Below are 57671 nucleotides of genomic sequence, written 5' to 3' on the forward strand. Positions count from 1 at the left end.
CTAATGTTGAAAAATTAGCGGATGACTTGTGGCTGGGGGAAAGGCCAATCAAACCGGGAGATAGCTGGTTCTCCCCGAAAGCTATTTAGGTAGCGCCTCGTGAACTCATCTTCGGGGGTAGAGCACTGTTTCGACTAGGGGGTCATCCCGACTTACCAACTCGATGCAAACTACGAATACCGAAGAATGTTATCACGGGAGACACACGGCGGGTGCTAACGTTCGTCGTGAAGAGGGAAACAACCCAGACCGCCAGCTAAGGTCCCAAAGTCATAGTTAAGTGGGAAACGAAGTGGGAAGGCTCAGACAGCCAGGATGTTGGCTTAGAAGCAGCCATCATTTAAAGAAAGCGTAATAGCTCACTGGTCGAGTCGGCCTGCGCGGAAGATGTAACGGGGCTAAACTATGCACCGAAGCTGCGGCAGCGATATGTAAATATTGTTGGGTAGGGGAGCGTTCTGTAAGCCTGTGAAGGTGTACTGTGAGGTATGCTGGAGGTATCAGAAGTGCGAATGCTGACATAAGTAACGATAATGCGGGTGAAAAACCCGCACGCCGGAAGACCAAGGGTTCCTGTCCAACGTTAATCGGGGCAGGGTGAGTCGACCCCTAAGGCGAGGCAGAAATGCGTAGTCGATGGGAAACGGGTTAATATTCCCGTACTGGTGATAATTGCGATGGGGGGACGGAGAAGGCTAGGCTGGCCGGGCGACGGTTGTCCCGGTTTAAGGATGTAGGCAGGTGAATTAGGCAAATCCGGTTCACTACATGCTGAGGTCTGATGACGAGTCACTACGGTGGCGAAGTAGCTCATGCCCCGCTTCCAGGAAAAGCCTCTAAGCTCTAGATTATCATTAATCGTACCCCAAACCGACACAGGTGGTCAGGTAGAGAATACTCAGGCGCTTGAGAGAACTCGGGTGAAGGAACTAGGCAAAATGGTGCCGTAACTTCGGGAGAAGGCACGCTGGCGCTAGGTGAAGTGGTTTACCCATGGAGCTGAAGCCAGTCGCAGATACCAGCTGGCTGCAACTGTTTATTAAAAACACAGCACTGTGCAAACACGAAAGTGGACGTATACGGTGTGACGCCTGCCCGGTGCTGGAAGGTTAATTGATGGGGTTATCCGTAAGGAGAAGCTCTTGATCGAAGCCCCAGTAAACGGCGGCCGTAACTATAACGGTCCTAAGGTAGCGAAATTCCTTGTCGGGTAAGTTCCGACCTGCACGAATGGCGTAATGATGGCCAGGCTGTCTCCACCCGAGACTCAGTGAAATTGAACTCGCTGTGAAGATGCAGTGTACCCGCGGCAAGACGGAAAGACCCCGTGAACCTTTACTATAGCTTGACACTGAACATTGAGCCTTGATGTGTAGGATAGGTGGGAGGCTTTGAAGTGTGGACGCCAGTCTGCATGGAGCCAACCTTGAAATACCACCCTTTAATGTTTGATGTTCTAACGTTGCCCCGTTATCCGGGGTGCGGACAGTGTCTGGTGGGTAGTTTGACTGGGGCGGTCTCCTCCCAAAGAGTAACGGAGGAGCACGAAGGTTGGCTAAGCATGGTCGGACATCATGCGGTTAGTGCAAAGGCATAAGCCAGCTTGACTGCGAGAGTGACGGCTCGAGCAGGTACGAAAGTAGGTCTTAGTGATCCGGTGGTTCTGAATGGAAGGGCCATCGCTCAACGGATAAAAGGTACTCCGGGGATAACAGGCTGATACCGCCCAAGAGTTCATATCGACGGCGGTGTTTGGCACCTCGATGTCGGCTCATCACATCCTGGGGCTGAAGTAGGTCCCAAGGGTACGGCTGTTCGCCGTTTAAAGTGGTACGCGAGCTGGGTTTAGAACGTCGTGAGACAGTTCGGTCCCTATCTGCCGTGGGCGTTGGAAGATTGAAAGGGGCTGCTCCTAGTACGAGAGGACCGGAGTGGACGCACCACTGGTGTTCGGGTTGTCATGCCAATGGCATTGCCCGGTAGCTAAGTGCGGAAGAGATAACCGCTGAAAGCATCTAAGCGGGAAACTTGCCTTGAGATGAGTCTTCCCTGACCCTTTAAGGGTCCTAAAGGAACGTTTAAGACTAAGACGTTGATAGGTTGGGTGTGTAAGCATAGCGATATGTTGAGCTAACCAATACTAATGAACCGTGAGGCTTAACCTGACAACACCGAAGGTGTTTTAGAGATTGAGAGATGACGTTGATTCAATAAGCGTGAGAAGCCGAGAGGCGAGGGACATGGCAGCTTGTTCAAGATTGCAGTTCTGGTTTAGTGACGAAATGCGCTAAACGGGAACGAACCGAATTTGTCTGGCGGCAATAGCGCGGTGGTCCCACCTGACCCCATGCCGAACTCAGCAGTGAAACGCCGTAGCGCCGATGGTAGTGTGGGGTCTCCCCATGTGAGAGTAGGGAACTGCCAGACATTAAATTAGTGAGAAAGCCACCCAATGGGTGGCTTTTTTGCGTTTGGTGGTTAGGTGATGAGGCGTGGCAGTGTGGAGCGAAGAGTGAGGTGTTCAGTCTCAGGGCGACTCTGATTGTGAGGGCTCTGCCTAGGGTAATGAGGCATTGAGACCACTGCATATTTTATTATCCTGTAGGCTAACTTCTAACTTCTAACTGCTAACTGCTAACTACTAACTGCTTATGTCTAGCTTCTAAATTAACAGTCTGATTAGCAGAGGACTAGGTTAACCCCTCATTAGTACAGAGATATTCTTTTCCTGCCCATCTCGTTTTCAGCAATTAAGTCACTTCGGTGAAAGGGATGATGACACGAGTGGAGGTTCTCTTTGTTGACTCGGCTCGTGACTTCTCGTGATTAATCATTAGCTTAGTGAATGTGCTTTGTATTTATGGCACTTATTGTCATCGAGGACCAATAATCCACTCAGTAACTTACGAGTACGTCTACTTCATTTTTTATCATTTTAGCCCTTATCGTAGTTCCTTTTCTCATCTAAAATCACCCTCAGTATTTATGCTACACCTTGTTGTTGCTAGTCAATAATTCACTTAGCAACTAACTTGTGTGATCACCTTGCTTATTGTGCTCGTGCTTTTTATTCGGTTTCTTATCATCGTATTGGTTATGGTCATGCATAAGCCCTTATTACTGGCTTTGGCAAAATGACATCTATATAGAAAATACAGATAAATGGCAGATATGGTTCGAAATGATGGGCTAATTAGTAGTCAGCTCAGTAATTAATTTTTTTGTATCTTAGGCGAAATTGATAGTGGCTAACAGGTGCTCATTTTGTTTACTTAGCCCGTTACTTCTTATGATTGAAAACAGAAAAAATAGAAAGCGGTAAGCTAATCAAAAATTAGCTTAATAATTAATCACTATAATTATGATAATTTTTAAGCTTAGCTAAATAATAACCAACTTAGAAATTAATTTTTATTATTAAATTATTATTGCGCTAGTTTTTATTGTATCCCTTATCATTCAAATATATAGATGCCCATAAATCATATTTTACGATGTATTAAAATATAAAATTGATTGATTGATTTAAAACGAATGGTCTGGCATTACTTATTGTCCTCTATATTTAATAAAATTTGCTATTAAACATAATAAAACTATACCATTATAATTATTATTCTTCCCTAATTAATAATGTTTGATAGTTAAAGTTTAAAAATGATGAGTTTTAGTTTTTACTATAAATAAGTAAAAAGACAGTTGTAAATTGTTTATTTTTTCTTTTTTTAGAGAGGGTATATGGTTTTGCTGAATGGAAAAAACTTAAAACTTCATGATATAGAATTAATTATGAATGGTGAAGATATTGCTGTGGATTATATGGTAGTGGAAAAATTAGAAGAAAGCCATAACCTATTAATATTAGAGGCCGAGAAAGGAGTAAGGATATATGGTCTAACAGTAGGTGTTGGCTTAAATAAAGATACGGAATATATAAAATTAAATGGTAGGTTTACTGAAGAGCTAATTGAAAAATCAACGATATTTAATAAAAAACTAATACGTGCACATTCTGTGGGTATAGGTAAGCCAATAGATAGCTGTTTAATTAGAGGGATCATGGGAATTCACATTAACATGTTACTTAATGGTTATAGTGGAATTCAACCTAGAATAATTAATAGCTATGTCGAATTACTTAACAGAGATATCATTCCTTTTATCCCAAGCATGGGTTCTATTGGTGAGGGGGATATCACTATATTGAGTCATATAGGGCTTACATTATTAGGTGAGGGAGAGGTAATTTACCAAGGTAAAACAATGTCTTCTTCAAAGGCACTTCAACTTGCGGGCATTACCCCCATAGAACCTTGGGCAAAAGATTCACTCTCTTTATTATGTTCAAACGCTTATTCTGTTGCTATAGCAGCTGCTGCGTTATTAAAAACAGCACATTACATAAATATAAGTGAGTTATTGTATTGTTTAAATCTTCAAGCCTTAAATGGTAATCTCTCACCTTTAAATCAGCAGGTTTTGGATGCTTGTGCATACCCTGAAGTTATTGCAATGGGAGAAAAACTTAGAAGCCTATTAGTTGGTTCTTCGTTGGAATGTTACGACGATGAACGTCATTTACAAGACCCTCTAAGCTATCGTTGTGGGGTATATCGGCTAGCAGAGTTGCGTTTAAGCTATGAACAAGCTAAAGAACAGCTCCTCATTCAAGTAAATGGATCAAATGATAATCCATGCGTGCTCACTAAACATGTAAATAATAATTTGGCTGAAAATGATTGTCATCAGGCAGTGCTTCCAAGTGGAAATTTTGAAACACTACCTTGGGTTTTATCTATCGAAAAATTAAGTTTAGCGATTGCTCATAATGCACTAGCAAGTGTACAGCAGATAGTAAAACTTAATGACCCTTATTTTACACAGCTAACTCGGTTTTTAGGTAATAGAACTGCATTTCATGCACTTGGTGCCATTGAAAAGCCCGCAGTTACTTTAGCAATGAGAATTAAATATCTAGCAATGCCAGCTTCATTAGATTACTTCTCTGTCGCAGGTGGTGTTGAGGATACTGCGACGAATGCACAGTTTGTTGCTGAAAAATTAAAAAATCAATTAATGTATGGATATGAATTAATTTCGATTGTGTTTTTATGTGTGGTACAAGCAATTAATTTAAGAAAAGAGAAAGATCCCTCTTATTTATTATCTTCAAAAACAGATAGTATTTATCATATGATAAGTGAATGTATTGATTTAAATGGTGAAGATAAATCACTTTCAAAAGAATTAACATTGATACATGATTATATCTTAAATTATGAAATATAATCATCGGGCAGTTAATTAAGCTAAATTGAAATTTAATGACGGGTATTTAGTCAGTATTTTTTTAAACCAAGGAGTAAAAATCTCCGGTTGTTGATTAACTTCATAAATAAGTTTAGAAATACTAACCCAACGGATGGATGCGACTTCTTCAATATTGGGATAGATCACTTTATTATAGTGGCCAACATATAGGTGGTCATATTCATGTTCTATTAATCCTCCACTCACTTCAGCATGGTAAGTGAATGAACCAACATGAGTTAAAGGCGTGATGAACCCTAATTCTTCATTAAGTCGTCGTTGTGCGGCTTGTAGGGTATCTTCATGTGGTTTTGGATGACTACAGCATGAATTAGCCCATTGGCCAGCAGAGTGATACTTATGAAGCGCTCTTTGCTGGATAAGCAATTCATTTTGGTCATTAAAAATGAAAATAGAGAAGGCGCGATGTAAGCGACCGAGTTGATGTGCGAGTAATTTAGGCATTACACCTATTGGTTCATCATTTTCATTAACTAAAATTAACTGATCTTCCATTTTTATTATTTCCATTAAAAACTATACGTATAGTTTATTATAACTAAAAATAAAAGTTTGCAAATTAGAGCTATTTATCTCTTATTTTAGTTTAATTCTTAGTCTTATTTTTTTAACTCGCAGCTATTTTATTATTTATATAGCTGCGATAGGGCTGTAGTGAGGATTATTTTTGTTGTAATACCCAAACAGCAGCTTCAACCCTAGATTTTAAGTTTAATTTTTTAAGCAAATGTTTAACGTGAACTTTTACTGTACTTTCTGCAATATCTAGTTTGCGAGCTATCATTTTATTGGACAACCCTTGTGAAATGAGTTCTAAGATGTCCGCTTCTCTTGGTGTTAAGGATGCAATATGGTTTTCATCTTGTGTTGTATTGTCCCTTAATGATTCAGCAAGTACTGAAGCTAGTGTTGGGCTGACAACTAATTTTCCACTGGCAGCCTCTTTAAGAGCCACAATAAGCTCTTCTGGTTCCATATCTTTAAGTAGATAACCATCAGCCCCTCTTTTTAACGCGTTGACTAGGTCATCACTATAGTTAGAGACGGTAAAAAGGATAATTCTTCCAGAAAGTTCCCTTTTTCTTAGTTCATCTAGAGTTTCAAAGCCATTCATACCCGGCATATTCAGATCGAGAAGAATTAAATCAGGGTCTTGTTCTGCTGCGATTTGGATACCTGTTTTCCCATCTCCTGCCTCTCCGATGACTTGTAATGAAGGTTCTAAACTAATCAGTTGTTTGACCCCATTTCTTAGCATCGGATGATCATCAATAAGTAGGATGGTTGATTTTTCATTCATTATATTTGTATTCTCCATAGATGATTTTTCCGGTGTTTTAAGCGTCAGGTAAAGGGAAAGTCACTTTAACTTGAGTTCCCCCTTGCTCTCTAGAAATAATAGAACACTCACCCTTAAGACTCAGTGCCCTTTCCCTCATAATAATTAGCCCATAATGGTTAAGTTTATCAGCATTAGATGAGATTCCAGTGCCATCATCAGTAATAGTAATGCTAGCGATACCCGCATGTTGACTTAATGATACTTCAGCCCGCTTAGCATTTGCATGTTTTAGGATATTACTAAGGGCTTCTCGGATTATTTGTATAATATGGATTGATTGGTGTGGCGAAATACTTTTCGCTGGTAGGTTATAATTTAATCCTATTGAATAGCCCATTCGTTCACTGAATTCGCTGATTGTACTCTCTAGAGAGGGTAAGAGCCCAGGCTCAGTTAATTTAAGCCTAAAGGTGGTTAATAACTCTCTTAACTGACTATACGCGGTATTAATCTCACTGCGCATTTCAGTTAACAACTGTTGAGGCCTTTCTGGTAATGGTTCAGGTTGCAATTGCAAATAGCTAATTTGCATTTTTAAGCAGGATAATGATTGAGCTATAGAGTCATGAAGCTCACGAGCAATGGCTGAGCGCTCATCCATTATCAATAGCTGTTGTTGTTGCTCTATTTGATGCTCCATTGCTAACATGCCTGAAATTTGCTTGGCCAATACAGAAACTAGATTGCTTTGTTCATCTGAAAGGACTTCTGTATCTTCAATTTCACCGATGATGACACCATATCGGTGCATGTTGTCAGACAAATCCCACTGCATAGTTATTGCTTTTTTTATTATCGGGGAGGGTTGTTTTGTAAAATGATTATCTAATTCAGATAGCCCTATTGAATCACAACATATTTCATGAAAATAGGCATCATTACTTTCTTCGTATAACCGTAAGCTGAGATTTTTTAATAGGGTAATATTTTTGAGCTCAATCAGCACTTTTTGTAAGCGTGAATACAGAGGCTCCGAAGAATGTAAGATTTGGTTTGATTGATATAAATAAGATAAAACGCGATTTTTTGTCATCAGGTCCGCTGTTTTTTCTGCAACCCTTTCCTCTAATTGATGGTAACTTTGAGCCAACTCATCGGACATTTGGTTAAGTGTTTCACCCAAAGCGTTTAACTCATCTTGTTGGTGATTTTTAGGGTAGCGCTGACTAAAATCTTTTTGGCCAATAGCAGTCACCATTGACAATAATTTTACCCATGGGTAATAAATTTTCCGTCTTAGGTGCCACATTGTTCCCATTAATAACAAAAAAACTAAGCTAATAAAAACGAGCTGGGTCATTGCGACATAAGCAATTTTTCTTTCTGTTTTTTCATCAATATTATGGACTAGTTCATCAAGCTTATTAACGAATGATATTACTTCGTATCTTGCATCATTTGGTGACTCAGCAGCCATTAGCGCTGGTTTCAGTGTATGTAGCCAATAATTATGAAGTTCATTAAATTGGGGGGTTAAATTTTCGACTTTTACTACTTGTGTTAGTTCTGGGCTTACTAAATCATTTTCTAATATGCCTAGATAACGTTGATTTTGAGTATTTAATGGTACTAAGGAAAGTAACCTGTAGCTTTGCATTCTTAAGGAGCCTGATTTATTTATTGCATGGGCATTGCCTTGGACGCTAATAATCATACGATTTGAAATCGTCATTCCAATAATCCCCAAGATCGCAATAAGTAGCATCAGGCCGATTACTTGGTTAATAATTGAAAAGCGACGATACAGAGTCGGCATTTTTCCTTCCTCAAAAATAAAGCTCATAGTAAATTAAAAAGCTTAAACACCTAGTATTGTTCATAAAGAGCATAATATTAAATATACTACTTTGGTGGTATATTTTTTCGGTGGTGTGAGCGCTAAAGCAAAAAATTAAGCTTTAATATATATACTGATGATTTCAACTAATTGATATTTAATGGTTAATCTATTTTTTTGTTATATTCTAAAATACACATCTACGTATTATAACGTAAATTAAAGATGAATTTCTTTTGATTTAGATCAGTTTGCTTATGTTTGTAACTCGATATGCAATTAAATTTATAGCGAAAAAATAAAAATGGTAAACAATGGAGAGAAAGATAGCACTCAACCGTCTGTGCTATCTTATTTTTGAGGTTAACTTTTTTTAAGTTTTTTGAATAAATTGATTATTGCAACTAGAAGTAAACCTACGATTAAACCAAAAAATAAATTAATAATGGTAGGTAAGACAAACTGCATTGTACTGCCAATAATAGGGGTCAAAATTGCGGTAAAAGCAATTTCATCGATCCATTCTGAAATGTAACTAATACCATGTGTCAAAATACCACCACCAACCATGAACATTGCGGCTGTGCCTACAATAGATAAGGTTTTCATTAGATATGGTGTGATATAAATTAAAGCATTGCCACATTTTTTTAATGCTGTAGATGCTTTCTTCTGCAAGTAAAACCCTAAGTCATCTAATTTAACAATACCTGCGACTAGCCCATAAACACCTATTGTCATTACAATCGCAATAATAGAAAGCACAATAACTTGATTCATAAAGGTCGTTGAAGAAACAATCCCTAATGTTATTGCAATGATTTCAGCAGATAGTACAAAGTCAGTACGGATAGCACCTTTGATTTTTTTACTTTCAAACTCGCTAAGCATTTCAGGAGATAATTGTTTTTGCATAGTAGCGGCTGTTTTTGTTTCGGGGTGCAATAACTTATGTGCAATTTTCTCTGCACCTTCAAAACATAGGTAAGCCCCACCAAGCATAAGTAATGGTGTAATAGCCCAAGGTAAAAAGGCACTAATTAGTAGTGCTAAAGGGACAAGTATCAATTTATTAATAAACGAGCCTTTAGCAACTGACCAAACAACAGGAAGTTCTCTATCAGCCCGTACTCCTGTGACTTGCTGAGCATTTAAAGCGAGGTCATCACCCAAAACGCCAGATGTTTTTTTAGCTGCCATTTTAGTCATGACGGAAACATCGTCTAACACTGCGGCAATATCATCAAGTAATGTGAGTAAACTGCTTCCAGCCAAAATAATATCCTCATTATTTTCTTTTTTAAGGTGTAGTTAATGTTTATTAGGTTGGTTTAGCGATAATTAGTTCACTTGGTATTAACCATAATCTATAAAATTTAATAATACCATTACAGTTAAAAATGCCGCGCATTGAATTATTAAATTTTTATGACAATGGAACCAATGCGTTTTTTGTGTTTCTAACTAATTAATTTTAGTGAAGTAACACATTTATAGTTGGTCTTTCGGTCTGACTTAACCACTTTGGGTTATAAATAATTTTAAGTAGATTGGTATAAGGTTAATACATGTCTTCTCAGCCAGTTTTGAGCATTGTTGTTGCCGTTTATAATGGTGAAAAATTTCTACCTCAGTTTTTTGAAAGTTTAATAGCGCAAAAATTAGAGAACTGGGAGCTTATTGTTGTTAATGATGGCTCTAAGGATGATAGTGAAAGCGTTATCAATGCTTATGCAGATAAGTTTGCTTGTTTCAAAGTATTATCTCAGGAAAATCAAGGTGTTTCGGTTGCTCGTAATACTGGAATGGCTGAAGCAACGGGGAAATATATTACATTTCCTGATATAGACGATGAAATTAACCCTAAAATGTATGGACGTCTATTAGAAATCGCATTATCTGGAGACCTAGACGTTGCAACCTGTAATGGGACATATGTTTATACCAATGGTGACGCACCGAAGGCTATTTTCCCACCAAACAAAGTACCCTCTACGGGGGTGATATCTGGTCCTGAATGGCTTGAAAAAGGGTTAAGCTCACGTAAGTTTTTACATGTGACTTGGTTGAACTTATACCGTTTAGAGATGTTACGCCAACATGATTTTTTCTTTGAGCCTAAGTTGCATCATCAAGATATTCCTTGGACGACTGAAGTTTTGTTAGTAGCAAAACGTGTGCAATTTATTAATGAACAGTATTATCGTTATTTGATCCATAACCAATCAGTTTCTCACTCATTGACGGGTGATGAACGCTCAGTTCGTAAGATAAACACTTATTTGAAAATCATTGATATGTTGCTAGATATTTATCGGCGCTATCCTGAGCAAGTCAAACAAGCACCAGCTTGCTTATGGCAGGTTGGTAAGGAAGGCTTAGGGGTGATCCAAGCCTTACTGGCAATTAAGTCACCTGAAACACAAAAAGAGATGGTGCAGCAGTTTTTTGATAAAGGTTACTGGCAAGTAGTATGGGAACATGCGACGACAGTAAAACTTAAGTGGCGTTTAATTAGGCGCTATACCAAATTAAAAGAAATCCTTAAATCATAATCTTTTGAAAAGGTAGCTGACAGAGGCTACCTTTTCATTATTTATTTACCTAATTGCTTAAGGGAATTTATAAACATTTCCCATAGTTTTGGGTTATCGAGCTTTGTGGCAACTTGTGTATGGCATTCGGCTTTGGCCGGCATACGAAAATCAGTGACAGTCATCCCTGTAGTTAAAGTACCTTGTAACTCGATATCAATTGGCGCTTTAACTGTTTCCATTATCGATGGGTTAATAACATAAGCGACGGCACAAAGGTCATGGACAGGTGCATGGTCGCTATAACCATTACGTTGGCGATAACCTGTTGTGTAGTAATTTAGGGATTCCACAACAAATTGGCTAATTGGTGTATTCAAACGAGCAATTTGTTCCATAATTAGATCATTTGGCCTAGCCTGGTGGGTGAGGTCTAATCCAACCATGGTAATCGGCCATTTTTCATTAAATACAATATGGGCGGCTTCAGGGTCTATGATGATATTAAATTCAGCTACAGCAGAGCGATTACCGGTATGGTAGCCTCCCCCCATCAGAACGACTTCTTTTACTAACTCTACAATTTCAGGTGCTTTTCTGACGGCCAAAGCAATATTTGTTAATCCACCAATAGGAACGAGAGTAATTGTTTTAGGGGGATGAGATTTGATTGTATCGATGATCAAATCGACAGCATGGCGTTGGTCAATTGGCTGTGTTGGCTCTGGAAGATGTGTCCCATCAAGCCCTGTGCTTCCATGAACTTCAGGGGCAGTTTGTATTGTCCTTACTAAGGGACGAGGGCAGCCAGCAGCTATAGGGATATTATTTGCACCAACGAATTCCATAATTGCGCGTGCGTTGTGAGTCACTTTGTCTAGAGTTTGGTTTCCAACGACAGTCGTGACAGCGAGTAAATCTATATTTGGGTTACCTAACGCCAAAAAGATAGCCATAGCATCATCATGTCCAGGATCACAATCTAAAATAATTTTGTATTTCTGCATTTTTGCTCCTTTCATTATGTTATTTACTTTTGATTAACATAATATAAGGATTTATTTATTATTTTGTGATTTAAGCTTCATTTTAATGAATACTAATGTAATGAAACTATTCATTAATGTTACTAATATCATAGTGACATAATTAACATATTAATAACAATCATATTGAGTTTATGAAGATTATGTGTTTCTTATATCCTTTAGCTTGGAGTATAAATACACTTTATTAATAAGTTAATAAACTAGGAGGGAGCATGGATAATTATCTCAATAAATTGCCAGATGTAATTGATTCTGTTGCAACTAACCAGTTTTACCCTAATTTATTATCATGGTTATCTTCATTCATCACATTTGATAATGCGATTGTATATTCTTTTGAGAAAGGTGCACCTCCTCGATTTCTATCTAAAGTCGAACGTCGCAATAGTGATAGTGTTAATAGGATCTATCAGCGAGGTGCTTATTTAATGGACCCATTCTATCAAGAAATCCAGAAAGGGGGCGCTTCGACGGTACTCACGCTAAAAGAATTGGCACCTAAAGGTTTTTATCACACTGATTATTATCTTAATTTCTATCGTAAAACGGGTTGGTGTGATGAAGCGGGTTTATTGTTAGAGATCTCAACAGGTAGGCAACTAGGGATCTTTTTTGGTAACGAAGATAGACCTTTCTTCTCAGGAAAGCATACACAAGCCCCACTTAAAGATGCTTGCGATATTATTCGTAGTATGGCTAGGCTTCATAAAGAAGTCTCTCCTCATGCAGTTTCTCATCATTACCGAAATGCGGATATGCAAACGCGGTTTGGGTTAACCCCAAGAGAATGTGAGGTTGTTGAACTGATCCTTGCTGGTAAAGGCTCCCCACAGATTGCACAGTCGCTTTTTATCAGTTTAGGGACAGTCAAAAATCATCGTAAGAATATTTACCAGAAATTAGATATTAATTCGCAAGCTGAATTATTTAACTTATTTATGAATAGGCCAATTCAATAGGTAGGGTGAATTTCCTTACCTCAAAATATGAGAATTATTTAGTTTATTTATCATGGTGTTAGTTTTATCTAATATTTATTAGAATACTTTTAAGTATTTCAACTCATAAATTGTTATATTATTAATATGGCAATAATTATCTAATTAATTGAATTTTAATTAAAAAAATAAACTTTACTAAATTTTATTTTTATATAAATATTCTACTTACGTCACAAATGTTAACTTTATGTTTCGAATGTCCCTAAAGGGCTATGTAATTGTTAATGCAAGGTTAAGATAATCAGGTTATCGAAAGATACTAAACAGGGTATCCGTTATGAATAACCAAGTAGAATCACTAACTTATTATGCTGCAACTAAGAAATATGACTTACGCTTTCCTACATTAAAAGAAGATCTTGATGTGGATGTTGTCATTATTGGTGGTGGCTTTTCAGGGGTCCACACGGCACTCGAGTTGTGTGAAAAAGGTATTACCAATATTGCTATCTTGGAGGGGCGTCACCTAGGCTATGGTGGTTCTGGGCGTAATGGTGGCCAAGTTATGGCAGGTATTGGCCATGATATTGATGCAATTAAAAAATATGTTGGCCCTGAAGGGTTAGAAACGATCTTTAAGCTCAGTAACATGGGGGCTGGGATCATGCGTGAGCGTATCGCTAAATATGATATCGATGCTGATTTCTGCCGCGGTTACGCTTATTTAGGTAGCAACAAGCGCCAAGAAAAAACCTTACGTGGTTGGCTAAAGGATTTTAAATCCGTTGATCCCGATGAGGAAATTGAATTCTATAGTGGTACAGAACTGAAACAGATTATCGGTTCTGATGCTTATACCTGTGGTATCAAACACATGGGGGGTGGGCATGTTCATTCATTGAATTTGCTATTGGGTGAAGCAAAAGCAATAAGTGAAATTTATGGCGCTAAAATTTTTGAAAATAGCCAAGTATTAAATGTTGAGTATGGAAATACCATCACGGTGAGAACGGCGATGGGCACGGTTAAAGCCCAAAAAATGTTATGGGCTTGCGATTCGTTCTTAAACGGTCTTGAACCAACAATTTACCCTAAAACGATTAATACTTACGCATATCAATTAATGACGGAAGAATTGCCGGACGAGCTAATTGAACAGATCAGCCCAATCCGAGGCGCATATAGTGACATTCGCCCTGTAATTGATTACTACCGTGTGACGAATGAAAACCGTTTATTATTTGGCAGTTCGACGCATTTCCTTGAGTACATTCCATCTGATCTTAAAGCATGGAACCGGAATTTAATGTTAAAAGTCTTTCCTTACCTCAAAGATGTCAAAATCGAACTTGCTTGGGGGGGGCCAATGGCCTGTAGTGCAAATTTATTTCCCCAAATTGGTACATTACCACAGCATAAAAATGTGTTTTATGCTCAAGGGTATTCCGGTTTCGGTGTCACGCCTAGCCAAATTGTCTGTAAAGTTCTTGCTGAGGGGATGGTGGAAGGTTCGCATCGTTATGACTTAATGAGCTCTATTCCTCATGCCAACATTATTGGTAAAGATAGCATGCGTAATGTCATTGTTTCACTTGCCAAAATTATGCATCAAACATCGGGTTATTGGCAGGGGCGGCGCTAGTTCGTTATCAGTCCATCTATTTTATTAAAATTGATTAAAGGTAAAAATCATGATTAGTCCATTATTATTGAATAAACCACTGCCGGAATTACTGAATGTAGGTAGTGTTACAAACTTAGGGTCTGTAGTTGTCGAGGGCGATCCTCAAGCGAGTGTTGCGATGATACATGGCGAACCCACTGATAATCTGACATGTGGAATTTTCGCTTGTACAAAAGGTAAGTTCAAAATGGTATACCCATTTGATGAAATGGCGACCGTTCACGAAGGTTCAGTCAAATTAACCGATGTGAAAACGGGTGTAACGGTTGAATATCATAAGGGTGATACATGGTTTGCAGCGAAAGGGACAGAAGTTTTGTGGGAAATTGATGCCCCGCGTTTTGTCAAACATTACCTAGCTTGTGTCAATGCCTAATTAATTCCTATTAAGTGGAGTGATAACGATGAGTGAGTTAACCCTATTACCAGAGGTCAGTGAATTTCTGAAACGTCAACATGGCCATTTTATCAACGGGTTGCCGGTTTCTGGCATGGGCGATACTTTTTTTAATGTCGTTAATCCAGCCACTGAGCAAGTCATTGCGAAAGTGAAAGAAGGCACATTAGCAGACGTTGATGCAGCAATGGAAGCTGCTCACGCTGCATTCAAAGGGGCTTGGGCAAATACAACACCGATGGAGAGAGGGAATTGCTTAAACCGCCTTGCTGATTTGTTTGAGAAACATCTTGAAGAACTGGCTCAGCTAGAAACCCTTTGTTCAGGGAAAACAATTCAGCTTTCTCGTTTTCTTGAAGTGGGTTCGTCCGCACAATTTTTACGTTATTTTGCTGGTTGGGCAACGAAAATCAGTGGTGAGACTCTCAATGTTTCATTGCCTTCATTTAATGGTGAAAAATACACGGCATTTACACAGCGGGAGCCTGTTGGGGTAGTAGCAGGTATTATTCCTTGGAATTTTTCCATAATGATTTCTATTTGGAAATTAGCCGCTGCATTAACTTGCGGTTGTACCATTGTGTTAAAGCCGAGTGAATTTACCCCTTTAACGATGTTAAGGGTAGTTGAGCTAGCAAAAGAAGCAGGTATCCCAGACGGGGTTATTAACATCATTAATGGTGGAGGTCGTGAAGTTGGGCCTGCACTGATCCATCATCCTCTATGTTCCAAAGTGACATTTACGGGTTCTGTACCAACGGGGCTAGCGGTAGGGCGTACCGCAATGGAAGGAAAATTAACCCGTGTTACGCTTGAGTTAGGTGGTAAAAATGGCGCTGCATTCTTAGCGGATTTATCCGTTGAAAAAATAGTCAATGGCATCATTGAGGCTGGATATCTGAATCAGGGGCAAATTTGTGCAGCCGCGGAGCGTTTCTATATTCCATCTAAGTTAATGGAACCCGTATTAACTGAGTTAAAAGCCCGCTTGTCTGTGATGAAAGTGGGGGCGCCGTTAGATGAAACAACAGAAATGGGGCCACTCGCAAATAAAGCGCATTATGAAAAAATTCTCGCTTTATTTGAAAAAGCACGCCAAGAGGGTAATGAAATTATTTATGGCGGCCAGCCTATTGCTGGTACAGGTTATTTTGTACCGCCAACCATTATTCGTGCAAATAGCCCAGATGATGCGTTGATGAAGGAAGAAACATTTGGCCCTGTAGGGACATTCCTCAGTTATGACAATGAAGATGAACTTATTGAGTTAATGAATAGTACTCCATTTGGTTTAGCGGCTAGCTTATGGACTAATGACCTAAGTAAAGCGATGCGCATGATTTCACAAATTGAAGCGGGGACTGTTTGGGTGAATATGCATACCTTCCTTGACCCGGCAGTGCCTTTTGGTGGAATTAAGTCATCAGGGGTTGGGCGTGAGTTTGGTAGTGCCTTTATCGAGTATTACACCGAGTTAAAATCTGTCATGGTGCGTTATTAGTATTTAGCTAACATGAAATTAATCAATATTTCCCGGCGATTAAGCCGGGTTTTTTGTATTTTATTGCGCATAGAGTGCAAGTTATGGTTAAGATAGGTTAATTATCATTACTGGTAGATAACCTAATGCAAAAAGTGTTGATTACAGGGGGGAGCAGGGGGATTGGCCGTGCTACCGCCATCCAGTTAGCAAGCCTAGGTATGCATGTGTTGGTCAATTATAAAAGTGACCAACAGTCCGCAGAAAATCTTGTTAGGGAAATCCAAGCCTCGGGTGGTATGGCTGATGCATTTCAATGTGATATTAGTGATGAAAGTGATGTTGTTAAGCTATTCGACACTATCAGGCAACAGTACGGTGACCTTCATTTTTTAGTCAATAATGCCGGTGTTTTATTTCAACAATCGACTACTGAGGGGTTGTCAGCGGAACGTATTAATAAGGTGCTGGCGACTAACGTAACTGGGCTACTGATTTGTTGCAGAGAATTCATTAAGCATGCCCGTTTCTTTAATCAATTTCAAAATAAAGCCATTGTTAATGTTTCCTCAGCTGCGGCTCGGTTAGGGGCTGCGGGGGAGTATATTGATTATGCGGCTTCTAAAGGTGCTGTGGACTCTATTACGAAAGGGTTGTCATTAGAACTGGCTGAGCTAGGTATTCGTGTGAATGGTGTACGCCCTGGCTATATCTATACACAGATGCATAAGGATGGTGGTGAGGAAGGTCGAGTGGATCGCATTGCGGCACAGTTACCGATGAAAAGAGGTGGAGAGCCTAGGGAAATTGCGGAGATTATCACTTGGTTACTGAGTGATGCTTCATCCTATGTCACAGGGACAATAATTGATGCGGCTGGTGGCCGTTAGGGCTAAAAATGCTTTTCTTGGCGAATAATGAACCCTGATGAAACAAGTTCTGTCCGGTTGGTGACTTGTGCTTTGGTAAAAATATTCCGCAAATGCGTTTTTACCGTAGACAGAGATACACCTAATAATAATGCAATACGTTTGTTGCTTGCACCTTCTCGTACTAAGTGGATAATTTCTTGTTCTTTAGGAGTATAAGAAACTAAGGAATCAGGCAGCACATCAAATGTCATTAGCTCTGCAACAGGTAAAATTGCATTTAACCGCATGATTTCTTGTTGGCTAAAAGGGCTATCTCGCATGATTGAAATTCCAGCAATAATCTTATTTTTCCGCCGAATAAAGATTTCAGCCATATCCGTCATATTATTTGGTTGCATAAAGTCATGGAAGAATGCCTGATTTTGCTGACGTGCCTCCGCCCCCATTCTCACTAAGCGTAAGTCACTGCTACGAAAGTTATTCGGGTGTAAAGGATCTAGCTGATAAAAACAGGCAAGATAATCTTGGTGCATTTTTGCGGGAACCCCATAAAGTATATAGTTATCGGGTTGCCAGTGGTCATTAACCAGATAATACACGGATGCTGATATAGGAATAATATGAGCAATCGTATTTAGGCAGCAATCAATCAATGTTTGTTGGTGAGGGCTAAACAATAAAGAGCTCATCATATTACCTTCCGTAGCCAATCGAATTATTATCATGCGCCTTATTGATATTAACATAAAGTAAACATGTTAATAACGTGAGGTTGCTTGCAGTATTTAAAAATCGTTAAAACCCATCCAATAATGCTCTATTGCTTTTGGGTATCTTTAGTGAACTTATTATTAATATATTAACAAAGCGTTTTTTTGTTATGCATTGATATCTAATTAATTATCTATTTTTTGATTCAGTTGTTGGTACTTTTTGCGCTGTTTTTGGGTTCCCCCCTCTCTCTGGGTATCGTCCTTTAGAACGATAGCGAGTCGTTTGTGCTTATTTTTATAGTGGCAATTCAGTCACTATATTTTTACAAAAAATTCACATTCATGACTGTGTATGGAGCGAGAGGGAAGAAAAATGAATTTATCCTCAAAATTGTCGTCACATCTAGAGAATGGGAAAGTTGGCTTTCCTACAACATTGGCAAGTTCTGCCGGTTTGATTATGGCTAGTCCTGTTATCTTAACGGTTATTAGTGGATTCGGCATTGGCGGTGATACTTTTGCTTTAGCGGTGTTGTTGAGTTTTATTATGATGCAAGCTCAGCTAACAACATTTTCTGAAGCTGCTGCAATCCTACCAACATCAGGTTCGGTATATGATTATATTTCTTGTGGAATGGGGCGCTTCTGGGCAATTACTGGGGCGCTTTCTGCCTATTTAATAGTGCATGTCTTTGCTGGAACGGCCGAAACAATTCTTTCTGGAATTATGGCGTTGGTTAATTTTGAGCATTTAAATACGGTTTTAGAAACCAGTAATTCCTCGTGGATGGTTGGTGTTGGGCTTGTTGTTACTTTTGGTATTTTAAACGCTTTTGGGATCGAAGCTTTTGGTAAGGTGGAAGTTGTGCTGACGTTTGCTATGTGGTCTACATTAGTGATCTTCAGCATAAGCGGCTTGTTATTACCATTTCATGTACAGACGGATGGTTGGTTTGGTCAGCCATTGAATACAGACCCAACATTAGTACTGAGTTTTATTGGAATGGCCATGTTCATGTTTGTAGGGTGTGAGTTAGTGACACCAATGGCGCCTGAGATTAAAAACTCAGCCAAAGTTATTCCGCGGGCAATGACAACAGGGTTGTTCTGTGTCGCTCTGTGTATGGTGCTATTTGGAGCCGCATTAGCGAACCAAGTGGAAAATGTGGTGGTTGACCCACAAACGGGAACCCGTTTATTGGAAACACCAATGGCTATTCCAGCATTTGCGGAATTAGTGATGGGTGAGTTTGGTAAATATTGGATTGGTGTGGCACTTTTACTTGCTGGTGGAGCCACAATCAATACTTTAATGGCCGCAGTACCGCGTATTCTTTACGGGATGGCACTTGATGGTGCATTACCTCGCATCTTTGCTTACTTACACCCACGCTTTAAAACACCAGTATTTGGTATTTTAGTTGCTGTGATGATCCCTTGTTTACACGCCTTTGCTATCCAAGGCGATCTTGACCGCATCATTCCTTTAGTATTAGCCGCTGTGTGCTCTTGGGGAGTTGCTTATTTATTGGTAACTATTTCCGTGGTGCTATTGCGTATCCGTCGCCCTGATTTACACCGCGCTTATCGTTCACCATTCTTCCCTCTGCCACAGATTATTTCGAGTGTGGGCATTATTTTAGCCATTGTTTATATCACTCCACCGGGTATGAGTAAGTCTGATGTATATATTCCTTTTGCAATAATGTTAGGTTTAACTGCTGGTTATGCCTTAATTTGGACGGTTTTTGTGCAAAAAGTTAACCCATTCAAACCGCTAAGTGTAGAGTCAGTCCTATCAAACTCATTCCGAGATGAAGAAATTGAGGGAGGCCAACTTGAGCCATTACGCAACCTCGCCTAAATATTCGCTATGGCAGCGGCTAGGCAGCAGATTAACCAAAAAACGTTTACCAGTGGGCTATCAAACTGGGCTAACACTTAATCGTATTGAGCGAGATATGCTTCCTTATCCGTGTGAATGGCGGGCACCGGGAGCGCTCCTTATTCAATTACAACCTGAATTAACGATTGAAGTCACTGAACGCCCAAGAAAGCTGTTTCTTGCTTTTATTGTATATAGCCGTTTTGCCGTTTCTGGTATTTGTCATCAGGATATTAATGCAAAAATTGAAGTAAAAACGCGAGGAAGTGTAAGGAAAAAACATATCCATTTTGTATCTAAACAAATAGATGGGGCTAAGGTTATTGGCTGGTTGAATGAATATCCCATTATTCGGCAAACATTAGAAGAGTTGGATTTTAACCGATGCCAAATAGAGCTTAATCATGGTCAGTGGCGTTGTGAGATTGAACCTTTTACTGCATCAGAGATGGTCAGTCGTATTCCTGCAACACGACGTTATCTGAGGCTGGAGAGCAAGCAACGTCATCGTTTATTGAGCGCATTACAGTTAATTAGCCAACTGATGGAAAAAAAACGGATTATCCGTTGAATTTGAATAAGTTCTTTGATAGTAATAATTATTATTATCAATTGATTCATTGGAATGAGATGTGAAATCTTTGCCACTTTTAGGGTGTATTTTGTTTTCTTCAGCAGCCATCGCAACCTCTTCAGACTGTATTCGTTTAGCGGAGCTTTCTACTGCCGAAGGGGTGCATAACAGTAAGGGGGATAGCTGTTTATTTTTTGAAGCATCACAGCAAAATTTTATCAAGCAACGTGGAGAGGGGGTTTCCAAGGTCACATTACTAGACGCTAAGCAACAGCCCATACGTACTCTACAAGAATATGGTTCGGCGCAAGAGCCTCATTCTGCGGATTATTTAGTCCCTACAAATGGGGTTTATTATCTTTCTTTGAAAGGTGAGCCGGGGAAGCCTTGGCGTCTGCAATTTGATGTCAAACCTTATCAGCCGTTAGATATCAAAAAAGAGGGAGAGCCTGTAAGCCCTAAGTTGCAAAGCCTATTGGATGAGTATTATAGCGATGGGGACTCAGCCGCTTTCTGGCAAGCTGTTGCGATAGAAGGAACTCCACTGATTGAGGATCTCGCTGGTTCGCAAAAGCGAGCAACTTTTTTATGGCGGGGGGCGAAATCCAATGCGTATATTTTAGGAGCGCCATCGGGGAATCATGAAAGAATGGCGCATTTGGCGGGAACTGATATTTGGTACCGCTCTTTTATTATCCCTGATAAGACATTGTCACAATATAAAATTGCCCCTGATATCCCAATGGTTCCTGAAGGTGGTTTCGCACAGCGTAAGGCAATATTAGTGACAGCACAAGCTGACCCGTATAACCCCAACGTTATTCCATCTTTAGCTGAAGATAAATACAACCGCTTCTCCTTATTGTCACTAGCGCCACAAATACGCCAATGTAATTTCCCATTAATAAAGCACTCGCAAGTTCAAGGAAGTTTGGAAACTTTTACACTTTCTAGCCGTGTTTTGAATAATGAACGAAAAATTACGGTATATCGCGCAAATATGCCGATGAAACACCCTGCGCTGTTAGTGTTGTTAGATGGTCAGATTTACCAACAAAATTATCAAATGGTGAATTTTTTTGATAAATGGATGAATAACGGTGATTTGCCAGCTATGGATATCGTGTTTGTCGATAGCATCAGTTCGGAACGTCGTGGGGAAGAGCTGCCTCCTAATCATGACTTCCCTCAATTGCTGGCGGATGAGTTAATACCGTTACTGGTAAAAAAGGGAATCCAAGCGGACGCTAAACACACTATTATTGCGGGGTCTAGTTATGGAGGGCTTGGTGCAACTTGGAATGCCTTACAGCATCCGGAGGTATTCGGCAATGTGTTAAGCATGTCAGGGTCTTATTGGTGGTCACCAAAGGGGGAAGACCCTGAATGGCTGATCCGGGAAATTGAAACCATGCCGAAGCAACCCATTCGATTTTTCCTTGAGGCGGGTTTATTTGAACAAAGAGGCAGTTGGGGCGGAATTATTCAAAATCATTATCACTTGTTTGACGTATTAAAGCATAAAGGCTACCAAGTTGATGCAATAGAATTACCCAGCGGCCATGATTACATTTCTTGGTGTGAAACACTGTATGAGGGCACAAAGAAACTCTCATCACAGTGGTAAGCAATAACCGGATTAGTGCTTAAAGCAGCTTGTAATGAGCTGCTTTTTCATTTTTATGACAACCGTATTCATTTCGCCATAAAAGCGTCATTCAACTGTCATCTAGCTCCTTTAGCATGCCTATCATTATTTAAAACATACTTATTCATTTTTCATTATTGATCGGCAAGGAAACTGTTATGACTGGTAATTTTATGAAATCTTTTTTAGCTGTCACAGTAAGTACATTGATTTTAGGAAGTACAATCCCTGCTTATGCCGCAGATAAAAATGATGCGGTTTCAGAAAACCGTGCGGCCCAAGGCGATATCACTAAATTTGGCGGAGCACGTCGTTTAGCGACTGAACAAACTGACATCATGAAAGCGGCGCTTCACAATGGTCAAGCCAAAAATGTGATTTTATTTATCGGTGATGGTATGGGGGATTCTGAAATTACCGTCGCACGTAACTATGCAGAAGGTGCAGCTGGCTTTTTTAAAGGCATCGATGCCTTACCTATCACAGGGCAATATACTCACTATGCATTAGATAAAAAAACGCAGAAACCTGATTATGTGACTGACTCGGCGGCTTCCGCAACTGCATGGTCATCGGGTGTGAAAACATATAATGGTGCATTGGGAATCGATGTATTTGGTAATGACCACGAAACGTTAATTGAAATTGCGAAACGTAATGGAAAAGCTACGGGCAACGTGACAACCTCTGAGATTCAGGATGCAACTCCAGCCGCGCAGTTCGCCCATGTCAGTGCACGTAAATGTTATGGACCTGAAGAAACATCAGAAAAATGTGCGGCTAATGCCTTAGAAAATGGCGGGCGTGGCTCGATTTCAGAGCAGTTATTGATCACTCGCGCAGATGTGACCCTTGGCGGTGGTGCGAAGAGCTTCAAACAAGAAGCAAAAGCTGGGGACTATAAAGGTAAAACGTTAGAACAACAGGCTATTGAACGTGGTTACAACATTGTGCGTGATGCAAATGCGTTGAACAACGTCACTGTTGCGAATCAAGATAAACCTGTTTTAGGTTTATTCCATGATGGCAATATGGCAGTCGCGTGGGAAGGGCCTAAAGCCGTTCATTATGGCAACATCAATAATGCACCACTTGAATGTAAACCTAATTCTAAATTAGATCCAAATGCGCCAACGTTAGCGCAAATGACTAAAAAAGCGATTGATTTATTAGAAGTCAACCCGAATGGTTTCTTCTTGCAAGTTGAGAGCGCATCCATAGATAAACAAGATCACAAAGCAAATCCGTGTGGCCAAATTGGTGAGACCGTGGCTCTCGATGAAGCCGTTCAAGTTGGTTTAGATTTTGCTAAACAACATGGTGATACTTTGGTTATCGTGACTGCGGATCACTCACATTCGAGCCAAATCATACCGGAAGGCACTAAATCAACAGGGCTAACTCAAGCGTTGATTACTAAAGATGGCTCTGTGATGGTGGTTAACTACGGGAACTCTGAAGAAGATGACTCACAGGAGCACACTGGCGCTCAGTTACGTGTAGCTGCCTATGGCCCACATGCGGCAAACGTAATGGGTCTGACTGACCAAACCGATTTGTTCTTTACCATGCGTGATGCAATGGGATTGAAGCAATAAACCAACCCTGTAATATAAATTCTCCGCGACAGGATGTTGCGGAGAATTTTTTTAACGGCCTTCTTTCCTCTCCCCTTTATTCAACCATTCCTTAATAGCTTTATGAAATATTTGAACTTATTTATTTATTGGTTATCTTGATTTATTATTTTTTAATAATCAAAACGAGAGCTTATTTATAAGCGCAGCATGATGAGAACCAATTTATGAGAGAAGTACGGAAACTACAGCGAGATGAAATTCCAGCGGTTTGGTCTATTGATCGCACTGAATTAATTGAGCACCTATATTTACATCAAGATGGGAAATTGGTGCTATCAAAGCAGCGCTTTGATATGAAAGGTTGGCCTGAAGGTGAACCTGAAGCTTACACTCCACATTTGTTGGAAAGTTATGACCAAGGGGCCATTTTTATAGGGGTGTTTGAACAAGGGAAACTGATTGCAGCTGCGAGTTTAGACAATACATGGCGTGGTGAGCAAAAAAATTTGCTGCAGTTGTCTTTTTTACATGTTAGTCACCCACATCGTGGTGAAGGTTTGGCTGGGCTGCTATTTCAGCAGTGTGTTGACCTAGCCATTCAAAAAAACGCTAAAGGGCTGTATATATCGGCGACACCATCAGAAAATACAGTACATTTCTACCAATATCTTGGCTGTACTTTGATTGAAAAACCTGACCCAGAATTATTTGCTTTAGAGCCGGAAGATATTCACTTTGTATATTGGTTTGATTAGAGTGTTTTGTTAATGAATATGTTTGTTGGCTATTGATTTTGTCGTCAAATTGAACAATAAATATTGAAATTCACACAAAATCAGATATGATTGATAATCATTATCATTTGAGATTGTTGAGGTCATTATGCCAACTAGCATATCAAAAACAACTGGCTTACGGCGCATAGGGGCTGGTTTATGGGGTGTTTTCGCCGTGATATTGCTGAGCATTACCTATGTACTCAGCAATATGGGGTTAGATAACCTCAAAATCACCATGATCATTATGATGATCGCGACTGCAGGTATGTTGTTTAACCGTGGTTCTCGGCGTTTATTGATTATCCCAGCCGTTGTTTCACTCGTGTGTTTTCTGGCTGCATTTGTATTACAAAGGTAGTATTTGGTTAAATAATGAGTGAATGCATTAGGAAAAATAATAGAGGGAAAGTGAGCGCACGGTAGAAAGTGCTTTCAAGTCAATTTGAAGTGAAAAACACTGACTGCATCAGTGGTGTGAAAGGGGGGATTAGCCCCCCATACGTCTATAGAATACTAACACCTGAAGCTAGCGCGTCTAGCAATTCCGTCACCCTCGCAACTCACTAAGTTTGTCTGGTTACACTAATTCGGTGTAGCTTTTGGTCGCCGTTTTTTGGTAAAAAATAGCCAGTCAATAATGACTGGCCACTTCTAGTTTGGGTGAATTTATCGGCGTGTTAATTTCACTGATACAGTTAGCGCTTAATCGCTTGATAAACTTTAAATTTCCCTGTTTTAGCTAGCACCTCATGGCTACCGAATGCTTTATCCAGTAAATCAGGGTAAGGTAAAAAAGCATTGGCGACTATGCGCAAGCGCCCGCCCTTTTTCAGGAATTTAGGTGCTTGGTAAATCATATTTTCAACTGCACGGTAGCTAGTATTTAGCCCATCATGGAAAGGTGGATTAGAAATAATCCAGTCAAACTTATCATGAATATCTGAATAAGCGTCACTTGCAACCACTTTGCCTGTTAGCTGATTAGCTTCAAGTGTAGAAGCTGCGGAATCTAATGCGGAGGCACTGACATCACTTAATGTAAGTTTTATTTCTGGGTTTTGGGAACCAATAACGGCCGCCAATACGCCATTACCGCAAGCTAAGTCTAATAGGTCACCGCTCATAGGCTCTGTAAGTGTAGATAATAATAAATCACTACCGATATCGAGTTCCATATGGCTAAATACGCCTGGTAATGCATTAATTCTAACATTATCAATTTGATAATGACGCCACCAGCGAGAAATATCAAACTGGGTCGGTTGCTCTAGTTCGCCATAATACAAACCACAGCGGCGTGCAGAGTCAATTTTTTGCAAGCTAGCGATGCCTTCCATTATAGACTCGGCACTTTTTACCCCGCTACGGTTCTCCCCTACGATAAATATTTGGCTACCAGTAGTGAGGTGGGTACAAAGATCATCAAGCTGAAAACAAGCTTCTTGCTTGTTTTTTTGCCAAAAATAGATGAGTGTATTACAGGGCTGAATAAATTCAGCTGGGGTTGTCGCAGAGTATAACGCCATTTCCCCCATTAACGGTTGTAAACGTTGCCAGTGGTGATACTGGTTCGTAATGACACGAACGCTTGCTGCTTCTAAGGTTGCTGCAAGTTCATCCTGAATGTCACCGGCCAAAATGACATGACGATCTGTAAAATGTTCGAGATGGCGCTGTATAACTTCGCTGGCAGGTGTCAGTAATGACATATTCTGTCAATCTCCTAAAATAATAGATAACCGATAACACATTACCAGAAATGGGAGAAATAGCATTGCTCTGTTGGCGCTATTAATCCCCTTTGATAAGATGTGGTTGTACAATTGCGACTGGAAAAATAAATGACACGACGTGACAGGCTTTTAGAACAAATGGGGATCACTCAATGGATGGTGAGAAATCCAGCTGTGTTACGTGGTGAACGTGGTGTAAGGATCCCAGCGTCGACTAAGCTTATTATTATTACTGATGAGAACCTCGATTTAAATAGCCAACTGCTAAAAGATATTTTTCTATCAATGAATATTGTCTCTGATGATGTTGTTTGTGTTAATTCAGAGCAGTTAGGTTTACTCCCAACACCAATAATAACGCCTTGTTGGGTATTAGGTGGCGAAACCCACCCCGAAGGTTCAAAAATCACGTTTATTTCACCTGTTTTGTCTGAGCTGATGTCGAGTCACAGCGCTAAACAGGCACTATGGAAACAAATTTATCAATATGATGAAAATATCAACACTAAAGCAATCTGATCTCGCAACTGCTTTCTTAATTGAGAAGTTAAGTCATGACTTCCCATGGACTGAGCGTGTTTTTTATGGGAATCAAGGGGAAAAGTATCATAACATTAAGATTTCTATTAATAATCAAGTTGTTGGGTATGCAATAACTCAGTGTGTGTTGGATGAAGCCACTTTATTCAATATTGCTGTCCATCCTGACTATCAAGGGCAGGGGTATGGTCGTTTATTACTCGAGCAACTGATCAGCGATTTAGTTAAAAAAGGTATCTTAACCTTGTGGCTAGAGGTTAGGGAATCGAATGCATCAGCATTACATCTGTATGATAAGCTTGGCTTTCATCAAGTAACAGTACGGAAAGATTATTACCCGGCGAAAAAAGGCCGAGAGGATGCACTTGTCCTCGCTCTAACATTATTGAATGACGAATAAATACGGTTATCATTTTAAATGTGGAATTAAAAACCCCAGCACGAGACTCGTGCTGGGGTTTTGTTATTTAGGTTCTTATTTTTCTGTTTCCGAAAGAATGGTTTTATTCATCAGCTTAATATCTTCTTTCTGTTGTATTTTTGCTGCTGCTTGTGCATTCACTTCTTCGTTCAGGCCTTTATAGGTGGAATAACACATGATTAGCATCATGATAGATAATGGAACAGCCATCGCAACAAGGGCTGATTGTAAGCCGGATAACCCCCCAGTCATGATGAGTACTATTGCAATCGCTGCAATGATCACACCCCAAATTGTTTTCGTCACATGAGATGGGTTTGGGTTCCCATTTTCACTTACCATACCGAGTACGAAAACCGCTGAGTTTGCTGAGGTAACAAAGAAAATCAACACCAGAACAATAGCTATCATACTAATAAAGGTTGAGGCTGGAAAATAATCTAAAAATTTAAATAACGCAGAAGTGACATCGGTTTTTACTGCGTCAGCCAGTGCTGTTTGTCCTAGGTTTTGAATAAGATGGATTGCAGACCCACCCATCACGGCGAACCAAGCGAATGCACTTAATACAGGAATGAATACGGCACCAATCATAAATTCTTTAATCGTTCTGCCTTTTGAGATACGCGCTACAAAGCTACCGACTAATGGTGCCCATGCAATCCACCAACCGAAGTAAAAGAGTGTCCAGTTCGCAATCCAAGTTCCATCGTTGTACGGCTCGGTGCGAAAAGACATACTGACAAAGTTTTGTACGTAATCACCAATGCCTTGGAATAACACTTTTAAAATCGTTTGTGTTGGACCAGAGATAAAGATAAATGCCATCAACCCTATAGCAAGTACGATATTTAGGTTGGATAGATGCTTAATTGCCCCCTGCAGCCCTGAAATAGTGGAAGCGATATATACGACGGTGATAATGGCAATTAAACCAATTTGTACATAAATACTAATTGGTAACCCCCACAAATAGTTCATTCCACTGTTAACTTGTAGTGTACCAAAACCGAGTGATGTTGCGATACCGATAACGATGGAAAGCATCACTAACACGTTGATCCATTTACCAATCGAGCCGTAAATACGATCACCAAGTAATGGGTAAAATACTGAGCTCATTGATGCAGGGAGTTTCTTTCTAAATTGAAAGTAACCTAATGCAACGCCGACGAGTGCATAACAAGCCCAAGCTGATACCCCCCAGTGTAGGTAGACATATTGCATCGCCGCTTTGGCTGATTGCTCTGTAGAGCCTTGGCCAATTGGTGGACTAATATAATAGGAGACGGGTTCCGCTACCCCCCAAAACATTAAGCTAATGCCAATTGATGCGCTAAATAGCATCGCAATCCAAGTGACGGTGCTGTATTCCGGCTTGTCATCATCATCGCCTAGACGAATGTGCCCAAATTTAGAAAAACCAAGGAACATACAAAAGGCAAAAAAGATAAAAACGGAACCTAAGATAAACCAACCTAGGTTGTTGTAGATAAAACTTAAAGCTGAGTGTGAAAATGCTTCCAGTTTGTCAGGGATAAAGGCGCCAAAACTAATTAGCGCCAAACTAAAGACTAACGACACGTAAAATATAGACTTCTTATGATTCATCATACCTCTTCTCCGGTTGCTCACTTATTTTTTTTGTATGAGAGTTGGCTTGCAGGGAATTCCTATTGTGTTTGTAAGGTTGTTTTTCGTTAATAGCTACTGTTGGTTTACAGAGAATAGCCATGCAAAGATTGCGTAGTCAACAAATAATTAACTTGTCATTAACAGAATCGGTAAATATATATTGCCTATTGTATTGTTTTTATTGATGAAATAATGCATGAATAAATTTTAGTCAATATTTTGTTTGATCATTATTGAGATCTGGATTAACATCCATAAAAAATATGTTAACTATAAGTTTACAAAGTGAGGGCAATTATGAGCAATGCAACCAAAGTCATTTCGATCAATGATCACCTTGATATTGATAACGCATGGACGATCCCTGCACGTTATTACACTTCTGATGATATTTTTGAGTATGAAAAAGAAAAAATATTTGCTAATTCATGGGTTTGTGTTGCCCATATCAGTGAAGTAAAAGAAAAAAACTCGTATATCACTCGTGAACTTATTGGTGAAAGCCTCGTGATCGTTCGTGGTCGTGATGATGTTTTACGTGGTTTTTATAACGTATGTCCACATCGTGGTCACCAATTAATCAGTGGTGAAAGTGGCAAAGTTAAGAATGTGATTACTTGCCCTTATCATGCATGGGCATTCAAGCTGGATGGTCAATTAGCACATGCGACCAATTGTGAGAATGTGAATAATTTTGAATCAGATGCCATGTCATTAAGCTCTTTCCATGTGACTGAACATGCAGGGTTTATTTATGTCAATATGACAACTGAAGAACCTCAACCAATTGAACAGCAATTACCTGGTTTAGCAGAAAAAATGCAAGAAGCCTGTGCTGTGATTGGTGATTTAAAATTGGCAGCACGTTTTGTCAGCCGTACCCCAGCTAATTGGAAAACTATCGTTGATAATTATATTGAATGTTATCACTGCCCGACTAACCATGTTAGTTTCGCGAGTTCAGTGGATGTTAGCGTATATGAACATCAATTATTGGATAACTGGACCGTACAAATCGGTAAAGCTAAACCTTCAGAGTCTTCATATCAGTTTGATGAATCTGTATTAGATCCTCGTTTCTTTGGTTTTTGGATTTGGCCAAGCACAATGTTCAATATGCCGCCAGGAGGGGATTTTATGACGGTTATCTATGAGTTCCCTGTCAATGCCGGAGAAACATTGCAGCATTATGATATTTACTTCCTTAATGAAGAGTTGACGGAGTACCAGAAAAATTTAGTCGAATGGTATCGTACCGTTTTTCGTCCTGAAGATTTACGTCTCGTTGAAAGTGTTCAAAAAGGCTTGAGATCTCGCGGTTACCGTGGGCAAGGCAGAATTATGGTAGATAGGCAACGCAGTGGTATTAGTGAACACGGTGTGGCTCATTTCCATAAGATTTTAGCTGGTGCGCATAGCGAGTAATTACGTTATTGAATATAAATGAACGAGGAGAAGTCACAAATGCATAAGTTAACTAACCCAGCGCTATTTCGTCAGACATGTTATATCAATGGGCAATGGGTTGATTCAGGTCAGAAAATCCCTGTGACTAATCCTGTTGACCAATCTGTGCTGGGAGAAATTCCCAGCTTGTCGGCAAGACAAGTGGATGAGGCTATTGAGCAAGCTCACATGGCGATGGAAGGTTGGCAGCAGCTTACCGCCAAGGCTCGTTCTATCATTTTACGACGTTGGTTTGAGCTTATCGAAGCCAATGTTGATGATCTCGGTCGCTTAATGACCTTAGAACAGGGTAAGCCATTACATGAAGCTAAAGGTGAAATTCGCTACGCCGCTTCATTTATAGAATGGTTTGCAGAGGAAGGTAAACGTGTTTATGGGGAGACTATCCCTCAGACTGTTGGGAGTAACCGGATTTCGACAATTAAGCAACCTATCGGGGTGTGTAGTGCCATTACACCATGGAATTTCCCCGCTGCGATGATCACCCGTAAAGCGGCACCAGCTCTTGCGGCAGGGTGCAGCATTATCATCAAACCAGCGACAGAAACACCTTTTACGGCTCTTGCATTAGCTCAATTGGCCGATGAGGCGGGTATTCCAGCAGGGGTTTTTAATGTTGTGACGGGGGAATCGCGTATTTTAGGCGAAAGACTGACAAAACATGAGCTTATCAGTAAGTTTTCGTTTACAGGTTCGACACAAGTAGGCCGAATATTATCAGAACAGTGTGCATCGACTATAAAGAAAACGTCGTTAGAACTCGGTGGTAATGCGCCTTTTATCGTCTTTGAGGATGCAGACATTGATAAAGCAGTAACTGCCACTATTCAAGCCAAGTTCCGTAATGGTGGGCAAACCTGTGTTTGTGTTAACCGTTTCTATATTCATACTGCTATTTTTGATGAATTTAAAACCAAGTTTGTCGCAGAAGTGGCCAAATTAACCGTCGGAAATGGGCTTGCTGCGGGTACCGATATTGGGCCAATGATTACATCTAAGGCAATAGAAGGAATGAATGCATTATTGCAAGATGCATTAGCGAAAGGTGCTAAATTATTAACATTAGGTAATGAAATCAAAGAACAAGCCAACTTTTTTAATCCAAAAGTATTGGTAGATGTTGATGATTCAATGGACATTGTTCATGAAGAAATTTTTGGTCCTATTGCCACATTGATCCGCTTTAATGATGAGAGTGAAGTAATTTCTCGGGCAAATAATACTATTTATGGGCTAGCGGCGTACTTTTTCTCTCGGGATGTGAATCGGGTATATCGTGTCGCAGAAAAGCTGCAAAGTGGTATGGTCGGCATCAATACTGGTTTGATTTCTAATGAGGTTGCGCCATTCGGCGGTGTGAAACAATCTGGTTTAGGGAAAGAAGGCTCTCGTTATGGCATTGAGGATTATTTAAGCATTAAGTACTTGTGTATCGATATTGGATAAGGAAGGAGAACAGTGATGAACCAAGCAAAAATCGCGGTAAATGTTAGCCGAATAGAGAAGGTTAGCCCAAACATCAAAATGTTCGAATTCGTTGCACAGGACGGTACTTTTATGCCCTTTAGTGCGGGAAGCCATGTTACCGTTCATATGGGGGGAGAGGCTGGCTTACAGCGTGCGTATTCACTCATTAGTGATCCGCAACACTGTGGGAGTTATTGCATTTCTGTTCTGCGTGATGAAAATTCAAAAGGTGGCTCAGCTTTTATGCATGAGCAGTTATCTTTAGGGGATAGTTTATATTTATCCCCTGCCCAGAATTTTTTCTCGCTTGAGAAAAACAGCAAGTGTAAGCATGTTTTGATCGCTGGAGGGATCGGTATTACGCCATTTCTTTCTTATTTATATGAGTTAGAGCACGGCAATATGGATTTTGAACTCCATTACTGTTTTCGTGACCGCAAAACGGCGGCTTTTGTCGAACATTTACAAGAGCGTATTGGCGACCGATTGCATGTATACGATAGCAGCCAAGGGCAGCGAATGTCAGTTGAGCAGTTAATCAAAAGCCAACCAAGTCATAGTCATGTTTATGTATGTGGTCCGGAATCATTAATTAATAATGTGATTGAAGAAGGTCAAAAACATCTTGGCGAGTCACAGATTCACTTTGAAAATTTTGGCGAAGTCGCGAGTGAAGGTGAGTCATTTGAAGTGCATTTTCAGCGTTCAGGGATTAGCTTAGTTGTTGGTGAAGATATGTCTATATTACAGGCAATCGAAGCAGATAAGCGCATTAATGTGGAATGTTTATGCCGTAATGGAGTCTGTGGTACTTGTGAAACGGCAATATTAGAAGGGGAGGCAGACCACCGAGACCTATACCTTGATGATGATGAAAAAGCGCAGCAAAAAACCATGATGCTGTGTGTGTCTCGCGCCAAAACTAAGCGGCTAGTGCTTGACCTATAACCGGGTTGCCCCATGATTACCCAATGGGGCAATGATTAACCACTCAGATATCTTTTAACTCAAACATTAAAAATATCTGCTGTTCATCATTAACATGTTGATAAGCTGTAATTTGTTTATCTTGAAAAACAACCTGCCCTCGGCCAGTATCGAGTACTTCATCTAGCCATGATTTATGACTAATGACTAATTGATACAATAAGCGTTGTAGGTCGAGGTAGTCTATTTCAGATGAGAGGCTGTTTAAATTACTGGCTAAAATTTCACCCGCTTTGTCTGTGAAAACAACAAGATGATTGAAATGAGAAAGTAAAACATCAAAGTAGCATTTGATTTTACGTAAGCGTAATTCATTATTTTTACGTTCAGTATTGTCTAAGCTAATCCCGACTAATTTAGTTACTTTTCCATTTGAACCCCGAACACCTGTGGCACGAGATGTTATCCAGCGGTATTCACCTTCCCAGTTAATTTTGAAATCCATTTCATGGGCTCCACCTTCGCGGATGATTTTGGAATAACCATTAACCAGTTTTTCTTTAGAGTGGTGATCCATTAATGCCCAGAAATCTTCATTACTGGTGATTTTGATGCCATAAACGGCTTCAACGTTATCAGAGTAATTGAGCTCTCCGCTCATTAAGTCCCATTCCCATGTGACGATATCCGCAGATTCTTGGAGGTGGACTTCATTTATATTACGCATGACCCCTGCATTGGTGACAGTAATTAGGCTATTGGTGTATTCACCGTATTTCAACCAAATTTTGTCGACATCCAATAGTGTGGCGAGTTTTTCAAGGTTATCTTCATCTATCATGCCACCTTTTGTCCATTTATTGACCGCGGTTCTTGAGACACCAAGGGCTTCAGCTGCTTTTAATTGGCTCATTTTTTTCTGTTTTAGCAGTTTTAATAAACGTTCTTTGAATGTCTCTGCTTCTATCATCAATGCATATCCACCTTTTGCTAATAAAACTTAATTAAGTGCGTTCATGGTGTAAATTGTTGGTGAGGAATTGCTCTAAATTTTCAATAAACACTCTAAGATTAGCACTAGTTCGGATACTTCTCGAATAAACAGCATAAACATCTGCTGTTTGGTGCCATTGTGGTAAAACACGTATCAATTGACCAGATTGCAATTCGGGAAGCACGCTCCATAGGGAGCGCAGCAGTATGCCTTCGCCACTTAAACACCATTGTTTGGCCACTTCACCATTATTGACGGTCAGCTTACTGTTCGGTGTGACTGTCATACTTTCTTGTTGCTGCTCAAGTTTCCAAACAGCTGGAGCTTGGTTGCGTTCCTTGATAGCAATGCACAAGTGTTTTTGCTCAAGCTGTTGCGGATATTTAGGGTAGCCATATTTAGCCAAATAGCTTGGTGATGCGCATAAAACCCGCTGGTTATGGGCGATACGTCTAGCAATGAATTGCTCGGAAATGGCGCCTCCGATACAAATATCAACATCAATATTTTCATTGATAATATCGACGGATTTATCTGTCAGTGTAAGGTCAATCCCTAGTAAAGGGTAACTTTCCCGTAATGTGAGGATGAACGGGTTAATGTATGTACTACCAAACCCGGTGCTACAACTAATGCGAAGCGAGCCACGGATCTCTTCTCGACATGCATTAAGCTGCTCTTGCATATGTTCAAGTTCTGCTAACATCGCTTCACTACTGCGTAAAATTATCTGCCCTTCATGGGTGAGTTTAATTGAACGAGCAGTCCTAAAAAATAATATTTGCCCTAAATTTTCTTCGAGCAATTTAATTCGTTTAGAGATATAAGCAGGGGAAACCAACAGTTGCTGAGCTGCTTGAGAAAAACTCATTAGGCGCGCAACAGTCACAAAAACGCGGATATCCTCTAATGCTGGGAGCTTGTTCATAGTTTGTAAACCTAAGGATTACACTTCATGCCTATACTTTATCACAGCAAGCCATAAACTGGAGAACAAACATACCCAATTCATTTATCAGAGGTTTTCACTATGTCACAATTTAATATCGCAGTAATCCCAGGTGATGGCATCGGTACAGAAGTGATCCCTGAGGGGATAAAAGTTTTAGAAGCGGCAGCGAGTAAACATAATATAAAGCTTAACTTTACGTATTTTGATTGGTCATGTGAAACTTACCATCGTACGGGGCGTATGATGCCTGAAGATGGCTTAGAACAATTGAAAAAATTTGATGCTATTTTTTTAGGGGCGGTTGGTTTCCCTGGGGTGCCTGATCATATTTCTTTGTGGGGGTTATTACTGCCAATTCGTCGCGCATTTAACCAGTATGTGAATCTTCGCCCCGTACGTTTGTTTGATGGCATCAAGTGCCCACTTGCGGATAAAAACCCCGGAGATATTGATTTTTATGTGGTGCGTGAAAACGTGGAGGGTGAGTATTCGGCTATTGGTGGTATTCAATATGAAGGTACTGATGAAGAAATGGTGTTGCAGCAAAGTATCTTCACCCGTAAAGGTACCGACCGTATTTTAAAATATGCGTTTGACTTAGCACAATCGCGCGACAAAAAACATTTAAGTTCCGCGACTAAATCGAATGGTTTGTTTCATTCAATGCCTTATTGGGACAGTCGGGTAGCTGAAATGGCAAAACAATACCCAGAAATTAAAGTCGACCAATTCCATATCGATATTTTTGCTGCCAACTTAGTTCGAATGCCTGAGTTTTATGATGTGATTGTTGGGTCAAACTTATTTGGTGATATTTTGTCTGATTTAGGGCCTGCTTGTACTGGCACGATTGCGATTGCACCATCTGCAAATATTAACCCTGAAAAAGAATTTCCATCAATGTTTGAGCCAGTTCATGGCTCTGCGCCAGATATTGCAGGGCAAAATATTGCAAACCCAATCGGTACTATTTGGGCCGCAGCCATGATGATGCAGCATTTAGGCTGCCAAGATATCCACGATACTATTATGAGCGCAGTGGAAACTGCGATTAAACAGCGCCGGAACTTAACTCGTGATATGGGGGGGGATGCCAGTACACAAGCACTTGGAGAGGAAATTGCTCACTTAGTGGCGCTTTAACCAGTGGTTTATATTGTTATCATTTAGCTAATTTGCTACAGGGTCGAGGTACTGTTTTACGTGTACCTCGATGCTTTGATTGTTAATACCCCCAAGATCTGCGAAAATATCCACCAATTTTGATTAACAAAACGGATTTGCTGCGCTTAGAGCCAAATCAAGCCTCTTCGAATGCCTATACAAATCTGTATATAAACGAAAAGAACGGTTAAATGACAGATCAGAACTTTCTCCATGAAGTTAGCACACGTAGAACGTTTGCTATCATATCCCACCCCGATGCGGGTAAAACCACAATCACTGAAAAAGTGTTATTGTTCGGGCATGCTATTCAACGGGCTGGTACGGTAAAAGGCCGGGGTTCTAACCAGCATGCTAAATCCGACTGGATGGAAATGGAAAAGCAGCGTGGTATTTCGATTACTACCTCTGTCATGCAATTTCCTTATAACGATTGCCTTGTTAACCTACTTGATACCCCAGGGCATGAAGATTTCTCGGAAGACACTTACCGGACGTTGACTGCGGTTGACTGCTGCTTGATGGTTATTGACTCAGGTAAAGGGGTTGAAGACCGGACACGTAAACTGATGGAAGTTACTCGCTTACGTGATACGCCAATCTTAACATTCATGAATAAATTGGACCGTGATATTCGCGACCCAATGGAATTAATGGATGAAGTGGAAAACGAGCTGAAAATTGCCTGTTGCCCAATCACATGGCCTATAGGTTGCGGTAAATTATTCAAAGGTGTTTACCACTTACTGCGTGATGAAACCATCCTATACCAAACAGGTCAAGGCCATACAATTCAAGAAATTCGCATTATTAAAGGGTTAAATAACCCTGAATTGGATGCTGCTGTGGGAGACGAACTGGCAGCCCAATTACGTGATGAACTTGAGCTTGTTCAAGGCGCATCCCATGAATTTGACCATGAAGCATTTTTGCAAGGTGAGTTAACCCCGGTATTTTTTGGTACGGCTTTAGGTAACTTTGGTGTTGACCATATGTTAGACGGGCTAGTCGAATGGGCTCCACAACCACAAGCGCGTAAAACAGATTTGCGTGAAGTGAAAGCAACAGAAGAAAAATTTACGGGCTTTGTGTTCAAAATCCAAGCTAATATGGACCCGAAACACCGTGACCGTGTTGCATTTATGCGTATTGTTTCAGGTACTTATGAAAAAGGCATGAAACTACGTCAAGTGCGTATTAAAAAGGATGTGGTAATTTCTGATGCCTTAACCTTTATGGCTGGTGACCGCTCTCAAGTTGAGAATGCTTATGCGGGGGATATTATTGGCTTACATAATCATGGGACTATCCAAATCGGTGATACCTTTACACAAGGTGAAGAGTTGAAGTTTACGGGTATCCCTAACTTTGCACCTGAATTGTTCCGCCGTATTCGTTTACGTGACCCATTAAAACAAAAGCAACTGTTAAAAGGCCTTGTTCAACTTTCGGAAGAAGGTGCGGTACAAGTTTTCCGTCCGTTAACCAATAATGACTTAATTGTTGGCGCGGTCGGTGTGTTGCAATTTGATGTGGTAGTGGCACGTCTGAAAAGCGAGTATAACGTAGAAGCTATTTACGAAGCCGTAAACGTTTCTACAGCTCGTTGGGTTGAGTGTGACGATGCGAAAAAATTCGAAGAATTTAAACGTAAAAATGAGCAAAATTTAGCACTTGATGGCGGTGATAACCTATCTTATATTGCGCCAACAATGGTGAACTTAAATCTCACTAGTGAACGCTACCCTGATGTTAGGTTCCGTAAAACACGCGAACACTAATACGTTTTTTCTCTCCCGCTACTAGTTTTGTAGCGGGGGATCTTCTTTCGACCTTCTTTTAAAGCCTATTTTTCTGTTTTTTATCGCATTTGCATCAAGAATATTCTGTCTTTGTCTTCTTTCTCTTTATTTTTAACGTTTTTTTACTTAGGCTATATTATTAGTTAGTCCATCACAGTGAAAGGAAGGTTTTTTATGAAAAAAGCAACGCTATTAAGCTGTTTGGGGGTTATTGGGTTGAGCTGGGCGCTCACGGCTTGTAGCTCATCATCAGATAGCGCTTTGAAAAAACAAGCTTCAGAAACGTGGGACAGCGCGTCAAAAACCGTTGAAATGGCGGGTAAAGATACAGGAAATGCAATTTCGAGCGGTGCAAAAAATACGGGTGAGTATATTGATGACTCTGCGATCACCGCTGATGTGAAAGGAAAACTACTCGGTACGAAAGGTATTTCGAGTAATAATGTATCAGTGAAAACCGTTAATGGAGTGGTTTATTTATCAGGTTTTGTCACCTCGACGGATCAAATTGACAAAATTGTACTGGTGGCATCACAAGTTAATGGGGTGAAATCAGTCCAAAATGGTCTGGTGCTTGCCAACTGATTGGTAAATAAATGTATCAATAGCGCAAATTGCTGAATATTTATTATACAGATCCGTTAGAATGGGCTTTCGTTAGAAGGCTCATTCTATTTTTAGGTGGCTTGAGAGCCTTTAGTCAAAAATACAAGAAATAACGGATTAAGGGGTAGTATGGGGAAACACGTCGCAGTGACATTGGGCACTATTGAGCCCCTCGCATTTTTAGACAACATTAACTCGGGGAAAACCGCACTGATATGTGAAGGTGGTGGGCAACGAGGGATTTTTACTGCGGGCGTACTGGACGAGTTTTTAATTTCCGATTTTAATCCTTTTGACTTAATGATTGGTACCTCTGCTGGGGCACAAAATCTTTCTGCTTATATCTGCGGCCAAGCAGGTTATGCACGACGAGTGATTACTCGCTATACCACCAATTCTGCTTTCTTTAACCCACTACGGTTTATTCGTGGGGGGCACCTTATTGACCTTGACTGGTTAGTTGAAACAACGGCAAAAGAATTACCATTGCGGATGCAAGCAGGGCTTGAATTACTTGCATCAGGGCGCGAGTTCTATATGGGGACAAGCCGCAGCGATGACTTTATGGCTGAGTTCTTACAACCTACAGCAGATTCTTGGTTAGATATTATCCGTGCTTCGAGCGCTATTCCTGGTTTTTATCGAACAGGTGTTGAGCTTGGTGGGACTTTGTACCTCGATGGTGGGATCAGCGCGGCGGTTCCTGTTGAAGAGGCTTATCATCGTGGTGCTGAGACGATTGTTGTGATCCGTACAGTGCCATCACAAATGTATTTTACGCCTGAATGGGTGAAAAGAATGACTCGCTGGTTAGAGGGGGATAGTAATGGCTTGCAGCGCATGGCTGCAATGTTAAAAATTCACCTTAAAAGCTACCGTAAGACGCAGGAATTTATTGAAAATCCACCTAAGGATGTACAGATCTTTGAAATTTACCCACCGGTTCCACTCAAGAGCAGTGCGCTGGGAAGTAAAGTTTCTTCATTGAACCAAGATTATCATACGGGTAGACGATGCGGCCGCTATTTTATGGCGGCACTTGGGGATGCGTTTATTGAAAATAGGCGTAGATTTAGCCGTACCTTAGAGCAAAAAATAGAATTAAACCCGATTGATATACAAATCGAGCCAGAAGAACATCGAGATTTAGTCCCTACAATGGCTGTACAGCCCCTAAAAGGGATGCAAGCTAGTGAGAAGCTAGATGGATAATCTGCGGTTTATTGACACCCATTGCCATTTTGATTTCCCACCTTTCAGTGATGCATTTACTGACAGTTTAGCGCTTGCTAAGCAAAATGGGGTGAGTAAGATTATTATTCCAACTGTCAGTGTCGATAATTTTGCACGCGTGTGGCAACTCGCACAGCAGCACTCATCGTTGTATGCCGCGATGGGCTTTCACCCGTTGTACTTAAGCCAGTATCAAGATCAACACATTGATATTTTAGTCGATTACCTTAATAAAAAAGATAAAAACTGTGTGGCGATAGGGGAGATAGGGTTAGACCTTTACATGCAAAATCCACAGTTCGAGCATCAACAAAAAATACTTTCTGCACAATTAAGGCTGGCAAAACAATTCGATTTACCTGTTATTTTGCATTCACGAAAAAGCCACGATCAGCTAGCGGCGATATTGCGCCGTATGGATGTCCCTGCTCGTGGTGTTATTCATGGCTTTGCAGGGAGCTTATCTCAAGCACAAGCTTTTGTTAAACTTGGCTATTATATTGGTGTTGGTGGGACGATTACTTATGAAAGAGCCAATAAAACACGTAATGTGATATCTAATTTACCCCTTTCCTCGTTACTGCTAGAAACGGATGCACCGGACATGCCAGTGTCAGGTTTTCAAGGCGAGCCAAATCGGCCAGAACGTATTCAATGGGTTTTTCGTGCATTATGTGAACTTCGCCACGAATCCCCCGCAGAAATTGCCCAACAACTTTACAACAATAGTTTGTCGTTATTTAATCTAACGGAGTAAAACCGCAAATAAACGATAAATAATATTTATGTAAGCTTGCTACCTATCTATTTTGCTCCATTCATATTTTGCTTTGGTTGATGAGATGTTTAGTGCCTTTCCAGACTAAACCGAGTCTTGTTTGTGATTTTTGTCACATTATTTGAATTTTTATTGTTTATTGCACCACGTATTTGTGATGAGTATTGCGGGTTATTCATGATGACTAGGTATAATCATCAAACTAAGAGACAAGGTGACGTACACGTTTCCTTATATATCAATTTAAAATCAAGTGAACAGGGATCCTTCCATGCAGCTCATTATGAGTATTATAGGAATGGCGGTGCTTATCGCGATAGCCGTCCTATTTTCTAGCAATCGCCGGGCTATTCGACTCCGCACAGTCGGTGGTGCATTTTTAATCCAACTTGTTATTGGCGCATTTGTCCTTTATGTTCCCGCGGGGCGTAGTGTGCTCCAAGGAATGTCTGACGCTGTTTCTAAAGTTATTGGTTATGGTCAAGATGGGATGAGTTTCATCTTTGGGGGCCTTGTTTCCGATAAAATGTTTGAATTATTTGGTGGCGGCGGCTTTATTTTTGCTTTTCGCGTGCTGCCTATCATCGTCTTTTTCTCATCACTGATTGCGGTTCTTTATTACTTAGGCATCATGCAGTTAGTGATTAAGGTATTAGGCGGTGGTCTGCAAAAAGTCTTAGGAACCTCCAGAACAGAATCGTTATCAGCCACAGCGAATATTTTTGTTGGTCAAACAGAAGCGCCACTGGTGGTACGCCCATATATCGCAACAATGACAACATCTGAGCTATTCGCCATCATGTGTGGTGGTTTGGCATCTGTTGCAGGGTCAGTATTGGCGGGTTATGCTCAAATGGGCGTCCCAATGGAATACCTGATAGCTGCATCCTTTATGGCAGCACCGGGTGGGCTATTATTTGCCAAGCTGATGGTACCAGAAACAGAAGATGTTAAAGACAGAGTTGATGCGACGGATTTAGTTGCTGAAGACGAGCGCCCTGCTAACATTATTGATGCAGCCGCTTCAGGGGCTTCATCAGGGATGCAACTTGCGCTGAACGTGGGTGCAATGTTATTGGCTTTTATCGCGTTGATCGCGTTAATTAATGGTATTTTAGGTGGAATTGGTGGCTGGTTTGATTATCCTCAATTATCACTGGAGCTATTACTCGGTTGGTTGTTCGCACCGATTGCATTTCTCATTGGGGTGCCATGGAGCGAAGCGACAGTCGCAGGGTCTTTCATTGGCCAAAAAATTGTTGTGAATGAGTTTGTTGCATTCATGAACTTTGGTGAGTACATGAAGGCAGATGCTGAGGTTTTAGCCGCGGGTAAACAAGTGTTATCTGACCATACAAAAGCGATTATTTCTTTTGCGCTGTGTGGGTTTGCTAACTTATCATCTGTCGCTATCTTATTAGGTGGTTTGGGCGGAATGGCGCCAAGTCGCCGCGGTGATGTCGCACGCTTAGGTATGAAAGCGGTTATGGCAGGTACACTGTCTAACTTAATGAGCGCAACAATTGCAGGCTTCTTCCTGACTTTAGGTGCAGCGGCAGTTGCTTGATGTTGTTTCGAGGGGCAAAAGCTGGCTCTCTTAAACAAATATAACGGAAGGGCTCTTGTCCTTCCGTTTTTAATTTGATGCGTTATATTCTTTTGTGAATTTTTATATCAATCGAAAATTTTCAACTACTCTTAACGTAGTAAATTAATGATAAAGCATGTATCGAAAAGCCATTTGAGAGAATAAAATGGCCGTCAGATTAGGTATAATTGTAATCTGTATCACATTTATTATTTTAATAATGTAACATTCAGTCGATTAATGTGATTTGTAGCACATAAAATAACGCTATTCCATGGTCTACTATCATTAGTAAGCTGCTATGGAACTGCTAGTTCTCAGAGTAAAGTTACTCTAGGGCATGATGCGGTGAGAAGGATCTCAGCTGCTCAGTTCGGAAAGTATCCGACTAGCATCTTTAAGGAACCAAGCCCGCTCGCCAACAAAGAACGTGTCGTTCTGAAGAATTAACAACGTTGGAGAGTTATATGACTGATTTAAAAGCAGCCGCACAACGCGCGCTGACCCTGATGGATTTAACCACTTTAAATGATGACGATACTGATGCAAAAGTGATCGCATTATGCCATCAGGCGAAAAGCCCAGCAGGTAATACAGCTGCAATCTGTATTTATCCTCGCTTTATCCCTATTGCACGTAAAACATTACGTGAACAAGGTACTCCAGACGTCCGTATCGCGACAGTAACGAACTTCCCTCATGGTAATGATGACATCGAAATCACATTAGCTGAAACTAAAGCGGCGATTGCTTATGGTGCAGATGAAGTTGACGTGGTTTTCCCATATCGTGCGCTGATCGCGGGGAATGAAAAAATTGGTTTTGATTTAGTGAAAGCCTGTAAAGAGGCTTGTGCTGCGGCAAATGTGTTGCTGAAAGTGATTATTGAAACCGGTGAATTAAAAGAGGCGGCATTGATCCGCAAAGCTTCTGAAATTTCAATTAAAGCTGGCGCTGATTTTATTAAAACATCAACAGGTAAAGTGCCTGTTAATGCAACATTAGAAAGTGCAGAAATCATGATGCAAGTGATCCACGATATGGGCGTAGCCAAAACGGTTGGTTTTAAACCGGCTGGTGGCGTTCGTACTGCAGAAGAAGCAGCAGATTACTTAGCATTAGCAGGAAGAATTTTAGGTGACGATTGGGCTGATAGCCGCCATTTCCGTTTTGGCGCATCAAGCTTATTAGCAAATTTATTAAATACGCTAGGTTTTGACGTTAAAAAATCAAGCAGCAATTATTAATTTTCGCAATATTGTTAACCGATAAATTCGACTTTAAAGGAGTATATCGTGTTTCTGGCACAAGAAATTATTCGTAAAAAACGCGATGGTAAACCACTAAGTGAAGAAGAAATTCGTTTCTTTATCAATGGTGTTCGTGATAATTCAGTATCAGAAGGTCAAATTGCTGCATTAGCAATGACTATCTATTTTAATGATATGACGATGCCTGAACGCGTTGCTCTGACATTGGCAATGCGTGACTCAGGGACAGTTCTTAATTGGAAATCACTTAACCTGAATGGCCCATTAGTCGATAAACATTCGACTGGTGGAGTAGGCGACGTGACTTCACTGATGCTTGGCCCTATGGTTGCAGCGTGTGGTGGTTATGTTCCGATGATTTCAGGCCGTGGTTTAGGTCATACTGGTGGTACATTAGATAAACTCGAAGCAATTCCAAATTTCGATATTTTCCCTGATGATTCCCGTTTTCGTGACATTATCAAAGACGTAGGTGTTGCCATTATTGGCCAAACAAACTCATTAGCACCTGCAGATAAACGCTTCTATGCCACCCGTGATATTACGGCAACAGTTGATTCAATTCCGCTGATCACCGCATCAATTTTAGGTAAAAAGCTGGCGGAAGGCCTTGATGCTCTTGTTATGGACGTCAAAGTTGGTTCCGGAGCATTTATGCCGACTTATGAAAAATCCGAGCAACTTGCAGAATCGATCGTTAAGGTCGCAAATGGCGCTGGTTGCAAAACAACCGCGTTATTGACTGATATGAATGAAGTATTGGCATCAAGTGCAGGTAATGCGGTTGAAGTGCGTGAAGCCGTACAATTTTTAACAGGTGAATACCGTAACCCACGTTTGTATGAAGTGACTATGGCACTGTGTGTTGAAATGTTAGTGTCTGGATCATTAGCGGCTAATCGTGATGAAGCACGCCAGAAGTTACAAGCGGTATTGGATAACGGCAAAGCTGCTGAAGTCTTTGGGCGCATGGTTGCGGCTCAAAAAGGGCCAGTTGATTTTGTTGAAAATTACAATAAATACCTACCAACCGCAGTATTAAGCAAAGCGGTCTATGCACCAAAAGACGGTATTGTCACACATATGGATACCCGTGCATTAGGTATGTCAGTCGTGACGTTAGGTGGGGGACGCCGTAAAGCGTCAGACCCAATTGACTACAGTGTTGGTTTGAGTGATATCGCGGCGTTAGGTTCTAAAGTAGATACACAAACGCCATTAGCTATTATCCATGCGAACAGTGAAAAAGCATGGGAAGACGCTGCGAAAGAAGTGCGGGATGCAATGGTGATTGGAGATAAAGCTCCACAAGAAACACCGATGGTATATCGCCAAATCAGCGAGTAATAAACAGAGATTTTAGTGGTATGTTGACTTGAATGTACCGCGGGAGAAAAAATATGAAACGCACATTTATTATGGTTTTAGATTCCTTTGGGATTGGTGCAGCGCATGATGCGCATAAATTCGGTGATGAAGGTTCAAACACATTGGGCCACATTGCAGATGCATGTGCTCGTGGTGAAGCAGATATTGGTCGTAAAGGCCCTCTTCATTTACCTAACTTAACTAAATTAGGTTTAGGTAAAGCAGGAGAAGAATCAAGCGGTTCATTCCCTGCGGGGTTAGATCCTAATGCAGAAATTATTGGTGCATACGGTTATGCAAGCGAAATTTCTTCAGGTAAAGATACGCCATCAGGTCACTGGGAAATAGCAGGTGTGCCTGTGCTTTTCGATTGGGGATATTTCTCTGATGAAGAAAATAGTTTTCCACAAGAATTGCTGGATACCTTAGTTAAAAAAGCCAACTTACCGGGTTATTTGGGTAACTGCCACTCATCAGGTACGGTCATCCTTGACCAACTGGGTGAAGAACATATGAAAACGGGGAAACCGATTTTCTATACTTCAGCAGACTCTGTATTCCAAATTGCTTGTCACGAAGAAACCTATGGCTTAGACAAACTGTATGAGCTGTGCGAAATTGCTCGCGAAGAGCTAACTAAAGGTGGTTACAATATAGGTCGTGTTATCGCTCGCCCATTCGTTGGCGATAAAGCAGGTAACTTCACACGTACTGGTAACCGCCATGACCTAGCAGTTGAGCCACCAGCTCCAACAGTATTAAAAAAATTAGTTGATGAAAAACAAGGTGAAGTCGTTTCTATTGGTAAAATTGCCGATATTTATGCGCACGTTGGTATCACTAAGAAAATCAAAGCAACAGGTATTGATGCACTGTTCGATGCGACCGTTGAAGAAATGAAGCTGGCGGGTGATAACACTATTGTATTCACCAACTTTGTTGATTTTGACTCCGCATATGGCCATCGCCGTGATGTAGCAGGTTATGCCGCTGCATTAGAACTATTTGACCGTCGTTTACCTGAGTTAATGAAACTGGTTAAAGAAGACGACATTCTGATTTTAACCGCAGACCATGGTTGTGACCCAACCTGGCCAGGTACTGACCATACACGTGAGCATATCCCAGTGCTGATTTATGGCCCGAAAGTTAAACCAGGCTCATTAGGCCACCGTGAAACGTTCGCGGACATAGGGCAAACAGTTGCAAAATACTTTGATTTGTCTCCGATGGAGTATGGTAAGCCAATGCTCTAATACCCATTACCCGTCATACTTTGAGCTGTAGCGGTGTTGGCTGCACAAAACCACCCTAATCACATACTTGTGTATGCTCATAGGGATGGTTTTGTTTGCCGCCTTGCTACAACTCAAATTATTTAGGGTAATTTCGAGCAATTAAAGGGCGATGGGCGAGTTTTGTCGTCATGCTTTTAGCTGTAGTTCGTTGGCTGTACAAAACCACCCTAATCACATACTTGTGTATGCTCATAGGGATGGTTTTGTTTGCCGCCTTGCTACAACTCAAATTATTTAGGGTAATGGCGGGGAATTAAAGGGCGATGGGCGAGTTTTGTCGTCATACTTTTAGCTGTAGTTTGTTGGCTGCACAAAACCACCCTAATCACATACTTGTGTATGCTCATAGGGATGGTTTTGTTTGCCGCCTTGCTACAACTCAAATTATTTAGGGTAATTTCGAGCAATTAAAGGGCGATGGGCGAGTTTTGTCGTCATGCTTTTAGCTGTAGTTCGTTGGCTGTACAAAACCACCCTAATCACATACTTGTGTATGCTCATAGGGATGGTTTAGCTTGCCGCCTTGCTACAACTCAAATTATTTAGGGTAATGGCGGGGAATTAAAGGTAATGGGCAAGGCTTTGCTGCCATCTTTTTTAATAATAAGGTGGGAGACCACCTTATTAATTTAACAATATTTAATCGTTTAAAGGGAAATAATCATGGCAACTCCACATATTAATGCAGAAATGGGTGATTTCGCTGATGTCGTTTTGATGCCAGGCGACCCATTACGTGCAAAATACATCGCTGAAACTTTCCTTCAGGATGTTCGCCAAGTCAATAATGTGCGTGGCATGTTAGGTTTTACAGGGACTTATAAAGGTCGCAAAATCTCTGTTATGGGTCACGGCATGGGGATCCCTTCATGCTCTATCTATGCAAAAGAGCTGATCACCGATTTCGGTGTAAAAGTGATTATTCGTGTGGGCTCATGTGGCGCAGTGATGGATGATGTAAAACTGCGTGATGTTGTAATAGGTATGGGCGCTTGTACGGATTCGCGTGTTAACCGCCAACGTTTTAAAGAAAATGATTTTGCAGCGATTGCAGACTATGACTTAGTCCACAATGCGGTTGAAGCAGCAAAAGCAAGAAACGTGAATGTGCGCGTTGGTAATTTGTTCTCTGCGGATCTGTTCTATTCACCAGACCCTGATATGTTTAAAGTGATGGAAAAGTACGGCATTCTGGGGGTTGAAATGGAAGCTGCAGGTATCTATGGTGTGGCGGCTGAGTTTGGTGCGCGCGCATTAACGATTTGTACCGTTTCTGACCACATCAAAACGGGTGAACAAACCACGTCAGAAGAGCGTCAAACTACGTTCAATGAGATGATTGAAATTGCATTAGATTCAGTGCTATTAGGCGATAAATAGTCGTTAGATGTTTTCATTATGCACTAAAATGCCACCTATTGTGTGGCATTTTTTATCGCTATTTTTTGATTCTACTCATCATCACGGCATCGACATATTGCCCATCACGAAACGCATAGTCTCTCATGCGGCCTTCGAGTTCAAAGCCAAACTTTTCATATAGCCCAACACCACTGCCATTTGCCGCAAATACTTCTAACTCAATACGGCGCACATTCAACCAGTTATCGCAATAATCCACCATCACTTGCATCAGTTGTGAGCCAATACCTTTGCCTTGGTGAGCTTCACTGACGGTAATACCGAAAGTGGCGACATGGCGACGGCGTACTTGGTTAGGCTGACTAATGACTAGCAAACCTACAACTTCCTTATCAATAGTGGCAACAAATTGTGTTATCAACGGATCACTCGTGCCTAGCCGGGCTTCCCATATTTTTTCGCTTGGATAAGGAAGTTGCAATGTGTTGGCATATGCCGAATAGTCAGCGTGCATTTGGGTGATTGCAGGGACATCGTCCAGTGTTGCTCTGCGGATGGTTACATTATTCATATAGAATCTCTTTATCGTTATTTATTATAAGAATATTAATCAGATTAAAACGATAATCTGTCAATCGATAGTCATCAACGTCATGAAAGGCATTACAAATTGAGTGACTAAAAATAAACAAAATCGCTATCTGATATCACAACATAATAAATAGATATACGATTTTGGCTATATAGCGTTCAGTAATTTATTCAGAGGAATTATCATGCTTGAATCAATGAGTAAAAAAAATTTTTTCACTAGTTTAACAATGAAAAAAGTTCACATAAAGAGTGCTCCAAAAAAAGTTAAAAAATATGTTACTAAACAAATTAAAAATATTAAACAGACTCCAACATTATCGCCCATAAATCTAAGAGAAAAGAATAAAAATAATATTGATGATATTAAATATGCAGAGCCTCCTCTTCACGGTGTATTGAAAGGTAATAATCTAACTCAAGTTGGACTTGAAAGAAATGAATATAGAATAAGAGTCATTAAGAGGACGGAATGGCCGCCATTGATGGAAGCGATTACCATTCCAAATGAAATAGAAGAAAATTTCTATAGCTTATTGAAAAATAATAAAGTAGACAATAAAAGCATTGATCTCATTAAAGAAACAATTAGAGAAATGAAAAAAACGAAATCTTCGGATGACGTTGTTATTAAAATTTATGACTTTTATGAGCTTTTTATAGATAAAGAATATGTTACAAATGAATTCATTGTTAGCTATTTAAAAGAACCAATGGAGATAGCTAAAAATACACAATGTATTGATTTAAAACCTCTTCCTCCGCTACCAAAAGAAACTATAAAAATACCAGAACCGATTGATGTTGCTAATCAGTTATATAATAAATTAACTGAAACAATTTCTAAAATGAGTAGAATAAAAGATGTTCCCGATAAGCTATTTATTCACTTTAGAGAGAATGTTTTGAGTTTGAAGAGAGAAGAGAAACCAGAAGTATTTATTAAGAAACTAAATGAGTTATACGAATATGCATTTGAGATCTTACCGCAGGCAACGCTGAATAGAATTGAGAGTAATCTTGGTGATTATATAAAAATAAAGACTGCAATAGTCAAGCCTGTCCGTATATTCGATGATCTCAAGAAGAAACCTAAAAGCTTACGGGAGCGATTATTAAATACTATTGAATGTAAATTGTTTTTTCTCATAAAAAAAATAAAAAAAGCTTATTTAGAGGTAAAAAAAATCTTTTGTTTTTGAATAGCAATAATGATAGTGCTGGATAAAAAAGCCAACAATATATTGTTGGCTTTCTAACCTTAATGACTGAATTAAGGCGTCATCATAAACACTTTTGAATTCTGCCCTAAGTATTGACGAGATAAACGATTAATATCCTTAACCGTGAGTTGATGAATAATACTTTGCTGTTGGTTTAAACGCTGGTATTGCCCATCATCAGCGGCAATCTGTGCCAGAGCTTCGGTCCAATAACTTGAACTATCAGTGACTTGTGCATTTTCTGTCAGCCAAATATTTTTTGCTTCGGTTAACTCTTTTTCACTCACACCGGTTTGACGAATTTGCCCAATCGTTTTTTGGGCAATTTGCGTCATTTCCTCAGCACGTTCTGGAGAGGTGGTGAAATTCAAGCGAGCAAGGTAATAAGGCTGTGGTTTTTTCGCTAACATTTGTGAAAAACCGAGCGCATAGATACCACTGGCTTTTTCTCTTAACTCACCACGTAAACGCTGACTAACAATCGTATCAATCAGTTGTATTGCAAGTTGGTCTTGCTGTGACCACATCGCAGGTGAGGCGAATTGAATGCTGACCATGCTTTTATCACTACTACTGATGGGATAAGTTTTATTAAAACTGGCCATTTTTGGCATGATGCCTTGGTCACGAGATTTTAGTTTTTGGTCGCTCGCAGGGAGAGACGCTAACCACTTTTCTAATATTGGTTTGAGGTCACGACTGTTTATGGCCCCTGAGATAACCAACGTCATATCTGCTGTAGAGGTCACTAGTTGGCGGTTGGTTTTTTGTAACTGTTGCGCCGTAAATTGTTGCCAGCTTCCTTGTGGTTTGATGACTAATAGTTCGCCGTGGTGATAGCTTTCTTGATTAATATTATCGAGGAAAGTACGTTCTACGGGGGTTTTGGATAGGTTCAATATTAAGGATTGTTTTTGTTGTTCTAATTTCTCACCGCTAAATTGCGGTGCGGTTAATTTTAAATGCAACAATTGCAATGCGGTTTCTAAGTTATCAGCTGGCGCTTTACCACGAAAACCGTGAGTCAGTAATTCACTATAAGGGCGCAGAGAAATTTGGTTTTGTTTAGCAAATAAAGCCAAATCACGAGCACTGTAGTTACCGTAGCCACTGCTTTCTGGCAGCTTCAACGCCCAATCAGTTAACCCCGAAGTTTGAGCCGTTTCTAAAGAACGCCCTCCCGGAAGCTGCAAATTAAACTGAATATCATCTTTCAGGTTTTTATCTGCCTTAACAATTACCTGAATGCCATTGCTTAATGTCCAATGTTCTGTTTTTTCAACGGGCAGCTTAGATTGCTCAACAATATCACCTTTGGGAACTTGAGGTAGCTGTAATTGAATCGCTTTGGAGCGCAACGTAAATGGTCCTGGTGTGCTTTGGCGTATTTTAACCCATTGCTGATTAAATGCCGATTTGTCCATTGTCGTGGCATCAGTATCGGGGCCAATTAATGCTAAACGCGGGGAGGCAGTTTGTAGGAACTTAGCGACATGTTGTTGTAAGTCCTGCGGTTTGACAGATTTTATCAACTGGTAGCTGTTATCTAACTGCTGGCGTTTATTCCACATTGGCATGTCGTATTCAAGTGCCGTTGTCAGTTGCCCTGCTATATATTCATTGCTATAACGTTGCTCTGAAGCCGCTTGCAGGCTGAATTTTTTCAGCATGGCTTGTTTGGCCGTTTCCAGTTCTTCAGGAGTTACAGGCTCCGTGGCTAAGCGCTGCAATTCAGTGAATAACAGTTGGGTTGCCCCGATGTAATCGTTACCCTTTGGATGAATAATCATCAACTGTTGAAGGCGTCGGTTATCCAGCATCGACCCTTGCTCATTGATACTAATGGAGGGCAAGATGCCATTATCGACTATGACGGAAAAGCGTTGATTTAAAATGGCTAACCAGAGGTTATCTAGTAAATCTTCGGATTGTCCTAAGCGCGTATTTAGCGGTGCGCTGACATCCTTTTGTAACGCAAATTGCACATAACGCGCCCCTTGCTCTTTATCAAACACCCCTTGCACTAACATATTGGTTGAATGGGCGAATTGTTTCCATTGTGGGTTATCTTCTGCCACTTTTTCGGGTTTAGGGAGTGCAAATAAATTATCAACCTGATTGCGTATTGATGAACTATTAAAATCACCAATAATTAATAGCGACATTCGTTGAGGTTGATACCATGTTTGATAATAGTTTTTCGCTTGCTCAATCGGGGCATTGCGTACGATATCTAATGAACCAATGGGGTTGCGTTCAGCGTAACGGCTACCGTGGTAACGTAATTTTTCTAAACTATCGTTGATGCGATAGCCCATTCCTTGGCGTAAACGCCATTCTTCGATAATCACTGGACGTTCTTTTTCAAAAGCATCTTGGTCAAATGTCATATTTGACGCCCAATCTGCCATTACTTGTAAGCCAATGGCAACTTGTGCTGTCGAGGCTTCTGGTAGTGATAATTTATATAGCGTGGAATTTAAACTGGTGATCGCATTAACATGACTACCAAGTTTTAACCCTTGGTGCTCAAGCTGCTTGAAACCGGTCGTGCCCGGGAAGTGTTTGGTGCCTTTAAAGGCCATATGTTCAGTAAAGTGCGCAAGGCCAAGCTGCTGTTCATTTTCTTGTAATGAGCCACTGCCGACTAATAAACGCAGCTCAACGCCCGGTTGATTACGTTGTAGAAGGTAAACTTGCAGTCCATTCTCAAGCTGATAGTGCTGAAGGTCATTGCGCACTGGTAAGCGGTTGTTTGAGGTTGGGGTGGTGGATACACAACCGATAACCGTTAGGCTGGCTATTATGGTGAGGGCTATTTTATGAAGCATATTCAGGTGTTCCTGTATTCAAAAGGTCTTTACTCACAGGTTCGGTGAGATGCAGTTGTTGTTCTGCAAACTGAGCAACAAAGCTTTGATGGCTTACTAAGACAATGGCACTGTCATGCAACTCTGCTTTTAATAGGGCGATTAGCTCTAAAGCACTGTTGTCATCAAGGGCCGAGGTTGTTTCATCTAATAAAAGTAGTTTTGGTCGGTTGAGCAATAAACGCGCAAACATAATCCGCTGTTGTTCCCCACCAGATAAACGGTTATTCCAATCGGTTTCGAGTGCTAGTTGATGATGCAGTTTTTCTAAGCCAACTAAAGTTAACGCATATTGAAAATCTTGCTGACTGAATTGAGATGTCGTTTTAGGGTAAGCCAGTAGGTTATCCAAACGACTTATGGGCAGATAAAGGCGCTGTGGAACCCACATAACTTGCTCTGTTCGGGTAATGGTACCGTTAAAAAATGGCCAATGTCCGCTAAGTGTACGTAATAAAGTCGATTTACCAATACCGGAACGGCCACTAATCAAGGTTAATTCGCCTTGCTTGGCAGTTATATTCACAGAATTAATTAAGCAGCGGTTGTCTGCGGTAGAAACTGATAATTTAGCCTGCAGTGGTGGCGATTTTTCGTCGAGAGTCACTATAGCCTTGTTATCGTTTTCCAATAAAACAACAAAATTATATAAACGGGAGACCGTTGCCTGCCATGCTGCGATTTCTTTATAGGCAAAAATAAACCAACCGAGTGAAGTGGCAACACTGGTAAACGCTTGGCGTAGCTGCATTAAGCCACCCAACATAATTTCACCCGCAAGGAATTTAGGAAGAGCGAGTAATACAGGTGCTAAAGCGGTGACTTGTTGGTAACCAACAGTGTAGAAAGATAAGTTTCGTTCGCAGCGGATCAGGCGGTTCCAGTTACTAATAATTTCACCAAAGCGCCCCATCAGTTCTTTTCTATCTTGGGTCTCACCACGTTGCCCTGCGATGGCATCGCCATGTTGGCGACAATTAATTAATGCACTACGGTAATCGGCTTCACGGCGTTGTTTATCCATATGTAAACGGCGTAGTGGAAAACCAATCCATTGAGTAAGCGCGATACCAATTAGGGTATAAATAATACATGCCCAGAACATATAGCCGGGTAGGGTCCAGTCGCTATCGGCAAAATTAAACGATAGGCTGCCAGACAATGTCCAAAGAATCGCAGCAAATGAAATCAGCGTTAACATTGAGTGGAGGAATGTCACCACTAAATTTAATGTTGATTCAATCAGTAAACGAATATCTTCGGCGATACGTTGGTCTGGGTTATCGGGCTCTTGGGATGTTAGTCTTAGTAGGTAGTGTTTACTGTTCGGTGACAACCAACGGCTAAGTACTTGCTCGGTCATGCCTTTGCGCCAACGGATAATTAACATTTGCTTTAGGTAGTTACCCATCACGACGACAAAAATTAGTCCACTGACTAAGATCACGAAGTATTGCAATAAACCATACAGCGCTTGGCCGTCGAGTTTTTGTAGGGCGTTATAAAAGTCCCCATTCCACATATTCATTTTGACGTTGAACCAAACTGAGGACAGTGTGAGCCCAAGTGAGGCAAACAGGAGTATCCAGCACAAAAGGGCAGCACGCTGCCCCCAAAAAGGTTTAACTAAATAGAAAAATTGTTTCAGTGTCTTCATGACGTTTTATTCATTTGTTGTTTTAATTTAATGATTAATATTGTGTTAATTGCTCACATTGCAGCTATGACTTAAAAATCATAATTCACTTGTAACCAGAATTGACGACCCGGCTCATAGGCTTTAATGACACGGTTATCGTATGTAAAACGATCTGATATATTTCTATTATTCAATACGTTGTTGACTTCAACTGAAACGCCAAAACCGTAAGCGAAGTCAGGTTTCCAGCCTAGACGAGTATCCCATGTGTATTTACTTGCGAAGTGTTGTTTGGTGTATTTACGAACTTGACCATATTCAGGGTCAAAATCGTACGCATTGTCATAGCGAACGGCTTGAGAGCGAGATCCCCACCATTGCAGCCGGTTGTACCAAGTGACGTCGTAGTCATCCCAAACACTGGTCATCTCTAGATTAAGTTTAATTGGTGAGTTAAAACTGGTAGACGGTAATTTTGATGCATCGATAATTTTGCCGTTGTAAGAGACTTTATCGAGGTTAACGCGATTGCTAGGGTCATATGAGCTGTAACCCGCATCTTTTGGCGTATTACTTTCTGTTTGCTGCCATGTGAAAGACGCTGTCATAACATGAGACGCATCAGCCCATTCCCAAGGTTGGCTATTATTAACGGAAAGGGTTACGGTGTCGTGTGAGCTGCGACCGCCATTATCAAAAGTACGGATACTGCGTGTATTTGGATCTCGGGGATTGTCATACTTGGTACGGTTTCTGACTTCATCATAACCTTCACGATGCACATATTGTAAACGCCATGTGGTGGATAAAATATCTTGTTGTAATGCAAGAGTAAGTTCATCGTTATACGGTGTTTTTAATGACTCCAGCCCCTCATAATCTTTTTGGTTATCCCAATCATTTTTGTTTGGATTTAGAGAACAAGCCATTGATTCGCTATATGCCATACAGTTTTGCATACCGTCATTCTGTGCACCATATAGCGCATAAGTCAGCATTGAGCGGCCATAATAACGGTTAGCCCCCGCAATAATTTGGGTTTTGCCATCCCCAAAGACATCGTAGATCCCACTTAAACGAGGAGCAATATTGGTACGGTTTACAAAATCATCACGATCGAGACGAACTCCAGGACGTAGCGTTAATTTGCCATATTGAATACTGTCATCAAGAAAAATGGCATAGTTGGTATAATCTGCAGAATATGAGCCTTGGCGGAAACGCGTTATGTTGCTAAGGTACCCTGAGTACATGTTGTCTAGCCCAATCTCTCCGGTATAGGTATAACGGAAATAATCACGATCTCGGACATAAGTCCCTTTGGTATAATTCGCCTCAGCCCCTAAAGTGGAAGTATGAGTTAAACCTAAAGCATCTTCTTTAGGATCAAAGCGCATCACGGTTTTTAAGCCGTGAGTTTTTTGTTTTGATTCCAAGTCTCCTAAACCGCCACTGTTTTGTTCAACCATGTTCCAGTTGTCATCGAATGCACGTATTGTTAGAGAGTATTTTTGATCATTTTTACGATCATCTTTCAGGTCTTGTGTACTTGCGGTAACTTCAAGCTGGCCGAGGTCAAATTTTTGTTTGTACACAGCAGTGAAGCCAAGCCCATCATGGGTTGAGTCATATCCTGAATTGGCAATCGTTGATGAAAAGAGGCGGCTATCGTAATTAGCATAATTGGCAGACAAATCTAATGAACTCTTCTCTGATAAATCTATCGAATATTTTAAAAAGTAGTTATCAGAGATACGGCGCTGGTTTTTTTTACCGTAAAAACCGTCAAAAGGTACGATTTGGTTATTTTCAAGCACATAAGCTTCACCACCAACGACAGTCATTGGAATAGTAGAACTACGGCGAGAGGCAGAAAATACGATACCTGAATTATCGGTTACACCCGCTTCAAACCAGCCACCAAAGTCACTTTTATCATAGCGATTTTGGAAACGAGCAGGATTGGATGTGTCATTTTTTGATGTATCAATACCTTGAGTGGAATCGTGGAAAAGGTTGTTCCAACCGGAGCGGGTTAAGCGATAATACGCGTGAGCGCTATTTTCCCCTTGCCAGCGGCGGCTATTTACTTCTACCGTTCCCCCCGTAAATCCACCAAATTCGACAGGAATGTTATTGTCATACACCGTCATACTGTCGATAAGACGGCTATCGATGTAGATCCCTTGGTCGCTACTGCTCAAACGGGTTGAGGTTTCACCAAGACCATTGTCCGCGGGGTCAAAATCGTTGTTAAAGCTTACTCCATCAAGGCGATAGGCGTTTTGGTAGCTGCTTGAGCCGTGGATTGAGATACGGGAAGGTTTGATTTCCCCTTGGTTCATTGAATTACTGTCATTGTTGGCAAATTGCACTGCTGGATTAGTCTTCATTAAATCGGTGATATTGCCATCGCCCGTATTTTTTTGGCTAATTTCTTCAGAAGTCACATATTGCGGTGCTGACATAACATCGGTCGCAGGGTGGTTTTGTATCACACCAGACACTTGGGTTTCCGGTAAAACCAATGTGCCTTGGTTTAAATTCTGCTGGTGGATAACAAAAACACCATTTTCATTGACAAGTTCTAAGCCGCTACCGATAAGTATTTTTTGTAATGCGGTTTGTGCGGAGTAGTTGCCCGATAATGCAGGTGCTCGTAGGCCATTAAGTTGGCTCTTATCATATAGCAACTGGATTTGCCCTTGGCGGCTAATTTCAGCAACAGACTTAGCAAGGGGTTGCTCTGGCAAAGAGAAGGTAAGTTCTTGCGCAGAAGCTGATTGACAAACAATGGCACTACTCACTGCGACAGCAAGAGCGAGCGGCCTTAACCGGCTTTGAGTAAACTGAATTGACATAGATATCCCTTATTCTTAAGCTGCACAAAAAGTGTGCGAAAAATGCGTCATTAAAAGAATGACTACTTAAGAAGAGGGTGAAATGAGAATTATCCTCACCTGCAAATGAAAATATTTTTCATTTATTTTTTTTATTCTGAATAATCAATATGTTATTTTTATCTTGATACACGACTTGTACGGGTAATAATGATGGGAGAGCTTGAAAGAACTGTTCAGGGTGGCGCAAATTAATACGACCAGAGATTTTACTCTTGGCTAAACTTGCTGGCGAAAGCTCGACATGGGCTGACGAATAGCCACTTAATTCATCAAGTACCTCAGATAGCGGTTTATCGACAAATACTAATTCACCAAAACGCCAGCGGGCAACTTCTAACGCGTCAATATGTTGGCGCGTAATTTGGCTATTTGGCGTAGGGCTAACGGCGCTATCCCCCGCCAGTAAAAAAATAGGCTGGCCATTGTCAGTATTTTCAAAGCTGACAATGCCTTGGCTAACATTCACTGAAACTTGCTGTGCGACTTTATTGACTTCAAATTCAGTGCCAACGACTTGAATGCGTCTTTTATCCGCTTGGATAATGAATGGGCGGTAAGGGTTTGATTTTACTTTAAAATAAACGTTTCCCTTTTCAAGTAAAATATTACGGACTGGGGTTTCGTAGGCCACATGAATACGGGTATTACGGTTAAGAAATAACTGGGAGCCATCTGGTAATGTGACTTCTTTAGGGGCGTCTGTAGCGACTAAAGTTATGTTATTAAGTAACATTGAAGGCAGGTGGCTGTAGGGTAAGAATAGAACAGCAGCAATAAAAAAAGCCGCTAAGGTATTCCCCAAAGGGCGCCAAAGGCGAAAAAAGGGGCGTTTTTTCTCTGTAAATTCGACACTGGCAGGGCGGGGGAGCATGTCAAACTCCCGCCAAACAGCGGCAATCGCATCATAAGCTTTGGCATGTTCAGACGAAGCCGCGAGCCATTGCTTAAATTGCTCGGTTTCAAGTGCGCTGATGCGTTGGCTGTGCATGCGAGTAAACCACAGCGCCGCTTCCTCATCAATACGGTTTGCATCATCTGATGTTTGCAAAGAATTATGTGTCATTACGGGTTATTGCCCTGATTATCAAGGTGTTTTTTACAATGAACTAGTGCTGCCGCAATATGTTTTTCCACCATACTGATTGAAATTTCCATTCGCTCAGCAATCTCACTTTGAGATAACCCATCAAAACGATAAAGTAAAAAAGCTTCTCGTCGGCGAGGGGGTAATGTTTCGAGAGCGTCACTTAACA

Annotated in this window: 45 protein-coding genes and 2 rRNA genes (2 of these 47 only partly in view); 31 read left to right on the forward strand and 16 right to left on the reverse strand. The window is 40.7% G+C overall.

Annotated elements, in window-relative coordinates:
• The 3 genes from P3L56_RS03000 to P3L56_RS03010 all read left to right on the forward strand — a co-directional run.
• A 23S ribosomal RNA gene (locus P3L56_RS03000) occupies nucleotides 1-2165 on the forward strand (it extends 742 nt beyond the left edge of the window).
• A 146-nt stretch (nucleotides 2166-2311) separates the two neighbouring features.
• Nucleotides 2312-2427, forward strand: a 5S ribosomal RNA gene (gene rrf, locus P3L56_RS03005).
• A gap of 1311 nt (nucleotides 2428-3738) precedes the next feature.
• Nucleotides 3739-5289, forward strand: a complete 1551-nt coding sequence (locus P3L56_RS03010; RefSeq protein WP_272686261.1) for an aromatic amino acid ammonia-lyase — start codon at nucleotides 3739-3741, stop codon at nucleotides 5287-5289.
• Nucleotides 5290-5304: 15 nt separating this feature from the next.
• Here the strand turns inward: P3L56_RS03010 and idi are convergent, their stop codons facing one another.
• From idi to P3L56_RS03030, 4 genes are all read right to left on the reverse strand, one after another.
• Nucleotides 5305-5826: an isopentenyl-diphosphate Delta-isomerase gene (idi, locus tag P3L56_RS03015; protein WP_198861128.1), complete on the reverse strand. Its 522-nt coding sequence runs from the start codon at nucleotides 5824-5826 to the stop codon at nucleotides 5305-5307.
• A 166-nt stretch (nucleotides 5827-5992) separates the two neighbouring features.
• On the reverse strand, nucleotides 5993-6649 hold the full coding sequence (narL, locus tag P3L56_RS03020) for a two-component system response regulator NarL (protein WP_042849091.1): 657 nt from the start codon (nucleotides 6647-6649) through the stop codon (nucleotides 5993-5995).
• A gap of 19 nt (nucleotides 6650-6668) precedes the next feature.
• The gene (gene narX, locus P3L56_RS03025; protein WP_210831920.1) at nucleotides 6669-8429 is read right to left on the reverse strand and encodes a nitrate/nitrite two-component system sensor histidine kinase NarX; all 1761 of its coding nucleotides are present in this window, start codon (nucleotides 8427-8429) and stop codon (nucleotides 6669-6671) included.
• Between the two features lie 384 nt (nucleotides 8430-8813).
• Nucleotides 8814-9725, reverse strand: coding sequence for a DUF808 domain-containing protein (locus P3L56_RS03030; protein WP_042849088.1), 912 nt, complete (start codon nucleotides 9723-9725; stop codon nucleotides 8814-8816).
• 293 nt (nucleotides 9726-10018) lie between these two features.
• On the opposite strand from P3L56_RS03030, the gene P3L56_RS03035 reads away from it, so the two are divergent.
• Nucleotides 10019-11005: a glycosyltransferase gene (locus P3L56_RS03035; RefSeq protein ID WP_042849087.1), complete on the forward strand. Its 987-nt coding sequence runs from the start codon at nucleotides 10019-10021 to the stop codon at nucleotides 11003-11005.
• A gap of 41 nt (nucleotides 11006-11046) precedes the next feature.
• Here P3L56_RS03035 and P3L56_RS03040 read toward each other — a convergent pair whose 3' ends face one another.
• Nucleotides 11047-11991 (reverse strand): nucleoside hydrolase, encoded by a 945-nt coding sequence (locus tag P3L56_RS03040; protein WP_042849085.1) that lies wholly within the window; start codon nucleotides 11989-11991, stop codon nucleotides 11047-11049.
• Nucleotides 11992-12245: 254 nt separating this feature from the next.
• Between P3L56_RS03040 and P3L56_RS03045 the strand changes: the two genes are divergently transcribed.
• The 5 genes from P3L56_RS03045 to P3L56_RS03065 all read left to right on the forward strand — a co-directional run bounded on the left by P3L56_RS03045 (nucleotide 12246) and on the right by P3L56_RS03065 (nucleotide 17425).
• Nucleotides 12246-12992 (forward strand): helix-turn-helix transcriptional regulator, encoded by a 747-nt coding sequence (locus P3L56_RS03045; RefSeq protein WP_042849084.1) that lies wholly within the window; start codon nucleotides 12246-12248, stop codon nucleotides 12990-12992.
• A 319-nt stretch (nucleotides 12993-13311) separates the two neighbouring features.
• Nucleotides 13312-14616, forward strand: coding sequence for an NAD(P)/FAD-dependent oxidoreductase (locus P3L56_RS03050; protein WP_042849083.1), 1305 nt, complete (start codon nucleotides 13312-13314; stop codon nucleotides 14614-14616).
• Between the two features lie 49 nt (nucleotides 14617-14665).
• The gene (locus tag P3L56_RS03055) at nucleotides 14666-15034 is read left to right on the forward strand and encodes a cupin domain-containing protein (protein WP_042849082.1); all 369 of its coding nucleotides are present in this window, start codon (nucleotides 14666-14668) and stop codon (nucleotides 15032-15034) included.
• A gap of 28 nt (nucleotides 15035-15062) precedes the next feature.
• Entirely contained in the window at nucleotides 15063-16556 is a 1494-nt protein-coding gene (locus P3L56_RS03060) for an aldehyde dehydrogenase family protein (RefSeq protein ID WP_166686036.1), read from the forward strand.
• Nucleotides 16557-16681: 125 nt separating this feature from the next.
• On the forward strand, nucleotides 16682-17425 hold the full coding sequence (locus tag P3L56_RS03065; RefSeq protein WP_042849080.1) for an SDR family oxidoreductase: 744 nt from the start codon (nucleotides 16682-16684) through the stop codon (nucleotides 17423-17425).
• A gap of 2 nt (nucleotides 17426-17427) precedes the next feature.
• Here the strand turns inward: P3L56_RS03065 and P3L56_RS03070 are convergent, their stop codons facing one another.
• Entirely contained in the window at nucleotides 17428-18096 is a 669-nt protein-coding gene (locus P3L56_RS03070) for a helix-turn-helix transcriptional regulator (protein WP_094301196.1), read from the reverse strand.
• A 397-nt stretch (nucleotides 18097-18493) separates the two neighbouring features.
• Here P3L56_RS03070 and P3L56_RS03075 point away from each other — a divergent pair, with 397 nt between their 5' ends.
• The 6 genes from P3L56_RS03075 (at nucleotide 18494) to P3L56_RS03100 (ending at nucleotide 24944) form a co-directional block, all read left to right on the forward strand.
• Nucleotides 18494-19984, forward strand: coding sequence for an APC family permease (locus tag P3L56_RS03075; protein WP_042849078.1), 1491 nt, complete (start codon nucleotides 18494-18496; stop codon nucleotides 19982-19984).
• Complete coding sequence (locus P3L56_RS03080; RefSeq protein WP_042849077.1) at nucleotides 19959-20576, forward strand: DUF3156 family protein; 618 nt, start codon at nucleotides 19959-19961, stop codon at nucleotides 20574-20576. Before P3L56_RS03075 ends, P3L56_RS03080 begins: the two co-directional genes overlap by 26 nt.
• A 61-nt stretch (nucleotides 20577-20637) precedes the next feature.
• Nucleotides 20638-22206, forward strand: a complete 1569-nt coding sequence (locus P3L56_RS03085; protein ID WP_272686260.1) for an alpha/beta hydrolase-fold protein — start codon at nucleotides 20638-20640, stop codon at nucleotides 22204-22206.
• A gap of 179 nt (nucleotides 22207-22385) precedes the next feature.
• Nucleotides 22386-23825 carry an alkaline phosphatase gene (gene phoA, locus P3L56_RS03090; RefSeq protein WP_042849075.1) on the forward strand — a complete coding sequence of 480 codons (1440 nt, stop codon included), beginning with the start codon at nucleotides 22386-22388 and terminating at the stop codon, nucleotides 23823-23825.
• 206 nt (nucleotides 23826-24031) lie between these two features.
• Entirely contained in the window at nucleotides 24032-24562 is a 531-nt protein-coding gene (locus tag P3L56_RS03095) for a GNAT family N-acetyltransferase (protein ID WP_042849074.1), read from the forward strand.
• A 127-nt stretch (nucleotides 24563-24689) separates the two neighbouring features.
• Complete coding sequence (locus tag P3L56_RS03100; RefSeq protein ID WP_042849073.1) at nucleotides 24690-24944, forward strand: DUF1435 family protein; 255 nt, start codon at nucleotides 24690-24692, stop codon at nucleotides 24942-24944.
• 337 nt (nucleotides 24945-25281) lie between these two features.
• On the opposite strand, the gene rsmC is transcribed toward P3L56_RS03100, so the two are convergent.
• Complete coding sequence (rsmC, locus tag P3L56_RS03105; RefSeq protein ID WP_129466887.1) at nucleotides 25282-26295, reverse strand: 16S rRNA (guanine(1207)-N(2))-methyltransferase RsmC; 1014 nt, start codon at nucleotides 26293-26295, stop codon at nucleotides 25282-25284.
• Nucleotides 26296-26427: 132 nt separating this feature from the next.
• Between rsmC and P3L56_RS03110 the strand changes: the two genes are divergently transcribed.
• Nucleotides 26428-26838 carry a DNA polymerase III subunit psi gene (locus P3L56_RS03110; RefSeq protein WP_042849071.1) on the forward strand — a complete coding sequence of 137 codons (411 nt, stop codon included), beginning with the start codon at nucleotides 26428-26430 and terminating at the stop codon, nucleotides 26836-26838.
• Entirely contained in the window at nucleotides 26807-27259 is a 453-nt protein-coding gene (rimI, locus tag P3L56_RS03115; protein WP_042849070.1) for a ribosomal protein S18-alanine N-acetyltransferase, read from the forward strand. The genes P3L56_RS03110 and rimI overlap by 32 nt, the downstream gene beginning before the upstream one ends.
• A 75-nt stretch (nucleotides 27260-27334) precedes the next feature.
• Here the strand turns inward: rimI and P3L56_RS03120 are convergent, their stop codons facing one another.
• Nucleotides 27335-28894: a BCCT family transporter gene (locus P3L56_RS03120; protein WP_198861130.1), complete on the reverse strand. Its 1560-nt coding sequence runs from the start codon at nucleotides 28892-28894 to the stop codon at nucleotides 27335-27337.
• Between the two features lie 318 nt (nucleotides 28895-29212).
• On the opposite strand from P3L56_RS03120, the gene P3L56_RS03125 reads away from it, so the two are divergent.
• From P3L56_RS03125 to P3L56_RS03135, 3 genes are read left to right on the forward strand one after another with little or no spacing between them, the layout of a single operon-like run.
• Complete coding sequence (locus tag P3L56_RS03125; RefSeq protein WP_042849069.1) at nucleotides 29213-30340, forward strand: aromatic ring-hydroxylating oxygenase subunit alpha; 1128 nt, start codon at nucleotides 29213-29215, stop codon at nucleotides 30338-30340.
• 39 nt (nucleotides 30341-30379) lie between these two features.
• Nucleotides 30380-31828 (forward strand): NAD-dependent succinate-semialdehyde dehydrogenase, encoded by a 1449-nt coding sequence (locus P3L56_RS03130; RefSeq protein WP_272686259.1) that lies wholly within the window; start codon nucleotides 30380-30382, stop codon nucleotides 31826-31828.
• 15 nt (nucleotides 31829-31843) lie between these two features.
• Nucleotides 31844-32797 (forward strand): PDR/VanB family oxidoreductase, encoded by a 954-nt coding sequence (locus P3L56_RS03135; protein WP_272686258.1) that lies wholly within the window; start codon nucleotides 31844-31846, stop codon nucleotides 32795-32797.
• A gap of 43 nt (nucleotides 32798-32840) precedes the next feature.
• Here the strand turns inward: P3L56_RS03135 and P3L56_RS03140 are convergent, their stop codons facing one another.
• Together P3L56_RS03140 and P3L56_RS03145 are read right to left on the reverse strand one after the other, a co-directional pair.
• Nucleotides 32841-33746, reverse strand: coding sequence for a helix-turn-helix domain-containing protein (locus P3L56_RS03140; RefSeq protein ID WP_042849066.1), 906 nt, complete (start codon nucleotides 33744-33746; stop codon nucleotides 32841-32843).
• A 34-nt stretch (nucleotides 33747-33780) separates the two neighbouring features.
• On the reverse strand, nucleotides 33781-34698 hold the full coding sequence (locus P3L56_RS03145) for a LysR substrate-binding domain-containing protein (protein WP_042849065.1): 918 nt from the start codon (nucleotides 34696-34698) through the stop codon (nucleotides 33781-33783).
• 102 nt (nucleotides 34699-34800) lie between these two features.
• Between P3L56_RS03145 and P3L56_RS03150 the strand changes: the two genes are divergently transcribed.
• From P3L56_RS03150 to deoD, 10 genes are all read left to right on the forward strand, one after another.
• Entirely contained in the window at nucleotides 34801-35865 is a 1065-nt protein-coding gene (locus P3L56_RS03150; RefSeq protein WP_042849064.1) for a tartrate dehydrogenase, read from the forward strand.
• A 212-nt stretch (nucleotides 35866-36077) separates the two neighbouring features.
• On the forward strand, nucleotides 36078-37667 hold the full coding sequence (prfC, locus tag P3L56_RS03155; protein WP_042849063.1) for a peptide chain release factor 3: 1590 nt from the start codon (nucleotides 36078-36080) through the stop codon (nucleotides 37665-37667).
• A 195-nt stretch (nucleotides 37668-37862) separates the two neighbouring features.
• Entirely contained in the window at nucleotides 37863-38273 is a 411-nt protein-coding gene (locus tag P3L56_RS03160; RefSeq protein ID WP_042849062.1) for a BON domain-containing protein, read from the forward strand.
• A 150-nt stretch (nucleotides 38274-38423) separates the two neighbouring features.
• Entirely contained in the window at nucleotides 38424-39506 is a 1083-nt protein-coding gene (locus P3L56_RS03165; protein WP_129466886.1) for a patatin family protein, read from the forward strand.
• The gene (locus P3L56_RS03170) at nucleotides 39499-40284 is read left to right on the forward strand and encodes a TatD family hydrolase (RefSeq protein WP_129466885.1); all 786 of its coding nucleotides are present in this window, start codon (nucleotides 39499-39501) and stop codon (nucleotides 40282-40284) included. Before P3L56_RS03165 ends, P3L56_RS03170 begins: the two co-directional genes overlap by 8 nt.
• 304 nt (nucleotides 40285-40588) lie before the next feature.
• Nucleotides 40589-41872, forward strand: a complete 1284-nt coding sequence (locus P3L56_RS03175) for a NupC/NupG family nucleoside CNT transporter (protein ID WP_173424848.1) — start codon at nucleotides 40589-40591, stop codon at nucleotides 41870-41872.
• 488 nt (nucleotides 41873-42360) lie between these two features.
• Complete coding sequence (gene deoC / locus P3L56_RS03180) at nucleotides 42361-43140, forward strand: deoxyribose-phosphate aldolase (RefSeq protein WP_272686257.1); 780 nt, start codon at nucleotides 42361-42363, stop codon at nucleotides 43138-43140.
• Between the two features lie 48 nt (nucleotides 43141-43188).
• Nucleotides 43189-44511, forward strand: a complete 1323-nt coding sequence (deoA, locus tag P3L56_RS03185; protein ID WP_071547692.1) for a thymidine phosphorylase — start codon at nucleotides 43189-43191, stop codon at nucleotides 44509-44511.
• 53 nt (nucleotides 44512-44564) lie between these two features.
• Nucleotides 44565-45788, forward strand: a complete 1224-nt coding sequence (deoB, locus tag P3L56_RS03190; RefSeq protein WP_042849057.1) for a phosphopentomutase — start codon at nucleotides 44565-44567, stop codon at nucleotides 45786-45788.
• Between the two features lie 705 nt (nucleotides 45789-46493).
• Nucleotides 46494-47210, forward strand: coding sequence for a purine-nucleoside phosphorylase (gene deoD, locus P3L56_RS03195; RefSeq protein WP_004914779.1), 717 nt, complete (start codon nucleotides 46494-46496; stop codon nucleotides 47208-47210).
• A 58-nt stretch (nucleotides 47211-47268) separates the two neighbouring features.
• Here deoD and P3L56_RS03200 read toward each other — a convergent pair whose 3' ends face one another.
• Nucleotides 47269-47763 carry a GNAT family N-acetyltransferase gene (locus P3L56_RS03200; protein WP_166686103.1) on the reverse strand — a complete coding sequence of 165 codons (495 nt, stop codon included), beginning with the start codon at nucleotides 47761-47763 and terminating at the stop codon, nucleotides 47269-47271.
• A 205-nt stretch (nucleotides 47764-47968) separates the two neighbouring features.
• On the opposite strand from P3L56_RS03200, the gene P3L56_RS03205 reads away from it, so the two are divergent.
• Nucleotides 47969-48985, forward strand: coding sequence for a hypothetical protein (locus tag P3L56_RS03205; RefSeq protein ID WP_272686201.1), 1017 nt, complete (start codon nucleotides 47969-47971; stop codon nucleotides 48983-48985).
• A 71-nt stretch (nucleotides 48986-49056) separates the two neighbouring features.
• Here the strand turns inward: P3L56_RS03205 and P3L56_RS03210 are convergent, their stop codons facing one another.
• From P3L56_RS03210 to P3L56_RS03230, 5 genes are all read right to left on the reverse strand, one after another.
• Nucleotides 49057-51837 (reverse strand): M16 family metallopeptidase, encoded by a 2781-nt coding sequence (locus tag P3L56_RS03210; RefSeq protein WP_210790472.1) that lies wholly within the window; start codon nucleotides 51835-51837, stop codon nucleotides 49057-49059.
• Entirely contained in the window at nucleotides 51827-53533 is a 1707-nt protein-coding gene (locus tag P3L56_RS03215; protein WP_129466882.1) for an ABC transporter ATP-binding protein/permease, read from the reverse strand. The genes P3L56_RS03210 and P3L56_RS03215 overlap by 11 nt, the downstream gene beginning before the upstream one ends.
• 71 nt (nucleotides 53534-53604) lie before the next feature.
• A complete protein-coding gene (locus P3L56_RS03220) occupies nucleotides 53605-56376 on the reverse strand; it encodes a secretin and TonB N-terminal domain-containing protein (RefSeq protein ID WP_198861136.1) in 2772 nt (923 codons plus the stop codon).
• Between the two features lie 118 nt (nucleotides 56377-56494).
• Nucleotides 56495-57481, reverse strand: a complete 987-nt coding sequence (locus P3L56_RS03225; protein ID WP_272686200.1) for a FecR family protein — start codon at nucleotides 57479-57481, stop codon at nucleotides 56495-56497.
• Nucleotides 57481-57671, reverse strand: the 3' end of a protein-coding gene (locus P3L56_RS03230; RefSeq protein WP_048608459.1) for an RNA polymerase sigma factor. Its footprint extends 346 nt past the window's final position; 191 of the gene's 537 nt are visible here — the last part of the coding sequence; its start codon lies beyond the right edge, outside the window; the stop codon is at nucleotides 57481-57483. The genes P3L56_RS03225 and P3L56_RS03230 overlap by 1 nt, the downstream gene beginning before the upstream one ends.

Origin of the sequence: Providencia sp. PROV024 (genome assembly GCF_032709665.1) — a bacterium.
Classification (GTDB): domain Bacteria; phylum Pseudomonadota; class Gammaproteobacteria; order Enterobacterales; family Enterobacteriaceae; genus Providencia; species Providencia huashanensis.

Excerpts from the sequence above, each read along its gene's own strand:
- P3L56_RS03165 (WP_129466886.1), top strand. The coding sequence starts at position 38,424 with ATGGGGAAACACGTCGCAGTGACATTGGGCACTATTGAGCCCCTCGCA.
- deoC (WP_272686257.1), top strand. The coding sequence starts at position 42,361 with ATGACTGATTTAAAAGCAGCCGCACAACGCGCGCTGACCCTGATGGAT.
- P3L56_RS03110 (WP_042849071.1), top strand. The coding sequence starts at position 26,428 with ATGACACGACGTGACAGGCTTTTAGAACAAATGGGGATCACTCAATGG.
- P3L56_RS03215 (WP_129466882.1), bottom strand. The coding sequence starts at position 53,533 with ATGAAGACACTGAAACAATTTTTCTATTTAGTTAAACCTTTTTGGGGG.
- P3L56_RS03210 (WP_210790472.1), bottom strand. The coding sequence starts at position 51,837 with ATGCTTCATAAAATAGCCCTCACCATAATAGCCAGCCTAACGGTTATC.
- P3L56_RS03150 (WP_042849064.1), top strand. The coding sequence starts at position 34,801 with ATGTCACAATTTAATATCGCAGTAATCCCAGGTGATGGCATCGGTACA.
- P3L56_RS03040 (WP_042849085.1), bottom strand. The coding sequence starts at position 11,991 with ATGCAGAAATACAAAATTATTTTAGATTGTGATCCTGGACATGATGAT.
- narX (WP_210831920.1), bottom strand. The coding sequence starts at position 8,429 with ATGCCGACTCTGTATCGTCGCTTTTCAATTATTAACCAAGTAATCGGC.
- P3L56_RS03120 (WP_198861130.1), bottom strand. The coding sequence starts at position 28,894 with ATGATGAATCATAAGAAGTCTATATTTTACGTGTCGTTAGTCTTTAGT.
- P3L56_RS03135 (WP_272686258.1), top strand. The coding sequence starts at position 31,844 with ATGAACCAAGCAAAAATCGCGGTAAATGTTAGCCGAATAGAGAAGGTT.
- narL (WP_042849091.1), bottom strand. The coding sequence starts at position 6,649 with ATGGAGAATACAAATATAATGAATGAAAAATCAACCATCCTACTTATT.
- idi (WP_198861128.1), bottom strand. The coding sequence starts at position 5,826 with ATGGAAGATCAGTTAATTTTAGTTAATGAAAATGATGAACCAATAGGT.
- P3L56_RS03010 (WP_272686261.1), top strand. The coding sequence starts at position 3,739 with ATGGTTTTGCTGAATGGAAAAAACTTAAAACTTCATGATATAGAATTA.
- P3L56_RS03060 (WP_166686036.1), top strand. The coding sequence starts at position 15,063 with ATGAGTGAGTTAACCCTATTACCAGAGGTCAGTGAATTTCTGAAACGT.
- rsmC (WP_129466887.1), bottom strand. The coding sequence starts at position 26,295 with ATGTCATTACTGACACCTGCCAGCGAAGTTATACAGCGCCATCTCGAA.
- P3L56_RS03055 (WP_042849082.1), top strand. The coding sequence starts at position 14,666 with ATGATTAGTCCATTATTATTGAATAAACCACTGCCGGAATTACTGAAT.
- P3L56_RS03205 (WP_272686201.1), top strand. The coding sequence starts at position 47,969 with ATGCTTGAATCAATGAGTAAAAAAAATTTTTTCACTAGTTTAACAATG.
- P3L56_RS03175 (WP_173424848.1), top strand. The coding sequence starts at position 40,589 with ATGAGTATTATAGGAATGGCGGTGCTTATCGCGATAGCCGTCCTATTT.
- P3L56_RS03160 (WP_042849062.1), top strand. The coding sequence starts at position 37,863 with ATGAAAAAAGCAACGCTATTAAGCTGTTTGGGGGTTATTGGGTTGAGC.
- P3L56_RS03130 (WP_272686259.1), top strand. The coding sequence starts at position 30,380 with ATGCATAAGTTAACTAACCCAGCGCTATTTCGTCAGACATGTTATATC.
- deoD (WP_004914779.1), top strand. The coding sequence starts at position 46,494 with ATGGCAACTCCACATATTAATGCAGAAATGGGTGATTTCGCTGATGTC.
- P3L56_RS03145 (WP_042849065.1), bottom strand. The coding sequence starts at position 34,698 with ATGAACAAGCTCCCAGCATTAGAGGATATCCGCGTTTTTGTGACTGTT.
- P3L56_RS03170 (WP_129466885.1), top strand. The coding sequence starts at position 39,499 with ATGGATAATCTGCGGTTTATTGACACCCATTGCCATTTTGATTTCCCA.
- deoB (WP_042849057.1), top strand. The coding sequence starts at position 44,565 with ATGAAACGCACATTTATTATGGTTTTAGATTCCTTTGGGATTGGTGCA.
- P3L56_RS03140 (WP_042849066.1), bottom strand. The coding sequence starts at position 33,746 with ATGATAGAAGCAGAGACATTCAAAGAACGTTTATTAAAACTGCTAAAA.
- P3L56_RS03100 (WP_042849073.1), top strand. The coding sequence starts at position 24,690 with ATGCCAACTAGCATATCAAAAACAACTGGCTTACGGCGCATAGGGGCT.
- P3L56_RS03220 (WP_198861136.1), bottom strand. The coding sequence starts at position 56,376 with ATGTCAATTCAGTTTACTCAAAGCCGGTTAAGGCCGCTCGCTCTTGCT.
- P3L56_RS03045 (WP_042849084.1), top strand. The coding sequence starts at position 12,246 with ATGGATAATTATCTCAATAAATTGCCAGATGTAATTGATTCTGTTGCA.
- P3L56_RS03200 (WP_166686103.1), bottom strand. The coding sequence starts at position 47,763 with ATGAATAATGTAACCATCCGCAGAGCAACACTGGACGATGTCCCTGCA.
- P3L56_RS03075 (WP_042849078.1), top strand. The coding sequence starts at position 18,494 with ATGAATTTATCCTCAAAATTGTCGTCACATCTAGAGAATGGGAAAGTT.
- P3L56_RS03065 (WP_042849080.1), top strand. The coding sequence starts at position 16,682 with ATGCAAAAAGTGTTGATTACAGGGGGGAGCAGGGGGATTGGCCGTGCT.
- P3L56_RS03050 (WP_042849083.1), top strand. The coding sequence starts at position 13,312 with ATGAATAACCAAGTAGAATCACTAACTTATTATGCTGCAACTAAGAAA.
- P3L56_RS03225 (WP_272686200.1), bottom strand. The coding sequence starts at position 57,481 with ATGACACATAATTCTTTGCAAACATCAGATGATGCAAACCGTATTGAT.
- P3L56_RS03070 (WP_094301196.1), bottom strand. The coding sequence starts at position 18,096 with ATGAGCTCTTTATTGTTTAGCCCTCACCAACAAACATTGATTGATTGC.
- phoA (WP_042849075.1), top strand. The coding sequence starts at position 22,386 with ATGACTGGTAATTTTATGAAATCTTTTTTAGCTGTCACAGTAAGTACA.
- prfC (WP_042849063.1), top strand. The coding sequence starts at position 36,078 with ATGACAGATCAGAACTTTCTCCATGAAGTTAGCACACGTAGAACGTTT.
- P3L56_RS03095 (WP_042849074.1), top strand. The coding sequence starts at position 24,032 with ATGAGAGAAGTACGGAAACTACAGCGAGATGAAATTCCAGCGGTTTGG.
- P3L56_RS03035 (WP_042849087.1), top strand. The coding sequence starts at position 10,019 with ATGTCTTCTCAGCCAGTTTTGAGCATTGTTGTTGCCGTTTATAATGGT.
- P3L56_RS03125 (WP_042849069.1), top strand. The coding sequence starts at position 29,213 with ATGAGCAATGCAACCAAAGTCATTTCGATCAATGATCACCTTGATATT.
- rimI (WP_042849070.1), top strand. The coding sequence starts at position 26,807 with ATGATGAAAATATCAACACTAAAGCAATCTGATCTCGCAACTGCTTTC.